The 57,671-nt window shown below is 45.2% G+C and carries 53 protein-coding genes (2 of these 53 cut by a window edge); 17 read left to right on the forward strand and 36 right to left on the reverse strand.

The window, feature by feature from the left end:
* Nucleotides 1–138, reverse strand: the start of a protein-coding gene (locus tag IEW69_RS02680) for a cyanophycinase (protein WP_188625289.1). 744 nt of this gene lie to the left of the window's left edge; 138 of the gene's 882 nt are visible here — the first part of the coding sequence; it begins with the start codon at nucleotides 136–138; its stop codon lies off the left edge, out of view.
* 332 nt (nucleotides 139–470) lie between these two features.
* Between IEW69_RS02680 and cphA the strand changes: the two genes are divergently transcribed.
* Nucleotides 471–3,086: a cyanophycin synthetase gene (cphA, locus tag IEW69_RS02685; RefSeq protein WP_188625290.1), complete on the forward strand. Its 2,616-nt coding sequence runs from the start codon at nucleotides 471–473 to the stop codon at nucleotides 3,084–3,086.
* Nucleotides 3,087–3,157: 71 nt separating this feature from the next.
* Here the strand turns inward: cphA and IEW69_RS02690 are convergent, their stop codons facing one another.
* The 5 genes from IEW69_RS02690 to fumC form a co-directional block, all read right to left on the reverse strand.
* Nucleotides 3,158–3,613: a ferritin-like domain-containing protein gene (locus IEW69_RS02690; RefSeq protein ID WP_188625291.1), complete on the reverse strand. Its 456-nt coding sequence runs from the start codon at nucleotides 3,611–3,613 to the stop codon at nucleotides 3,158–3,160.
* A gap of 53 nt (nucleotides 3,614–3,666) precedes the next feature.
* Nucleotides 3,667–4,239, reverse strand: a complete 573-nt coding sequence (locus IEW69_RS02695) for a DUF1543 domain-containing protein (RefSeq protein ID WP_229663490.1) — start codon at nucleotides 4,237–4,239, stop codon at nucleotides 3,667–3,669.
* Nucleotides 4,239–5,036, reverse strand: coding sequence for a S1/P1 nuclease (locus tag IEW69_RS02700; RefSeq protein ID WP_188625292.1), 798 nt, complete (start codon nucleotides 5,034–5,036; stop codon nucleotides 4,239–4,241). Before IEW69_RS02700 ends, IEW69_RS02695 begins: the two co-directional genes overlap by 1 nt.
* Nucleotides 5,037–5,117: 81 nt before the next feature.
* Nucleotides 5,118–5,621, reverse strand: coding sequence for a fumarate hydratase (locus IEW69_RS02705; protein WP_188625293.1), 504 nt, complete (start codon nucleotides 5,619–5,621; stop codon nucleotides 5,118–5,120).
* Nucleotides 5,622–5,634: 13 nt separating this feature from the next.
* The gene (gene fumC / locus IEW69_RS02710) at nucleotides 5,635–7,032 is read right to left on the reverse strand and encodes a class II fumarate hydratase (RefSeq protein ID WP_188625294.1); all 1,398 of its coding nucleotides are present in this window, start codon (nucleotides 7,030–7,032) and stop codon (nucleotides 5,635–5,637) included.
* 143 nt (nucleotides 7,033–7,175) lie between these two features.
* On the opposite strand from fumC, the gene IEW69_RS02715 reads away from it, so the two are divergent.
* Nucleotides 7,176–8,384: a serine hydrolase domain-containing protein gene (locus IEW69_RS02715; protein WP_188625295.1), complete on the forward strand. Its 1,209-nt coding sequence runs from the start codon at nucleotides 7,176–7,178 to the stop codon at nucleotides 8,382–8,384.
* Nucleotides 8,385–8,526: 142 nt separating this feature from the next.
* Here IEW69_RS02715 and recG read toward each other — a convergent pair whose 3' ends face one another.
* From recG to meaB, 5 genes are all read right to left on the reverse strand, one after another.
* The gene (gene recG, locus IEW69_RS02720) at nucleotides 8,527–10,632 is read right to left on the reverse strand and encodes an ATP-dependent DNA helicase RecG (RefSeq protein ID WP_188625296.1); all 2,106 of its coding nucleotides are present in this window, start codon (nucleotides 10,630–10,632) and stop codon (nucleotides 8,527–8,529) included.
* A gap of 9 nt (nucleotides 10,633–10,641) precedes the next feature.
* Nucleotides 10,642–11,022: a RidA family protein gene (locus IEW69_RS02725; RefSeq protein WP_188625297.1), complete on the reverse strand. Its 381-nt coding sequence runs from the start codon at nucleotides 11,020–11,022 to the stop codon at nucleotides 10,642–10,644.
* A complete protein-coding gene (locus tag IEW69_RS02730) occupies nucleotides 11,022–11,162 on the reverse strand; it encodes a DUF6728 family protein (protein ID WP_188625298.1) in 141 nt (46 codons plus the stop codon). Before IEW69_RS02730 ends, IEW69_RS02725 begins: the two co-directional genes overlap by 1 nt.
* A gap of 113 nt (nucleotides 11,163–11,275) precedes the next feature.
* Nucleotides 11,276–12,613: an OmpA family protein gene (locus IEW69_RS02735; protein ID WP_188625299.1), complete on the reverse strand. Its 1,338-nt coding sequence runs from the start codon at nucleotides 12,611–12,613 to the stop codon at nucleotides 11,276–11,278.
* 302 nt (nucleotides 12,614–12,915) lie between these two features.
* On the reverse strand, nucleotides 12,916–13,806 hold the full coding sequence (gene meaB, locus IEW69_RS02740; RefSeq protein ID WP_188625300.1) for a methylmalonyl Co-A mutase-associated GTPase MeaB: 891 nt from the start codon (nucleotides 13,804–13,806) through the stop codon (nucleotides 12,916–12,918).
* A 107-nt stretch (nucleotides 13,807–13,913) separates the two neighbouring features.
* On the opposite strand from meaB, the gene IEW69_RS02745 reads away from it, so the two are divergent.
* The 3 genes from IEW69_RS02745 to IEW69_RS02755 all read left to right on the forward strand — a co-directional run bounded on the left by IEW69_RS02745 (nucleotide 13,914) and on the right by IEW69_RS02755 (nucleotide 17,410).
* Entirely contained in the window at nucleotides 13,914–14,570 is a 657-nt protein-coding gene (locus tag IEW69_RS02745; RefSeq protein WP_188625301.1) for a glycosyltransferase family 32 protein, read from the forward strand.
* 39 nt (nucleotides 14,571–14,609) lie between these two features.
* Complete coding sequence (locus IEW69_RS02750; RefSeq protein ID WP_188625302.1) at nucleotides 14,610–15,488, forward strand: glycosyltransferase family protein; 879 nt, start codon at nucleotides 14,610–14,612, stop codon at nucleotides 15,486–15,488.
* 89 nt (nucleotides 15,489–15,577) lie between these two features.
* Nucleotides 15,578–17,410: an ABC transporter ATP-binding protein gene (locus IEW69_RS02755; protein WP_188625303.1), complete on the forward strand. Its 1,833-nt coding sequence runs from the start codon at nucleotides 15,578–15,580 to the stop codon at nucleotides 17,408–17,410.
* 9 nt (nucleotides 17,411–17,419) lie between these two features.
* Here the strand turns inward: IEW69_RS02755 and IEW69_RS02760 are convergent, their stop codons facing one another.
* The 7 genes from IEW69_RS02760 to IEW69_RS02790 form a co-directional block, all read right to left on the reverse strand.
* Entirely contained in the window at nucleotides 17,420–18,343 is a 924-nt protein-coding gene (locus IEW69_RS02760) for a glycosyltransferase family 2 protein (RefSeq protein WP_188625304.1), read from the reverse strand.
* A 9-nt stretch (nucleotides 18,344–18,352) separates the two neighbouring features.
* Complete coding sequence (locus IEW69_RS02765; protein WP_188625305.1) at nucleotides 18,353–19,336, reverse strand: glycosyltransferase family 2 protein; 984 nt, start codon at nucleotides 19,334–19,336, stop codon at nucleotides 18,353–18,355.
* Nucleotides 19,337–19,628: 292 nt separating this feature from the next.
* The gene (locus IEW69_RS02770) at nucleotides 19,629–20,525 is read right to left on the reverse strand and encodes a glycosyltransferase (protein WP_188625306.1); all 897 of its coding nucleotides are present in this window, start codon (nucleotides 20,523–20,525) and stop codon (nucleotides 19,629–19,631) included.
* Nucleotides 20,526–20,603: 78 nt separating this feature from the next.
* Nucleotides 20,604–23,657, reverse strand: coding sequence for a translation initiation factor IF-2 (infB, locus tag IEW69_RS02775; protein WP_188625307.1), 3,054 nt, complete (start codon nucleotides 23,655–23,657; stop codon nucleotides 20,604–20,606).
* Nucleotides 23,658–23,813: 156 nt separating this feature from the next.
* The gene (gene nusA / locus IEW69_RS02780) at nucleotides 23,814–25,049 is read right to left on the reverse strand and encodes a transcription termination factor NusA (protein WP_188625308.1); all 1,236 of its coding nucleotides are present in this window, start codon (nucleotides 25,047–25,049) and stop codon (nucleotides 23,814–23,816) included.
* A gap of 2 nt (nucleotides 25,050–25,051) precedes the next feature.
* Complete coding sequence (gene rimP / locus IEW69_RS02785) at nucleotides 25,052–25,516, reverse strand: ribosome assembly cofactor RimP (RefSeq protein WP_188625309.1); 465 nt, start codon at nucleotides 25,514–25,516, stop codon at nucleotides 25,052–25,054.
* A 140-nt stretch (nucleotides 25,517–25,656) separates the two neighbouring features.
* Complete coding sequence (locus IEW69_RS02790) at nucleotides 25,657–26,088, reverse strand: hypothetical protein (protein ID WP_188625310.1); 432 nt, start codon at nucleotides 26,086–26,088, stop codon at nucleotides 25,657–25,659.
* 18 nt (nucleotides 26,089–26,106) lie between these two features.
* Here IEW69_RS02790 and IEW69_RS02795 point away from each other — a divergent pair, with 18 nt between their 5' ends.
* Nucleotides 26,107–26,448: a phage holin family protein gene (locus tag IEW69_RS02795; RefSeq protein ID WP_188625311.1), complete on the forward strand. Its 342-nt coding sequence runs from the start codon at nucleotides 26,107–26,109 to the stop codon at nucleotides 26,446–26,448.
* 2 nt (nucleotides 26,449–26,450) lie between these two features.
* Here the strand turns inward: IEW69_RS02795 and IEW69_RS02800 are convergent, their stop codons facing one another.
* From IEW69_RS02800 to panC, 3 genes are all read right to left on the reverse strand, one after another.
* Nucleotides 26,451–27,590: an acyl-CoA dehydrogenase gene (locus IEW69_RS02800; protein WP_188625312.1), complete on the reverse strand. Its 1,140-nt coding sequence runs from the start codon at nucleotides 27,588–27,590 to the stop codon at nucleotides 26,451–26,453.
* A 97-nt stretch (nucleotides 27,591–27,687) separates the two neighbouring features.
* Nucleotides 27,688–28,038: an aspartate 1-decarboxylase gene (panD, locus tag IEW69_RS02805; protein ID WP_188625313.1), complete on the reverse strand. Its 351-nt coding sequence runs from the start codon at nucleotides 28,036–28,038 to the stop codon at nucleotides 27,688–27,690.
* Nucleotides 28,039–28,077: 39 nt separating this feature from the next.
* Nucleotides 28,078–28,917, reverse strand: coding sequence for a pantoate--beta-alanine ligase (panC, locus tag IEW69_RS02810; RefSeq protein ID WP_188625314.1), 840 nt, complete (start codon nucleotides 28,915–28,917; stop codon nucleotides 28,078–28,080).
* Between the two features lie 149 nt (nucleotides 28,918–29,066).
* Here panC and IEW69_RS02815 point away from each other — a divergent pair, with 149 nt between their 5' ends.
* Both IEW69_RS02815 and IEW69_RS02820 read left to right on the forward strand, forming a co-directional pair.
* Entirely contained in the window at nucleotides 29,067–29,891 is an 825-nt protein-coding gene (locus tag IEW69_RS02815) for a glycogen/starch synthase (RefSeq protein WP_188625673.1), read from the forward strand.
* An 18-nt stretch (nucleotides 29,892–29,909) separates the two neighbouring features.
* Complete coding sequence (locus IEW69_RS02820) at nucleotides 29,910–31,322, forward strand: DUF4270 family protein (protein WP_188625315.1); 1,413 nt, start codon at nucleotides 29,910–29,912, stop codon at nucleotides 31,320–31,322.
* 297 nt (nucleotides 31,323–31,619) lie between these two features.
* Here the strand turns inward: IEW69_RS02820 and IEW69_RS02825 are convergent, their stop codons facing one another.
* Entirely contained in the window at nucleotides 31,620–32,042 is a 423-nt protein-coding gene (locus tag IEW69_RS02825; protein ID WP_188625316.1) for a single-stranded DNA-binding protein, read from the reverse strand.
* Nucleotides 32,043–32,046: 4 nt separating this feature from the next.
* Nucleotides 32,047–33,099, reverse strand: a complete 1,053-nt coding sequence (mutY, locus tag IEW69_RS02830) for an A/G-specific adenine glycosylase (protein ID WP_188625317.1) — start codon at nucleotides 33,097–33,099, stop codon at nucleotides 32,047–32,049.
* Nucleotides 33,100–33,268: 169 nt separating this feature from the next.
* Here mutY and IEW69_RS02835 point away from each other — a divergent pair, with 169 nt between their 5' ends.
* From IEW69_RS02835 to radA, 4 genes are all read left to right on the forward strand, one after another.
* On the forward strand, nucleotides 33,269–33,574 hold the full coding sequence (locus IEW69_RS02835; RefSeq protein ID WP_188625318.1) for an HU family DNA-binding protein: 306 nt from the start codon (nucleotides 33,269–33,271) through the stop codon (nucleotides 33,572–33,574).
* Nucleotides 33,575–33,580: 6 nt separating this feature from the next.
* Nucleotides 33,581–34,441 (forward strand): tetratricopeptide repeat protein, encoded by an 861-nt coding sequence (locus tag IEW69_RS02840; protein ID WP_188625319.1) that lies wholly within the window; start codon nucleotides 33,581–33,583, stop codon nucleotides 34,439–34,441.
* Nucleotides 34,442–34,692: 251 nt separating this feature from the next.
* Nucleotides 34,693–36,243, forward strand: a complete 1,551-nt coding sequence (locus IEW69_RS02845; RefSeq protein WP_188625320.1) for an Rne/Rng family ribonuclease — start codon at nucleotides 34,693–34,695, stop codon at nucleotides 36,241–36,243.
* A 96-nt stretch (nucleotides 36,244–36,339) separates the two neighbouring features.
* Nucleotides 36,340–37,716, forward strand: a complete 1,377-nt coding sequence (radA, locus tag IEW69_RS02850; protein ID WP_188625321.1) for a DNA repair protein RadA — start codon at nucleotides 36,340–36,342, stop codon at nucleotides 37,714–37,716.
* 320 nt (nucleotides 37,717–38,036) lie between these two features.
* Here radA and carB read toward each other — a convergent pair whose 3' ends face one another.
* Together carB and IEW69_RS02860 are read right to left on the reverse strand one after the other, a co-directional pair.
* Complete coding sequence (gene carB / locus IEW69_RS02855) at nucleotides 38,037–40,853, reverse strand: carbamoyl-phosphate synthase large subunit (protein WP_188625322.1); 2,817 nt, start codon at nucleotides 40,851–40,853, stop codon at nucleotides 38,037–38,039.
* Nucleotides 40,854–41,059: 206 nt separating this feature from the next.
* Nucleotides 41,060–41,377: a carboxypeptidase regulatory-like domain-containing protein gene (locus IEW69_RS02860; RefSeq protein WP_188625323.1), complete on the reverse strand. Its 318-nt coding sequence runs from the start codon at nucleotides 41,375–41,377 to the stop codon at nucleotides 41,060–41,062.
* Nucleotides 41,378–41,987: 610 nt separating this feature from the next.
* Between IEW69_RS02860 and pnuC the strand changes: the two genes are divergently transcribed.
* The 5 genes from pnuC (at nucleotide 41,988) to IEW69_RS02885 (ending at nucleotide 47,885) form a co-directional block, all read left to right on the forward strand.
* Nucleotides 41,988–42,611: a nicotinamide riboside transporter PnuC gene (gene pnuC / locus IEW69_RS02865; RefSeq protein WP_188625324.1), complete on the forward strand. Its 624-nt coding sequence runs from the start codon at nucleotides 41,988–41,990 to the stop codon at nucleotides 42,609–42,611.
* Nucleotides 42,604–43,122: an AAA family ATPase gene (locus IEW69_RS02870; protein ID WP_188625325.1), complete on the forward strand. Its 519-nt coding sequence runs from the start codon at nucleotides 42,604–42,606 to the stop codon at nucleotides 43,120–43,122. Before pnuC ends, IEW69_RS02870 begins: the two co-directional genes overlap by 8 nt.
* 249 nt (nucleotides 43,123–43,371) lie before the next feature.
* Nucleotides 43,372–45,834, forward strand: a complete 2,463-nt coding sequence (locus tag IEW69_RS02875; RefSeq protein ID WP_308420551.1) for a TonB-dependent receptor — start codon at nucleotides 43,372–43,374, stop codon at nucleotides 45,832–45,834.
* Nucleotides 45,835–45,836: 2 nt separating this feature from the next.
* Nucleotides 45,837–46,469 (forward strand): thiamine phosphate synthase, encoded by a 633-nt coding sequence (locus IEW69_RS02880; protein ID WP_188625326.1) that lies wholly within the window; start codon nucleotides 45,837–45,839, stop codon nucleotides 46,467–46,469.
* A gap of 141 nt (nucleotides 46,470–46,610) precedes the next feature.
* Nucleotides 46,611–47,885, forward strand: coding sequence for an MFS transporter (locus IEW69_RS02885; RefSeq protein ID WP_188625327.1), 1,275 nt, complete (start codon nucleotides 46,611–46,613; stop codon nucleotides 47,883–47,885).
* Here the strand turns inward: IEW69_RS02885 and IEW69_RS02890 are convergent, their stop codons facing one another.
* From IEW69_RS02890 to IEW69_RS02940, 11 genes are all read right to left on the reverse strand, one after another.
* The gene (locus IEW69_RS02890; RefSeq protein ID WP_188625328.1) at nucleotides 47,886–49,646 is read right to left on the reverse strand and encodes an ABC transporter ATP-binding protein; all 1,761 of its coding nucleotides are present in this window, start codon (nucleotides 49,644–49,646) and stop codon (nucleotides 47,886–47,888) included.
* Between the two features lie 93 nt (nucleotides 49,647–49,739).
* Complete coding sequence (gene frr / locus IEW69_RS02895; protein ID WP_188625329.1) at nucleotides 49,740–50,303, reverse strand: ribosome recycling factor; 564 nt, start codon at nucleotides 50,301–50,303, stop codon at nucleotides 49,740–49,742.
* A 27-nt stretch (nucleotides 50,304–50,330) separates the two neighbouring features.
* Nucleotides 50,331–51,038 (reverse strand): UMP kinase, encoded by a 708-nt coding sequence (gene pyrH, locus IEW69_RS02900; RefSeq protein WP_188625330.1) that lies wholly within the window; start codon nucleotides 51,036–51,038, stop codon nucleotides 50,331–50,333.
* 23 nt (nucleotides 51,039–51,061) lie between these two features.
* Nucleotides 51,062–52,180 (reverse strand): N-acetylglucosamine-6-phosphate deacetylase, encoded by a 1,119-nt coding sequence (nagA, locus tag IEW69_RS02905; RefSeq protein WP_188625331.1) that lies wholly within the window; start codon nucleotides 52,178–52,180, stop codon nucleotides 51,062–51,064.
* A gap of 65 nt (nucleotides 52,181–52,245) precedes the next feature.
* The gene (tsf, locus tag IEW69_RS02910; RefSeq protein WP_188625332.1) at nucleotides 52,246–53,082 is read right to left on the reverse strand and encodes a translation elongation factor Ts; all 837 of its coding nucleotides are present in this window, start codon (nucleotides 53,080–53,082) and stop codon (nucleotides 52,246–52,248) included.
* Nucleotides 53,083–53,181: 99 nt separating this feature from the next.
* A complete protein-coding gene (rpsB, locus tag IEW69_RS02915; protein ID WP_188625333.1) occupies nucleotides 53,182–54,006 on the reverse strand; it encodes a 30S ribosomal protein S2 in 825 nt (274 codons plus the stop codon).
* 18 nt (nucleotides 54,007–54,024) lie between these two features.
* Nucleotides 54,025–54,411, reverse strand: coding sequence for a 30S ribosomal protein S9 (gene rpsI / locus IEW69_RS02920; RefSeq protein WP_188625334.1), 387 nt, complete (start codon nucleotides 54,409–54,411; stop codon nucleotides 54,025–54,027).
* 16 nt (nucleotides 54,412–54,427) lie between these two features.
* Complete coding sequence (rplM, locus tag IEW69_RS02925; RefSeq protein WP_188625335.1) at nucleotides 54,428–54,871, reverse strand: 50S ribosomal protein L13; 444 nt, start codon at nucleotides 54,869–54,871, stop codon at nucleotides 54,428–54,430.
* A 162-nt stretch (nucleotides 54,872–55,033) separates the two neighbouring features.
* Entirely contained in the window at nucleotides 55,034–55,903 is an 870-nt protein-coding gene (locus IEW69_RS02930; RefSeq protein ID WP_188625336.1) for an SGNH/GDSL hydrolase family protein, read from the reverse strand.
* A 95-nt stretch (nucleotides 55,904–55,998) separates the two neighbouring features.
* The gene (locus IEW69_RS02935; RefSeq protein ID WP_188625337.1) at nucleotides 55,999–56,943 is read right to left on the reverse strand and encodes a hypothetical protein; all 945 of its coding nucleotides are present in this window, start codon (nucleotides 56,941–56,943) and stop codon (nucleotides 55,999–56,001) included.
* Nucleotides 56,944–56,946: 3 nt separating this feature from the next.
* Nucleotides 56,947–57,671, reverse strand: the 3' portion of a protein-coding gene (locus tag IEW69_RS02940) for an MBOAT family O-acyltransferase (RefSeq protein ID WP_188625338.1). 706 nt of this gene lie beyond the right edge of the window; 725 of the gene's 1,431 nt are visible here — the last part of the coding sequence; its start codon lies beyond the right edge, outside the window — the gene reads right to left on this strand; its stop codon occupies nucleotides 56,947–56,949.

Below are 57,671 nucleotides of genomic sequence, written 5' to 3' on the forward strand. Positions count from 1 at the left end.
AATAGATTCGGTAGTTATACGTTTTAAGATGCCCCGCTCGAAGAAGTTCATGTTATCTGCCAAGCCGAAGGTAGATTCTGTGAAACTTCCTGTATTTATTGCGCCGCCAATTATTATTAATTTGCCTTTTGGAGCCATTTAGATACTTTTTACTAGAACAAAGTTCAAATATATGGCCATTATGGCTAAAAATCAGGTTTTTACCGAAAGTTTTCAGGTAAAAACCTAAATCTACACTACCTAACGATAATTATTTTAGCGAATAGATAAGGATAATTAAGGTGCTGCACGAAAACTAAAGCAGCATCTATATAGTTTATATTTAGCCGAACATTTACCTTATTATGTTATTTTTACGACCTGCATCCCGACTTACCGAATCAACCCAGTAATACGCCATCACGATCTGAATCCTCCATCAACGGAGATTGCCGGTCTGAGCATTCCATCAACAACGAAACACTAAACAAATGAAGATATTAGGCATTCAAGTGCTGCGCGGACCAAACATATGGTCCATTACCCGTAAAAAGCTTATTCAGATGCGTCTGGATCTGGAAGAACTGGAACAACAACCGACTAACCTTATTCCCGGCTTTTCAGAAAGAATCCAGGCACTACTCCCATCCCTGTTCAGCCATCGCTGTTCCATTGGTGAGCCTGGCGGCTTGTTCGTCCGCATTGAAGAAGGCACCTGGATGGGGCATGTGATTGAACACATTGCCCTGGAGATACAAACCCTGGCCGGTATGGACACAGGTTTCGGCAGAACGCGGCAGACCAAAACAGACGGCATCTACAATGTAGTTTTCAGCTACCTGGAAGAAAAGGCAGGTGTGTACGCAGCGGAAGCGGCTGTACGCATTGCTGAGGCGCTGATCAGTGGTACAGACTACGATCTGGAGGCAGACATTCACCGCTTGCGCGAGTTGCGTGAACAGGAAAGACTGGGCCCAAGCACAGGCTCCATTGTGGATGAGGCGATTTCCCGACGCATTCCATGGATCAGGCTCAACAAGAGCTCCCTGGTGCAGCTGGGATACGGCAAAAACCAGGTACGCTTCCGTGCCACCATGACCGAAAGAACCAACAGCATCGCGGTAGACATTGCCTGCAATAAGGAAGAAACCAAAAGATTGTTGCAGGATGCGGCCATTCCGGTGGCAAAGGGGGTAACGATCTCCGATCCGGCTGGCGTAAGGGATGCTGTTCGCCATGTAGGTTTTCCGCTGGTATTTAAGCCACTAGACGGAAACCATGGTAAAGGTGCAACGATCAATGTGCTGACCATGGAAGAAGCGGAAGCGGCTTTCGAATACGCTCAGAAGTACTCCCGCCGCGTAATTATCGAACGCTTCATTACCGGATATGATTTCCGTATCCTGGTGATTGATCATAAGATGGTCGCAGCGGCCTTACGCGTCCCTGCACATGTTACCGGAAACGGGCAACAGACCGTTCAGGAGCTAATTGATATTGAAAACCAGGACCCACGAAGGGGATACGGTCATGAGAACGTGCTTACCGAAATTACGGTGGACCGTGATACCTTAGATCTATTGGCTAAAAACAACTACACGCTGGACTCGGTGATTCCAAATGGGGAGATCGTTTATTTGAAATCTACCGCCAATCTGAGTACCGGTGGTACTTCTATAGATGTGACCGATCTGGTACACCCCGAGAACGTGTTTACGAGTGAACGCATTTCCAGGGTTATTGGACTGGACATTTGCGGAATCGACATCATGGCGCCGAACCTTACCCATCCTTTTTCTGAAAATGGCGGTGTGGTACTGGAGGTAAATGCGGCACCGGGTTTCCGGATGCACCTTGCACCAAGCGAAGGTTTGCCACGCAATGTGGCTGCGCCGGTGATTGACATGCTGTACCCACCAGGGAAATCTGCGCGCATTCCCATCATCGCCGTTACCGGCACAAATGGTAAAACAACCACCACCCGCCTTGTGGCACATATTGTAAAAAGCAACGGAACACGTGTTGGGTTTACGACTTCCGACGGCGTTTACGTACAAAATAGCTTACTGATGGAAGGCGATACCACCGGACCGATCAGTGCGGAGTTTATTCTGCGCGACCCGACGGTAGCATTCGCTGTACTGGAGACCGCAAGAGGCGGGATATTGCGTTCTGGGCTAGGTTTTAACACCTGCGACATTGGTATCGTAACGAACATTCAGGAAGATCACCTGGGTATGTCGGACATCCATAACCTGGACGACCTTACCCGCGTGAAAGCGGTTGTGATTGGCGCGGTGAAAAGAAGTGGCTGGGCGGTACTTAATGCAGACAATAAATACTGCAGAAGGATTGGCAGCAAGGCAGATTGTAAAGTTGCCTACTTCTCTATGCACGAAGATAGTCCTGTAATTAAGGAGCATTGCAAGAAAGGTGGTACGGCAGCGATCTATGAGAATGGCTACATCACCATCAAAAAAGGAGATTGGAAGATTCGGGTAACCAAGGTGACCCATGTACCATTGACGTTTAACGGCAGTCTAGAGTTTATGGTGGAGAACGTGCTTGCAGCAACGCTGGCGACTTTCCTTTACGGCTACAAGATTGAGGATATCCGGGTTTCATTAGAAACCTTTATCCCTTCTGCGGCACAGACACCTGGCCGGATGAACATCTTTAATTTCAAGGAATTTAAGGTACTTGTGGATTTTGCGCACAATCCGGATGGCTTTAATGGTATCAAAGGCTATCTGAGCACCATTGATGCAACAGAGCATATTGGTGTGATTTCGGGTACTGGCGACAGGCGTGATGAGGATATTTTAGAAACAGCAAGGATATCTGCCCAAATGTTTGACCGGATCATCATTTGTCAGGAGAAATACTTGCGCGGCCGCACCCAGCAAGAACTAATTGACTTGCTGCTACAAGGTATTCGCGAGGTTAAACCAGACATGAAAGTAATCATCAATAACAATGGTGATGACTGCTTGAAATACCTGGTTTCTACGGCACAATCCGGTGCGTTCATAACCATTTTAAGCAATACTATTGACAATGCGATTGTAAAAGTTGCCGAGTACCGCGACAAAGAATCTGGCGTATAATAAAACGCTTTAATAAAAAAAGTCCGAAACATCAGTTCCGGGCTTTTCTTGTTTTATGATTTCTTGCAACCTTATGCTACAGAATCTCTCAATGCTTTGATTTCATCATGTGAAACTCTTAGCTGAGCTTTTTGCTTGGTGATTAACGCTCTGACATCTTCAGATAAGTTGTCCTCGTCTAAAGCCATTTTATATGCTTTTTGTGCGGCATCTTCACCGAACTCGCAGTTGTTCAATACGGTTTTACGGTCGTGTCCAGTAAAGATTGCTTTAACATCCATCCATACACGGTAGATTTTACCTGAGTTGGTTGTTCCAGTTTCGATGTCTGAACCATAACGTTGCACTTCAGTCGCCAATTCCATTTTCAGTTTCTGGCTTTCCACGATCATTTGTGCGAAAAGGGATTTCAGATCACTATCCTCTGGATGCAATTCTTCGATTGCTTTTTCATAACCGACGATACGGTCATTATTGATTTCAACTAAGTCGTTTAAAGTTTCGTAGTTTGCTGTTTGATTGCTCATAGTAGTAGATTTTTTTGATGTACTAAAACAACAGCAATTGCCCACAAAAGTTTTTACGCCTTATACAAAGGCATGTAACCGAGTGTAAATTTATCCGCTTCCAGGTTGGCTGCAGGTATGATCTCCAGCTGATATTGTGCTTTCAACTGTTCAGACAAAACATCGTGAATCTCGAAAGCATCATCAACGTCTACACCATATTTATCATCGATGTGTGAAGGTGCGCCAGCAAAGCCGGTGTGCTTGTAAAAAGCGGTTTGTTTGGCCTGTTTAAAGGCTATCGCTTTATCTTTCGCAACAATCAGCAACTTATAATGCGGCTCATCAAACTCCCCTTCACGGTAGCCGCCAAGATTGACGAAGAACAGCTTCCAACCATCCGATTGCACCGGACTATCTTTCGGCAGCACCCGAATTTGGAAATCATCTACCGCAGTAACTTTTCTCCAGACATCCATGTGCACGTACCCCTCAGCCTCTGGCCAGAAGTTCAGCACTGCTGGTTTCGTCTGTTCAATGGCATCGGCAATGGTGAAGAAGATGTCGTGCTGCTCCGTGTGGCGACCTTTCGGCTTACAGCCGAGCATGATCATGAATAAAGTTGGGTTGTTGAAAGCCGCTTCCATTAGCCGTAGATTTCGTTAAGGATGTTTGCAAGACGCACACCACCTTTTAACAGTTGCTCATTCAAGTGATCTACGAAATCAAAGTTATAACGGTAGCTTAATTTATCTTCCGCACGGGTCTTTGCGTAGATTTTATCAACCAGTTGGTAAGATTCAAATACGTTATCTGCAAGGGAAGTCGCTCTCCAGGATTTAAGCTGCGCTTTGGTTGGGTGATTGATCACAGTTGCATATTCCGTATAGCTTAACTGCTGATAATCTACCAGGCCGCTGTCCCATACGCTGTGCAGGTTAGACTTCTGGCCGAACCAGGTTACATAAACCTTATTACCGCCAAGATCTTCTTTTCTTGCGGTATGCATCGGCTGATGTAAATCGCCCACCATGTGTACCAATAAGCGCAGGGCTAGTTTCTTCTGGTCCGCATTGCTTTGTTTATTTTTCAGGATGCTGATCATCTCCTGGATTTTGTTGTACACATTTGGTGTTTTCTCCCGGTTTAGGAAATCCACCACACCCTGTCTATCCAGATTTGCCGGCAGATTTACATAGTGCCATGAACTCAGGTAGTTGTAACTCGTGTCAGACTTGATGAAGTCTGGCCAGTTGGCAGTCATGGCAAGGGTTTCATCTCCGAGGATGTTTTTCACCGCTTTACGCGACTTTGAATTCAGGTAGGTTTCTGCAACCTGACCCACGATGCGGTGGCCTAACATGCCCCATGCAGAAGCATTTACAGGGATATAGGCGCAGATGGCCATGATCAAGCCTACTTTTAAAGATTTGCTAAATTTCATTTGTGTTGGCGTTTAATAAAAAAACCGATCGGGAGGCGCTTAGGTGCTTTCGCAATGCTCAGCTTCCGATCGGTTGAGAAGTTATAAGGGTTTTGGATCGCAAACGATCTTTTCTTTTAAAGACAGCACCGCTTCACGCTGGTCGTTTACACTTTGGATAATCAGTTGATCCGGCTTTGCAGACGTAATGGTGAACGATTTCAGGTATTGTCCTGTCTGGTAGCAGCCGGAAACCTTCTGCTTGTAATTTGATTTGGTATAGGTACCCTGCAGGAACAAGCTGTCATTTCTAACCGCATAAATTCCTTTGGCGTACTCTTTCCAGACCCCATTATTGTAGCAGGAATCTTCGTAGTAGTTGACTTTAGAATGTGTGGTGAGGTCTACATAGAAAGAATCGCAGGTGAACCTGAACTTGTGCTCGGTGTAGTTTAACAAGGTGCTGGCGTAAGGAATGCTATCCTGTGTCCAGACACCTTGCATAAAGACTTCTCCTCTGCCCTGCACATCAGGCAGGCGCTGGCATGCGGATGCCAGGAGTGCCAACAGGAGTACCGGGAAGCAGAGCTGATTTAATCTTTTCAATTGTTCTATTTTATTATTTAAGGCTTCCAACCATGTCTTCAGGTTTTACCCACTCGTCGAACTGTTCACTGGTTAGCAAATCAAGTTCTACGGCTGCGCCCCTTAAGGTTTTGTTTTCCTTGTGTGCTTTCTTCGCGATCTTCGCTGCATTTTCATAGCCGATATGCGGGTTCAATGCCGTTACAAGCATTAGAGAATTTTCAAGGTGTTTCTTGATCTCAGGCAGGTTCGGAAGGATACCCACTGCACATTTCTCGGTGAAAGAAACGCAGGCATCGCCCAATAATCTACCCGATTGTAATACGTTGGCTGCGATGACCGGCTTGAACACGTTTAGCTCAAAGTGACCGTTGCTACCGCCGATGCCTACTGTTACATCATTACCCATTACTTGCGCACAAACCATAGTTAAGGCTTCTGGTTGGGTAGGATTTACTTTTCCTGGCATGATTGACGAGCCTGGCTCGTTGTCCGGGATGATGATTTCGCCGATACCAGAGCGCGGGCCTGAGCTTAGCATTCTGATGTCGTTCGCGATTTTCATCAGGGAAACCGCTACACGACGGTAAGCGCCTGAAAGTTCAACCATTGCATCGTGTGCTGCCAAAGCTTCAAATTTGTTTGGTGCCGTAACGAATGGTAATCCGGTAAGCTCCGCGATTTTCTGTGCTACCAGCACGTCGTAACCTTTTGGCGTGTTTAAGCCTGTACCTACTGCTGTTCCGCCTAATGCGAGTTCAGCAAGCATTTCCAGCGCATTGTTGATGGCTCTTAAGCCGTTATTAAGCTGCTGTACATAGCCGGAGAACTCCTGACCTAAGGTCAGCGGAGTAGCATCCATGAAGTGTGTACGGCCTGTTTTTACAATTTCATTAAACTCCTGCGCTTTTTGAGCGAGTGCATCTCTCAAAAGGGTGATGCCAGGGATGGTAATTGCGTGTGCTTGTTTGAAAGCTGCAATGTGCATTGCAGTTGGATAGGTATCGTTTGATGATTGTGATTTGTTTACATCATCGTTCGGGTGCAACACTTTCTGTGCATCTTCCAATGAACCGCCGTTGATGACGTGTGCGCGGTAAGCGATCACTTCGTTAGCATTCATATTGCTCTGCGTGCCCGATCCGGTTTGCCAGATTACCAATGGAAACTGATCATCTAATTGTCCGGCAACAACTTCATCACACACCTGTGCGATCATGTCTGCTTTTTCCTGCGCAAGTACACCAAGTTCTGCGTTTGCTAGTGCTGCGGCTTTCTTTAAATATCCAAATGCATGGATGATTTCCTTCGGCATGGAAGCCTCCGGACCTATTTTAAAATTATTTCTTGAACGTTCAGTTTGTGCACCCCAGTACTTATCTGCAGGTACCTGCACTTCACCCATGGTATCGTGTTCTGTTCTAAAATTCATATAATTTTCAATTTTCAACAAAAATAGTCTTTATCTCTTTAAGAAGATTGTAAAGTATCTGATAATGTTTAAAACTCTTTTGCGTTTAGAACCATATAAATTTCTAAATTTCCGACTTTTTATAAACCGAGTTCTACCTATCCATGATCTATCGTTATTCCCTAGTGGTAATCTCCATGATTACCCTGATGTTTGCTGCCTGCTCCAATACCAATAGTGCTGATAAGGATCCAAAAGTTCGTACACTAAGTGACGAAAAGAAAGATAGTCTGCTGTTGGTGTACAATCCTGCCAAAGAAGACAAGTTTATTGCGGATTTTGTACAGCGACTGCATAAAAGGGCAGGCTTTAACGGGAATGTGCTGGTTGCGAAAGAAGGGAAAATTATCTTTCAGAAAGCAATCGGCTGGGCAGACTACCTGCATCGCGACAGCTTAAACATCAACTCGGAATTTGAGCTTGCATCCGTTACGAAAACCTTCACCGGTGTGGCGATCATGCAGTTGATAGAGAACGGTAAGCTGACCCTGGAGGATAACGTAAAGAAGTTCTTCCCGGAGTTTCCTTATGAAGGGGTTACCGTACGTCTGCTTCTGACGCACCGCAGCGGGATGATGAACTATGTGTATTTCACGGATAACATCTGGAAGGAAAAGATGAAACCGATGAGCAATATGGATGTCATGCGACTGATTGCGGAGCATAAGCCTGCCAGATATGCCGCGCCGGACACGCGTTTTCACTACAATAACTCCAATTACATGGTGCTGGCTTCGATCATTGAGAAGGTGACCGGCAAGCCCTATGCAGATTATATGATGACCAACGTTTTCAAGCCTGCGGGCATGAAGAACACGCATGTGTACTCGACGACGGTTTACAAAAAGCCACCGGTTGATGTTGTTGGGCACGACCGCACCTGGCGGTATTCTGTGGTGCAGAACTTCCTTGACGGTCCTGTGGGCGATAAGGGGATCTATAGCACGATACATGATCTGGTTTTATATGACAATGCGCTACGTAATGGCAGGCTATTGAAAAAGGAAAGCCTGGATTCTGCCTATAAAGGTCGCAGTAAACCGGTGAACGGGCACTTTAACTACGGCTACGGCTGGCGGGTATTTGAAGGCGATAGGAACCGCAGAGTGGTTTACCACACGGGTTGGTGGCATGGTTTCAGACACATTTATGTACGTGATCTGGACAAGAAGATTGTGGTTGTGTTTTTGGGTAACCTGACCAATGGTAGTTTGCTGCAGCTTGATGATTTATACAAGTACCTTAAGATGCCGATTATCCGTAAGGGTGCTTATGCGGGCAACGGTTCTCTGCCGGGCAGCGATGAAGATTAAGAGATTTTATCGAAGGTTATTCCTTGATTCTTTTTGTTGAGGTATGATTTGAGCAGATTAATCTTTTGCTTTAAGAGATTTTATCGAAGGTTATCCCTTGGTTTTTTCGTTGATATATGATTTGGCAGATTAATCTTTGCCCTTAAGAGATTTTATCGAAGGTTATTCCCTGATTCTTTTTGTTAAGGTATGATTTCAGCAGGCTGTTTTTTGGATGGTCGAGCATTGGATCTTCATCGAACAGCTCGATGATGGTGCTTCTGGCTTCTGCCAGGATGACCTGATCCTGGGCAAGATCGGCAAGTTTTAGGTCTAGCACCCCGCTTTGTTGGGTACCCTGGATATCGCCAGGCCCGCGTAGCTGCAGGTCAATTTCTGAGATCTCGAAGCCGTTGTTGGTCTTCACCATCGTTTCTAACCGCACTTTACCTTCTTTGCTAAGCTTATTGCCCGACATCAGGATGCAGAAGGATTGTTCCGCACCGCGGCCTACCCGCCCTCTTAACTGGTGGAGCTGCGACAGTCCGAAGCGCTCTGCATTTTCGATGATCATGATGGAGGCATTTGGTACGTTTACACCAACTTCGATTACGGTTGTGGCTACCATAATCTGACTCTTACCTTCCACGAACTTCTGCATTTCAAAGTTCTTGTCTGCGTTTTTCATCTGGCCATGCACAATGCTGATCTGGTAATTGGGCAGTGGGAACTGATACCGCAGCTGCTCTATACCGGCTTCCAGGTGCAGCAGATCTAACTTCTCACTTTCCTTGATCAAGGGATAAACGACATATACCTGCCGTCCTTTCTGGATTTCTTCCCGCATGAAGCCGAACATGCGCAAGCGCTGTCCTTCGTACAGGTGCCGCGTGACGATGGGTTTACGGCCTTTCGGGAGTTCGTCTATCACGGACACGTCGAGGTCGCCGTAGAGCGTCATGGCGAGGGTTCTGGGGATGGGCGTGGCAGTCATGACGAGGATGTGCGGGGGGATCTGGTTTTTGCGCCATAACTTGGCGCGCTGCTCCACCCCGAAGCGGTGCTGCTCGTCGATAACCACAAGTCCCAGGTTCTGAAATTGCACTTTGTCTTCGATTAGGGCATGGGTGCCGACCAGGATTTGAATTTCACCACTTTCCAGTGCTTCGTGGAGCTTGCTGCGCTGCTTCTTGGGCGTGCTGCCGGTGAGGATGGCGACTTTCACGAGCTTGTCGCCAAGCAGACCCGTGAGGGACTCGTAGTGCTGCCTGGCGAGGATTTCCGTCGGTGCCATCATGCATGCCTGGTAGCCGTTATCGTTAGCAAGCAGCATGCTCATTAACGCAACGACGGTCTTGCCGCTACCAACATCACCCTGCACAAGGCGGTTCATCTGTACACCACGCTGGGTGTCCAGACGCACTTCCTTGATGACGCGCTTCTGCGCGTTGGTGAGTTCGAAGGGCAGGATTTCCTTGTAGAAGGTATTGACATTGTGTCCTACGGTGTTGAATAGCGCGCCTTTGAATTTCAGGCTACGCAGTTTTTTGCTGTTGAGCAACTGGAGTTGCAGGAAGAACAGTTCTTCAAACTTCAGGCGCCGCTGCGCGAGCTGCAGCGCACTGGCAGATCCGGGGAAGTGGATGTTCAGCATTGCATCGCGCTTGCTCATCAGGCGGTACTTCTCCAGGATATAGGCAGGCATATTCTCCGGGATCTCCCGCAGATGCTGCTCCAGGACGATCCGTTGTAACTGCTGAATGCCCTTACTATCCAGGAAGCGCTTCTTGAGCTTCTCCGTAGAATTGTAAATCGGCTGAAGGGTAAGGTTGCCAGCCAGCGTTTGCGGCCTCGGATAGGTTTCCAGCTCCGGATGGGATATGCTGAACTGTCCGTTGAAGACATTCGGCTTGCCAAAGGCGATGTACACTTTACCACGTTCCACATGTTCATCCACCCACTTCAGACTTTGAAACCACACCAGTTCGATGGTGCCACTGTCGTCTGTAAATTTGGCTACAATGCGCTTCTTGTGCTTCTCGCCGATTAGCTCCTTCCCGGTAATCCGCCCTACGATCTGCACGAGTGGCAGCTCAGGTTGCAGCTCTGCTATTTTGTAGAACCGGGTGCGATCGATGTACCGGAAGGGGTAATAATGCAAAAGCTGGGCATACGTGTATATGCCCAGCTCTTTTTTCAGTAAATCTGCACGCATGGGCCCAACACCTTTAAGGTATTCTATTGGGGCATCTATGGTAGCAGTATACAATATATTAGATTATGCTTTATATGCAGTTGCAGAGATTTCTACGTTAACCCCTTTTGGAAGGCCTTTTACCGCTACAGTTTCCCTTGCAGGGAAGTTGTTTTTAAAGAATGACCCGTACACTTCGTTCACCTCATCAAACAGGCTCATGTCGGTTAAAAAGATGGTGATCTTCACAATATGGGAGAAGTCGTAACCCGCTTCTAATAGTACCGCATTGATATTACGCATCACCTGGCGGGTTTCTTCTTTAATAGAACTTTGCTCCAGTTCGCCAGTGGTCGGGTTGATGGGTACTTGTCCGGATAGAAATAAAAAACCGTTTACTGCTACCGCCTGGCTGTATGGTCCGATGGGCGCAGGGGCCTGGTCTGTGGTAATGATTTTCTTCATTATTTTAATATGATTAGGTCAATAAGTTTCCAGATTACGCCTGCCAGAAAGACAATGATGGCCAGTGCATTTATGAAATGCATGATTTTGAGGTTGGTATTCTCAGGTCTGTTTGGATCTTTCTTTCTGAAGAAGTACATAAAACAAATGTATAAAATAAACCAGAGAAGCCATAAAGGGCATTTGGCAAAAATAGCGCATAAAAAAACGGGGCTCCAATTTGGAACCCCGTTTTCTGTATGTTGTTTTCTAACTAGTTAGAAGATGATTCAACACGACGGTTTTGGATACGACCTTCTTCAGTATCGTTTGAAGCAATTGGGTTAGCTTCACCATAACCTCTAGCTGTAACTTGGCTAGCGTTAACACCAGAGTTAACTAAGTAAGTTTTTACTGAGTTAGCACGGTCCTTAGATAACTTCATGTTATATGCAGCGGTACCTTCGCTTGAAGCATAACCTTTAAGGGTTATTTTACCGTTGTTTTCACGTACTCTAGAAGATAATGCATCTAAGATAGGGTAAGATTCAGTTTTTAAAACTGAAGAGTTAAATTCGAATTGGATTGGCTCGTAACCAGTTGCAGTTCCAGCTACGCTGTCAGCTTGCATTTTAGGTAGTGGACAACCTGATCCGTCAACAGCGGTACCTGCAGGAGTTCCTGGGCATTTGTCGAATTGATCAGCTACACCGTCACCATCAGTATCTTTTTTCAAGTCTTCGATAGAACGCTCTACGTTAGATACACGGTTTTTAAGTGCTTCAACTTCTTGACGTAAAGATGGATCTTTCAATTCATCATACATTAAAGCTAAAGGATTAACCCACTGAAGATCTGGTTTAGATTTAGAACCTAATGAGAACTCAAGACCAGCATATCCGTAAGAGAATTTATCTTTAGTAGTTGCTTTAGCGTAGATTCCGTCTAAGTTATCTGCGTCAACGAATGACATGGTGTAACCTAAGTTGAAGGCAACACGGTCAGATACTTTAAACTTAACACCAGCACCAACTGGGATATAAGCTTCTTTTACATATTTTTTGTCTCTGTCATCACCAGCTCTGTCTTTCCAATCAAATTCAGCACCGCTAGTTGAAACTGTTTTAGGCGCATAAGCGATTAAACCGTAACCTGCAGATACGTAGAAGTTAACAGCGTTTTCACGACGTAAAAAGTCTACAGTTGCAACGTTAACAACACCGCTTAAGTCAGCAGCATAACCAACTTCAGTTTCGAAAGATCTAAGACCGAATTGAGATCCGTTAACCGCATCTTTGTTCGTTCCAGAGATTTTTCCACGGAAGATGTTACCTTGTAATGCGAAAGCATGACCTAGTTGTTTCTTCAACGAGATACCATAACCTAAGTTAAGATCTTGGTTAGTGAAATCGTTTGATCCACCGATAACTACAAATGGAGATAATACACCTGCATTAACACCGAATGACCAAGTTCTGTACTGGCCTCTTCCGCCAAATACCTTGGCTGAAGACGAAGTCATTGTAGAATCCTGAGCACTAGCAAGAGACGTTGCTCCTACTAAGGCTGCAAAGGATAATGCAAGACCCTTTTTTAAAGTAGAATAATTCATAATTTTCTTTTTTTAAGGTTAACAAATTTAAATAGTAATTCTTTTTAGTACGGCAAAACTAAACAAATATTTAATTTCTCAAAGCATTATACAAACTCTGTTCCAAAGTTGGCCATACCGCATTATTAACGACACCTACATGTCATTCTATGGCCTATGTGGATAAAGAACAGCCTTATTGCCGAATTACTGTCATGAAAAATGCTTGTTTTTGACACGCCAGCGCGTGATTTTAGCCCAATGGGAAAACTGGTTCACGGTATTATACAGTAAGTCCATTATTTAAGACAGAGTTACTAACATTATCTCCATGCATCAATAAACCTGTATATATTGAAATTCTTTTCTTCCAATGCCACCTTTATATCGGCCAGCAAACGCTGTTTGTCAACATCCTGCGTTCGGTAGAACTGTAGTAACTTGAATGCTTTCTCAGCCAGGAGGTAGGGTTTTCGGAAATTGTCTTGCTGTAGCGCCGCTGATAACCATGCACATAGGGGCTCAATGCCTTCATTCTTATCTGCAACAGTCCTGAACACCGGAACTTCAGGTTCCGAATGCCGGAGCATTTTCTTCAGGTTGTTCGCAAAAAGATCTGCACCCTCACGGTCGGATTTATTCACGACAAAAGCCTGCGCAATTTCCATCAGTCCCGATTTGATGTTCTGGATTTCATCACCAGATTCCGGAACCAGCACAACCACTGTCCGTTCAGCCAGACCGGCAATTTCCAGCTCCGACTGGCCCACGCCCACGGTTTCTATGATGATGATATCGAAGTTGGAGGCTGACAATACGTCAACCATCTCCATTGTTTTTGTGGAAATACCGCCCAATGCGCCCCTTGTTGCAACAGAACGTATATATACATTGGGTTTATTGAACTGCTGCGCCATCCGGATGCGGTCGCCAAGCAGGGAACCGAAGTTAAACGGCGAAGTCGGATCCACAGCCAGTATGGCCACCCGCTTTCCGGCATCCGCGTAATTCGCGGTTATCGCATTGACCAGCGTACTCTTCCCGGCACCCGGAGGACCGGTTATCCCGATGATGGGTGTGTTCCGCTGCACTTCCACCGCGCGCAGCAAGGCCTCTGAATCTGCCAGACTGTTCTCCACGATCGTTAATGCCCGCGCAATGCTGATGAAATCGCCCTGCTTTATGCCTTGAAGAAGTGTTTCTATTTTGTCCATCCGTTCAGCTTTGTTTACAAAGAAATATAAATATCCCCATATTCATGCACAGGCAAACAAAACCATCGTTTAGATGATAACTTTGCGTTTTTAACCGCAGCAGGCACATGTCCATACCGAAGATCATTCATCAAACCTTCAAAACAGCCAAACTACCTTTAATCACCCGCTGGCACATTTCCAGATTCCGGAAACGCAATCCGGATTACATCTATGCGTTTTATGATGATGAAAGCATAATTAGCTTTCTAAAAGCGAACTTTGAAGAAGACGTGCTGACACAATACCTGCGTTTAAACATCGGGGCTGCCAAGGCAGATTTTTTCCGTTATGCGGTGCTGCTTAAAAAAGGTGGGGTTTATATAGACCTCGATAGCTCCATCAATGGCCGCCTTGCGAATTTCATCAAGCCTGAAGATGTGGCCATCATTTCCAAAGAACGCAATCCAGGACTGTATGTACAGTGGGCGCTGGTGTTCGAAGCCAATCATCCGTTCCTGCAGCGCTGCATGGAGATGGTGTTAGACAACATCAGAAACAACCGTTACCCGCACGATGTACATCAAATGACCGGCCCCCAGGTGTACAGCAATGCCATCAATGCTTGTCTGCAGGAAAACCCCGACATCCCGCACCGCGTGCTCGGTTACGACTATAACGGCCACCTGAAGTTCAAATACATGCTTGGCAAACTCATCTATGCCAACCGTTCAGAACACTGGAAAACCAAACAACTAACCACGTCAGTACTCAAAGAACAGTAGAAACAGCCATAATTTGTACCTTGCCACCCAATTGCGTTTATGAAAGTTTCAGGATTTACCTTTATCAGAAATGCTGTCCAGAACGATTACCCCATTGTTCAGGCCATTACCTCCATCTTAGATCTGTGCGATGAGTTCATTGTGGTTGTCGGGAATTCCAATGACGACACCCGGAAGCTGATTGAGGATATCAATTCGCCCAAAATCAAAATCATAGACTCCATCTGGGACGATTCCCTGAAAGCAGGCGGAAAAGTATTTGCGGCAGAAACCGACAAAGCCTTCAAGGCAATTGATCCGGATTCAGACTGGGCATTCTACATTCAAGGCGATGAAGTGGTACATGAAAAGTACCACGCCCTGATAAAAGCAGAAATGGAACAGGCACTGCAGCAGCCCAAAATTGAAGGCCTGCTGTTTAAATACCTCCACTTTTATGGTTCGTATGACTACTGCGGCAGCTCACGTCGCTGGTACCGCAGGGAAATCCGCCTCGTTAAAAACATCAAAGGCATACAATCCTACCGGGATGCACAGGGCTTCAGACTAAATGGCAGAAAGATTAAGGTAAAACTGATCGACGCCTATATATATCACTACGGCTGGGCACAACCACCTTCAGGCCTCAGCAACAAGGTGCGCAACTTCAACAAGTATTACCACGATGAAGACTGGATGGACAAACACATGCCCGAAACCTTTGAATTCGACTACAGCAATGCAGATCGTCTGGTGAAGTTTACAGGCACGCATCCCAGCGTAATGCAAAAAAGGGTGGACCTGACCGGATGGAACATAGACATCAGCAAGGCGCAGCCGCAGAAGATGAACTTCCGGCGCAAGCTTCTGCAGAAAATAGAAGATCTAACTGGCTGGAGAATTGGCGAATACCGCAACTATGTCATCGTAGACCGCTAATGTAATATTCAGGATGTAAGCAGGCAGTAACGCGCAATAAACACATCGTCAAAATAAAAAACACGTACATTTGTAAATTATCATACTTAATGAAGGTTTATTTTCGCTTACTTTCCTTTGCAAAGCCAATTGAGAAATTTGCAATACCATATATCATAGCTACGCTATTGTCCGTGTTGTTTAACACGTTCAACTTCACGCTGCTAGTTCCCCTGCTTGACACCCTCTTCACGCAAACCGACCAGATCGAACAAAAGTCCGGCATGGTTGATAAAGCTGCTTCAAGCTTCGACTTCCTGGGCCGCTTCAACGATTATATCGACTACTCCATCCGTGCAAACGGGAAGTCAGAAACCTTAACCATCGTTTGTATCGTCATTCTTGGCTCCGTACTCCTGTCTAACCTGTTCCGGTACCTTTCGCAACGCTTCATGGAAGACCTAAGGGTGCACACGCTTTTAAACCTGCGGAAAACCGTTTACAACAACGTGATGGACCTGCATATCGGCTATTTCAACAACGAGCGCAAAGGCGATATCATTTCTAAGGTGGCATCAGACGTTCAGGTGGTGCAGTTTACCGTAACCAATACGCTTCAGGTGGTTTTCAAAGAGCCATTGCAACTTATATTCTATGTCGGTGTACTACTGAGCATCTCCGTAAAACTTACCCTGTTCGCTTTATTGGTCATCCCAATTTCTGGTTTTATCATCAGCAAGATTGTGAAGCGATTGAAGCAGCAGGCAACAGCAGCACATGAGTCCTTCGCAAAAATGATCAGCTTTCTGGACGAGTCGCTAAGCGGCATAAAGATCGTCAAGGCCTTCAACGCCACAGAACGCACCAAGCAGAAGTTCCAGGCAGAAAACGAGCACTATTCCAACATTAACCGGAAGATGGTAAGGCGTCAGCAACTTGCATCACCCGTTTCGCAGTCTCTCGGTATTCTCATCGTGGTAATCATCGTGCTGTACGGTGGTAACTTGGTCATCAGCGGCAGCAACGAGTTTTCACCTTCAGAATTCATCTTATACATCGCCATCTTCTCTCAGGTGATGCAGCCGATCAAAGCACTAAGTGATTCCTTCAGCGCCATTCACACCGGTATCGCTGCAGGTGAGCGCGTGCTTGATCTGATCGATACCAAACCTGCTCTGGAAGATAAACCAGATGCAGTGGACTTTCCGACCTTTACCAATGCACTGCGCTTTCAGGATGTAAACTTCTTTTACGGCGAAAAGCAGGTGTTGAAAAACATCAACCTCTCTATCGAAAAAGGAAAGACACTCGCGCTGGTAGGCCCCTCAGGTGGTGGTAAAAGCACGCTTATGGACCTGATCCCGCGCTTTATCGATCCGACAAATGGCAGCATCAAGCTGGATGGTGTTGACCTGCGTGATGGCAAAGTAGAAACCCTGAGACGTCAGATGGGTACCGTGAACCAGGATTCTTTCCTATTTAATGATTCCATCTTTAACAACATCGCTTTCGGTAAACCGGATGCTAGTGTTGAAGAAGTGGAAAATGCAGCCCGGATTGCCAATGCACATGAATTTATCCTGAATACAGAAAGCGGCTATCAGACCTTCGTAGGTGATCGTGGAAACAGGCTTTCCGGCGGGCAACGCCAAAGGATTTGTATCGCAAGGGCTGTACTTGCAAACCCACCAATAATGCTGCTGGACGAAGCTACATCAGCGCTGGATACCGAATCTGAAAAACTGGTACAGGAAGCGCTGAACAACCTAATGAAAAACAGAACATCAATCGTTATTGCGCACCGTCTAAGTACCATTCAACACGCAGACACCATCGTGGTTATTGAAAGAGGAGAGATTATCGAACAGGGTAATCACCTGGATCTGATGAGCAGGAACGGCCTATACAAGCGCCTCATCAACATGCAAACCTTCGATGAGTAGTAAAAAAGCTTAAGGCTGGTAATTCTTCCTGAAACAGATCTTACGGGTCAGGTTTAGCTTGCTGATGTAGGATTTATGACTCGAGAAAAAGATCTCGTCAATTTTACCCACCAGTACATTAAACAACTTCTGCCGTTTAACAAGGCGGTAATCCGAACTGAAGCAATCTGCAAAACACGAGAAGAAGTCGGTGTAAACGGAATTCTTGCGACTGTAGTTCCGGATCAAAGCAATCGTGCTGGGCGCGATGTACATCCCCTGTCCTTTCGACTTTTTAGCGGCTTTCAGCCGAAGTATATCCGTTTCCGAATGCTCATGCTGCCGATACTTCACCAGTGCTTTAGGGATCAGCTTTATGCCGCCATTTAAAGAAGCAACAAACGCTATCCAACGGTCGTGGTAAATGTTATTGTCAAAAGGCATGATCTCCGGCAGCAAAGACCTCCTAAATAAGATCGAATGCCCCGAGACGCAATTGAACAACAGGAATGGAAAAGGTGATTTTCCCTGGTATAACGTAAGGATATCGCCTAGGTTCCGGTGCATATCCGCACCCTGTGCATCAATAAACGCAGAATCGTGGTAAATCAGTGCCGCATCGCCAATCCGGTCAACCTGCGTACGAATCTTATCCAGCTCCCAAATGTCATCCTGATCGGAAAGTGCAATAAACTCGCCCTTGCATTTTGAAATCACACCTTCGAAGTTTTTCTTGTACCCCAGATTAGTACTATTCTGGTAATAGCTGAAGAATGGATATGCCGCCTGGTATTCTTCAAGGATCGCAACCGTGCCATCACTAGAGCAGTCATCCGCTACAATAATCTCCAGATTATCGTAATGCTGCAACACCAGGCTATCTAATTGGGGCCTTAAATACTGTTCACCGTTGTAGGTGCATACTGCAATTGAAACTAGCACATCTTTCATCATCGGGAGATCTTATAACCTTACTACATCACGACTACTAATCGAATTTCTAATGAGCTCCATGATATCATCGATATTCAATGATGAAGCATGTTTATCCTTTAGGCTGTTCAGCTTTTGCTTGGATGCCCGGATCTGCTCAGCCATGCCCAGGTACTCGCGGTAGGCATTCCAGATCCAGAACTTCCCAATCAGTGCTTTCGCAAGGACTTCAACCACCAGTATATGAACTGGAAGGATGAAGGCACGAAAACCCGACAAGTGAATCTGCTGGAATATGAACCTGTTCCGGTAGTAAACCGTGCTTAACAGCCGGGCGCGAACGTTGCTTTTTATACTGCCACTCACCTGATGGAAACACACCGAAGCATGTTCGTAATAACACTTCCATCCAAGCAGCCAGGCACGGGTGCTGAGGTCTGAATCTTCAGAGCTAAAAGGAGAATAGATCTCATCGAAACCATTCAGCTCTTTCAGCTTTGCCGTATCCACCAGTGCATTTGCACCAGAAAGATATGCCGTGTACGCCCATTCATGCGCGTGTTCATTGTAATAAAAGCGGTTGGCTTTAATCCTGCAGCCCTGGTAAAAAAGAATCCTTGCTGCATCCTCAATGCGATCGCCATCCTTACTCATAATCCGGCCCATCACACCAAAGGTATCCTCCTGCTCAAAGTACTTCCACTGCTCCTTAAAGTAATCAGGGGTAAGTTGGACATCTGAGTTCAGGATAAAGCTGAGTTCCATCGTTGCCGCTTCAATACCCCGGTTACAAGTGCCGGCGAAGCCAAGGTTCTTACTGTTCACCAGCAACCGGACCTCCGGATAATGCTCGCGAATAAACGCCACACTATCATCTTTGGAGCAATCATCTATGATAATAACTTCATAGCGGGTCTCAGCATTCTGCAATGCAGTCATCACGGAGGGTAAATACATCTCCATCAACTTTCTTCCATTGTAATTGGGCAGAACTACCGAAACGCTTTTTTTCATCTATCCAGGTTTTATTGGGCTTAGGCCTTATTGAGCATCAGTTCAAAATTTTCTTAGCATACTGCTTAAACGAACTGATCATTTAAAACGCTACACGCAAGTACGCGCGTTTACGGAGAAATACTTTTATCCACTTAAAGGATATCAGGCCTATACAAAGCTATGTAATTTTGTTGTAGCAAATTCTAAAAGCAGCCTATGTTCGACCATAAAGCGCCTAAAGGAACCTCCAGGCAATCTGCCTGTGCTTTACAATATTCGAGCCAACTGACTGAGGGATAACACTTGCCAACTAATACCGTCGCACCAGCAGCTTCAGATTGAACAATAGAAATTGTTTTAAGCCAAGCGCCCGACGGGCATCGTACTTCCAAAGGATTGCAATACGATCGCTTAAGCCATAACCCATCACGGCCATCTTTTTGAACAGGGCCTTACCCGCAGATTTCTCCGCATACCTGACCTCCCTGGCGGGGATATCACCAACAATCCTTGGTAGGGCATCTTTGTGTTTGTTGTGGAGTTTCAACATGGCGTCTAACCAATCGGCCGAGTAATTGCCTTCTGAGAAATGCTCAATTAACACCCCGAAAGTAACGCAGACCTTATATTGCCGCGCCACCTGCAGTGAATAATCGAGATCGTAGCCATGAAAACCGCGAAGCAGCTGTTCGTCGAATTTGATGGTCTTAAAGACCGACTTTCGGGTACACAGCCACACGCCATCAAGGGTAGCCACTTCGGATACCTCCTCATCACTCGTGTTGTACACGAAATGCTGTGTTTTTAGGTCCTCAAACTTAAAGCGTTGAATGAAATTGGCTTTATGCCAGGGGATGCTGATTCCCGGGCATGACCATCCCCCGGGCATCAAACATTTATACTTTGACCCTGCAACGCCGAGTAACCCGATTTCAGGGTTACTGAGGACTTCCACCACATTATGCCCCCAGTTTTGCGTGTGAAACTGAATATCTTCGTGCATAAAGCAGAGTAGGTCATACTTCGCCTGCGAAGCTGCAGCATTATAAACCTCGCATATCCCCCGCTTGCCATCGCCATTAGGTACAGCAATAACTTCATATGGAACACCTATAGTCTCCCTAATATTCTCTTTAACGGCAGTTAAATACCCTGGATTAGAAGAAGATATCACGATCGAAATCATACCCAGATAACGCAACATCATGCCAAAACGCGACGCCCAAAAAAAAAAAATCCCTGCCCGAATGAACAGGCAGGGATTAAATATATTTGAACTTAAAGATTACAGCTTACGCTTAACTTCTACTTGTTCGTATGCTTCAACGATATCACCAACCTCAATGTTATTGAAGTTATGGATATTCAATCCGCATTCGTAACCCGCATTAACCTCTTTCACATCATCTTTATAACGTTTCAATGAAGCCAGTTCACCTGTGTAAACAACTACACCGTCACGTACAATCCGGATCTTGCTGTTTCTTGTGATCTTACCATCAAGAACCATACATCCTGCGATGGTACCCACTTTCGTGATCTTGAACACATCTCTGATCTCAACGTTAGCCGTGATTTTCTCTTCGAATTCCGGTGCCAACATACCCTCCATTGCCGCTTTGATCTCGTTGATCGCATCGTAGATGATGGAGTAAAGACGGATGTCGATTTGCTCCGCTTCCGCAAGTTTTCTGGCCCCCGGCGAAGGACGTACCTGGAAACCGATGATGATCGCATCTGAAGCAGAAGCCAGAAGTACATCAGATTCTGAAATCTGACCAACCGCTTTACCAATGATATTGATCTGGATTTCCTGTGTAGACAGTTTCAATAGCGAGTCAGATAGTGCCTCGATAGATCCATCCACGTCACCTTTAACAATCAGGTTCAGCTCCTTAAAGTTACCAATTGCAAGTCGTCTTCCGATCTCATCAAGGGTAATGTGTTTCTGGGTACGTAAACCTTGCTCACGCATCAACTGCAGACGCTTGTTTGCAATATCACGTGCTTCATGTTCCGTTTCCAATGCGTTGAACCTGTCACCCGCAGTTGGCGCACCCTGCATACCCAATACCTGAACCGGTACAGAAGGACCAGCCTCGTTTACCTTTTGTCCACGCTCATTGAATAACGCTTTAACACGTCCACTGTAGCTACCTGCAAGAATTGGATCACCAATTTTCAAAGTACCAGCCTGTACAAGTACCGTTGTTACAATACCACGGCCTTTATCCAGGGTTGCTTCAATTACGCTACCTGTAGCGCGTTTATTAGGATTTGCTTTCAGTTCAAGTAATTCCGCTTCAAGTAATACTTTTTCAAGTAATAGATCTACGTTCAATCCACTCTTACCAGAAATCTCCTGCGACTGGAATTTACCACCCCAATCCTCTACCAGGATATTCATCTGCGAAAGCTGCTCTCTGATTCTTTCAGAGTTCGCACCCGGCTTATCAATTTTAGTAAATGCAAATACCAATGGTACACCTGCAGCCTGTGCGTGGTTGATGGCCTCTTTAGTCTGTGGCATCACCGCATCATCCGCTGCAACAACGATAATGGCAATATCCGCTACCTTCGCACCACGTGCACGCATCGCCGTAAAGGCCTCGTGACCCGGTGTATCCAGGAAGGTTACCTGTTTACCAGTTGGTGTAGTTACCATGTAGGCACCAATGTGCTGGGTAATACCACCCGCCTCACCGGCAACAACGTTTGCTTTACGGATATAATCCAGCAATGAGGTCTTACCGTGATCGACGTGACCCATAATGGTCACAACCGGTGCTCTTGGAATCAAATCTTCCGGTTCATCTTCCTGCTCGATAATCGAATCACTTTCGTCATCAGGCTTCACAAACTGGATTTCGTATCCAAATTCGTCCGCTACGATCGTCAGTGTTTCTGCATCCAAACGTTGGTTGATGGAAACGAACATACCCAAACTCATACAGGTACCAATGATCTTCGTAACCTGTACGTCCATCATAGTTGCCAGCTCATTCGCCGTAACAAATTCCGTTACCCTTAGTACTTTAGATTGCAGCTCCTGCTCCATTGCTGCCTCTTCAGCAGTCATGGCAACATCGTCACGTTTCTGGCGACGAAGTTTGGCACGTTGTGCAAACTTTCCAGATTTACCAGCACCGCTCAAACGAGCAAGTGTAGCTTTAATCTGATCTTGTATTTCTTTCTCCGTAGGTTCTTCCTTAGGACCTCCTGAGCCTGGCGCACCAGGTCTGGCGTTTCTAAAGTTTGGCCTGTTGGCAGTATTGTTAGTGTTGTTCCTGAAATCAGGTCTGTTCGTAAAGGTTGGTGCACCTGCAGGTCTTGCTGGCGTACCCGCAGCTGTGCCCTGGTTTGTACCAGTTGCAGTGCCTTGTCCTTGAACCGGATTAACACCCGGTGTTTTCTTACGTTTCCTTTTACGCTTCGCTTCTGCACTTTCATTAGATGAAGCAACAGGAGAAGACTTTCTTTCTGGAGTGGTTGGTAAAACAATTTTACCAATAATGTTCGGACCAGATAGCTTTACAGAACGTGCTTTAATCACCTCAACCTCTTCTGGCTTGTCTGCCTTCGGCGCTTCAGCTACAGGCTTCGGTGCTTCAACAGGTTTCTCAACCGGCGCTGGTGCTTCTGCTGCAACTTCTTTCGGCGCTTCAACAGGTTTCTCAACCGGTGCTGGTGCTTCCGCTACAACTTCTTTCGGTGCTTCAGGTGCTTTTTCCGCTACCGGAGGTACAACCGCTTCTACTTTCGCAGGCTCCGGTGTAACCACTTTCGGTGCTTCAGCCACTGCAGGCGTTTCCGCTACCGGTGCCGCTGCAGGCTCATCTTTCTTAGCAGGTCGGGTTTTCGCATTCAGGTTGTTCAGATCAATCTTACCGACAATCTTAACGCCAGGCAAAGTGCCTTCTTCTTGCTTTTCCTCCGCAGGAGCAGGTGCTGCCGCTGCCGGTTCTTCTTTTGCTTTAGGAGCAACCGCCGCCTCGTCCTTAGGTTTTTCTGTATGTGGTGTATGTACGTTAAGGTTCTTAACTAATATACCCTCATTTTCAAACTCTACATTTTTTCTAGGTGCCTCCGCAACTTTCTCAGTTACTTCAGGCTCATCACGACGAATTTTACCTATAACAATTTGATTAGCTTCTTCTTTTACAATTTTGTCTCCCTGAAACTCCTTCAACAAAGAGTCATACATCTCACGGGAGAGCTTAGTAGTGGGTTTATTTTCCACAGAGAAGCCTTTCTTTTCCAGAAACTCTACAGCCGTAGCGATTCCGACGTTAAGTTCCTTAACTGCTTTAAATAAAATTATTGGTTTGTCGTCTGACATTGATATCCTATTTTTTCTTAATTCTTATACAAAAGTAACGTTTATTCTTGTTTATTTCATGTCCTCACAATTAGTTTTTAAATTTTGGAAGCACATATAACCTTATTTTTTAATCTGTTAAGAGTATTTAATACAGGTTCTATAATTAACAAACGCCTATTCAAACTCTGACCTTAAAATGCTGATCACTTCTTTGATCGTTTCTTCTTCAAGGTCGGTACGTTTAACCAGTTCGTCAACTGAAAGTGTTAAAACACTCTTCGCAGTGTCACATCCAATAGCTTTTAGCTCATCGATGATCCAGCTGTCAATTTCATCTGAGAATTCTTCAATATCCACATCCTCATCCTCTTCACCAGCTTCACGGTAAACATCAATCTCAAAACCGGTTAACTTACCAGCAAGCTTAATGTTATGTCCGCCTCTACCAATAGCCAGGGAAACCTGATCAGGCTTCAGGTATACCGAAGCATGTTTAGTCTCGTCATCTAGCTTAATCGAAGTGATTTTAGCCGGACTTAAAGCACGTTGTATATATAAAGACACATTATTCGTAAAATTGATTACATCAATGTTCTCATTTTTCAATTCACGTACAATTCCGTGGATACGGGAACCTTTCATACCAACGCATGCACCCACCGGGTCAATACGGTCGTCGTAAGATTCAACGGCTACTTTAGCACGCTCTCCTGGTTCGCGAACAATCTTCTTAATGGTAATTAAACCATCAAAAATCTCCGGAACCTCAATCTCAAATAATCTCTGTAAGAACTCTGGTGCAATCCTCGAGATGATGATCTTCGGCGTTGCATTAACCATATCCACTTTAGAGATTACCGCACGTACGGTATCACCCTTTTTAAAGTAGTCGGCCGGAATCTGCTCTGTCTTCGGCATGATCAACTCATTACCTTCATCATCCAGAATCAGCGTTTCTTTCTTCCATACCTGGTAAACTTCACCAGTTACAATTTCACCAACACGGTCTTTATATTTCTTGAAGATCTCATCTTTCTCCAGCTCCAATACTTTGGATACCAAAGTCTGACGGGCAGCAAGAATAGCTCTTCTACCAAAACTCTCCAGTGTGATCTGCTCAATGTAGTCGTCACCAACTTCCATATCCGCATCCAATTGTTTTACTTCAGACAATTCTATTTCAAGGTCATCATCCTCAGAAAATCCATCTTCCATCACTTTCCTGGTGCGCCAGATCTCTAAATCTCCATTGTCAGGGTTCACGATCACGTCACAGTTCTCATCCGTGCCATACTTCTTCCGTAACATACTACGAAAAACCTCTTCCAGCACACTGATTACCGTCGGACGGTCGATATTCTTGAAGTCCTTAAACTCCTGAAATGAATCGATTAAATTAATATTGCTCATTTTTATTTAAATGAAATTAAAACCTTTGTTTCTACTATTTGATCAAAGCCAATTACAGTTTCCTCTAATCTCGCCTTTTTACCTTTTTCTTTTACCTGTTCTTCGATGGTAATTGCATCATCTGTTAACGACAACAATTTACCTTCTTTTAGCGTGCCATCCGATAATTTAACACTTAAATTCCGGCCAACATTCTTATAGTATTGACGCTTTAACTTCAAAGGCTCTCCAACACCAGGGGAAGATACTTCCAGGTTATATGCCTGTTCAATAACGTTCTCCTCCTCTAAATGAAATCCAACATGTCTGCTTATCGCAGCGCAATCCTGGATGCTTATGCCCTCATCACCATCAACGTGAATAATTAGCTTATTGTTCGGAAGCATTCTAATTTCCACCAAGAAGAGTTCCGGTCTATCCGAAATCTTTTCTTCAATTAACTGTTTTACTCTGTTTTCTACTTGCATATCAAAATATTAACAAAAGAAAAGAGGGGACCTTTGTCCCCTCCTATCCTCTATTAGAGCACAAAGGTAATATATTTTTTTTAATTTAAAAATCAAGTGGTTACAAGATTTTCAATGCATATGTAGCGGAAAATTATTATTTAACGCAAAAGCACCTTTTGATTTGGTGCCATATTAAACTTCGTCTGGCTCTTGATTATGGATTGAAAATCTGCAAATCTGGAGTTCACATAGGTGAGCACCATATACTTCCGTCCTTTTTCAAAACCCGCCTCCGGCTTAAAGATCAACCCATCGGCAGCAGGCAATATTTCACCTGGCACCTCCAGCTCCACGCCGGCACTGTCACCCGCCTGGGGCGATTGCAATACCGTCACCAGTTCCTGCAGCAGGGAATCAGTAAGTTCACCATTCCGGATCTTTGCCATGCCCACCGGATCAATGTTCCGGATTTCAATAGCTAAACTATCCTTAGAAAAATCGATCTCAAGCGGCCTGCTTTTTGTAGAATTGCAGGCATAAAGGCTGCACAACAACAAACACAAACCAGCATAGCCTTTAAACTTCATCATCTGACGAATATAAACAAAATGAAAATTATCTTAGACATCCTGCTGATGGGCATCATCATGCTTATCGCTGCTTACCTCGTACCAGGGGTACAGGTTGACGGGTTTGGTACCGCCATCATTGCCGCAATCCTGATCGCACTTACAAATGCAACCATCGGCTTCTTCCTGCGTGTACTCACCTTCCCAATCACCGTGCTTACACTCGGATTGTTCTCTTTCGTGATCACCGTACTGATGATCCTGCTTGTCGATTCCATTATGGATGGCTTTCATACGGCCGGCTTCTGGTCAGCTGCATTACTCGCCATTGTTATTGCAATCATGAAAGCGATCTTCGGATCACTAATTAAAAACGACTAACGTTATTTTAGAACTTCTCTGGAGATGACCATTTTCTGGATTTCAGAGGTGCCTTCATAGATCTGAGTGATTTTAGCATCACGCATCATACGCTCCACATGGTATTCTTTCACAAAACCATACCCGCCATGGATCTGTACCGCTTCAACGGTTACATCCATGGCAACTTTAGATGCATAAAGCTTAGCCATTGAACCTGCAAGGGTGTAAGGTTGCCCCTGATCTTTTAACCATGCCGCTTTATAAACCAGCATTCTTGCTGCTTCAATCTGCGTTGCCATGTCTGCCAGTTTAAAGGCAATTGCCTGATGATCTGCAATAGGCTTACCGAAAGATTTTCTTTGTTTAGCATATTCCAGTGCAATCTCGTATGCACCAGTTGCGATACCTAAAGCTTGCGCAGCGATACCGATGCGGCCACCTTCAAGGGTTTTCATGGCAAACTTAAATCCGAAGCCATCCTCACCAATGCGGTTTTCCTTAGGCACCTTCACATCATTAAACATCAAAGAGTTTGTATCACTTCCTCTAATGCCCAGTTTGTTTTCTTTAGGCCCTACGGTAAAGCCTTCCATACCTTTCTCTACGATGAAGGCATTGATACCGCGATGTTTAAGAGATCTGTCGGTTTGTGCGATAACCAGATAAACGGAAGCAGTGCTACCATTTGTAATCCAATTTTTGGTACCATTTAACAGGTAGTAGTCGCCTTTATCTTCTGCAGTAGTTTGCTGCGACGTGGCATCCGAACCTGCTTCAGGCTCTGAAAGGCAAAATGCGCCGATCTGCTCACCAGAAGCAAGGGGCTTTAAATATTTTTCTTTTTGTGCTTCTGTGCCGTAAGCTTCAAGGCCGTAACACACGAGTGAGTTATTTACAGAAACGACAACGGAGGCGGAGGCATCTATCTTGGAAAGCTCTTCCATTACCAGAACGTACGACAAAGCATCCAGGCCACTACCATGGTATTTTTCATCTACCATCATGCCCAGAAAGCCAAGCTCACCCAGTTTTTTCACCTGTTCAGCCGGAAATTTCTGATGCTCGTCCCGCTCAATAACGCCAGGCTTCAATTCATGCTGTGCGAAATCACGCGCAGCTTGCTGGATCATTAATTGTTCTTCACTTAATTGAAATTGCATAATATTGTATTTATGAGATATGGTCTGGCCAAATTTAGTATTTAAGAACTAAATATTATGGCAGCATAGCAATTTTAATACAATAGTTTTCAGCAGCTTATTTCAATAAATGGTTGTTGTCGTCAGGGAAAACAAGAATAGGATGGTATTTCTTTGCCTCTTCAATCGGAAGCGATCCGTAAGACATGATAATCAGGATATCACCCACCTGAACTTTCCTCGCAGTGGCACCGTTTAAGCAAACCATACCGGTACCGCGCTCGCCTTTAATCACGTAAGTTTCAAAGCGCTCACCGTTGTTGTTATTCACAATCTGCACCTTTTCATTTGCGATAATCTGAGCAGCATCCATCAGATCTTCATCGATGGTGATGCTTCCAACATAGTTCAATTCAGCCTGGGTCACCTTTACACGGTGGATCTTCGACTTTAAAATTTGAATGATCATACCACAAAGTTAGGTATTTTTCAATGGGAAATAATAGTATTAGCTCAACAGCATATTATCTATGAGCCTGGTATGACCAACCTTGGCCGCCACAAGTGCCACCAGATTTTTAGCCTGCTTATCCTCCTGTGGTTCCAGCGTCGTGCCGTCTACAATAGTGAAGTAGTCGAGCTCCACACCCGGCGTCTCACGAATCATCGCACTGGCCTGTGCTTCCAGCGCCTGCACGCTTTGCTGCTCAAAGTTCGTCTTCACAAAATCCAGTGCCTTGCTAAGCACCAGCGCATGTTCGCGGTCGGCAGCACTAAGGTGGATGTTTCTGGAACTCATGGCCAGGCCATCCTGCTCCCGTATAATCGGACAAGTAACGATCTCGATCGGTAGGTTAAAGTACTGCACCATGTTCTGGATCATGAGTACCTGCTGGTAATCTTTCTGGCCAAATAATGCTTTATGTGGTTGTACGGCATCGAACAGCTTTTTAACAATCTGTGTTACGCCTTGGTAGTGCCCTTTGCGGTAAGCACCTTCAAGTAGAAACTCTGCAGAACCGAGGTCGATGTGCCATTGTTCCTGTTGCGGATACATCTCCGTTACCGAAGGCATAAACACCAGGTCACAGCCTGCTTCTTCAAGCATCCTGATGTCGTGTTCTACCGGGCGGGGGTATTTTTCAAGATCTTTAGGATCTGTAAATTGTGTGGGGTTGACAAACACGCTGCATACCACGAAATCGGCGATTTGCTGGGCGGCTTTTATGAGCGAAACATGTCCTGGATGAAGTGCACCCATGGTCGGTACAAGTGCAATTTTCTGGTTTGCCGCGTTTACCGGCTCGAGCTGCATTTGCAATGCAGCTATCGTATGAATTACTTTCAAAACAGCTTCTCGAAATTTAGGCGGCTAAGTTGGTTAATTATATTTTCCCAACAAAACATCTTGCCCAAGAAGTTGATAAATGGTATAATTTTGCTATCTTTGCGCCTTGATTATCTTTTCTTTAACATAATTTATCTACGAATATGGAGATGGCAAAAACGAAGCTACTGATTGTTACACACGAGATGTCGCCTTTCCTCGAACTGACCAAAATTTCAGAAATTACCCGCCAATTGCCTCAGGCAATGCAAGACAAAGGATTCGAAATCCGGATTCTTATGCCAAAATTCGGAAACATTAATGAAAGAAGGAATAGATTACACGAAGTGATTCGCTTATCAGGCATGAATATCGTTATCGATGATAATGATAATCCTTTAATTATTAAAGTTGCCTCTATTCCTGCAGCTCGTATGCAGGTTTACTTCCTGGATAACGAAGACTACTTCCACCGCAAGTATGTTTTCAGGGACAAAGAAAGCAAATTTTATGAAGACAACGACGAAAGAGCGATTTTCTTCTGTAAAGGCGCATTAGAGACGGTGAAAAAGTTAGGTTGGGCACCAGATATCGTGCACTGCCATGGCTGGATGACCGCACTTGTACCAGTTTACATCAAAACCAGCTACAAGAATGATCCAACATTCAAGAATTCAAAAGTTGTTTACTCCGTTTATGAAAACTGCTTCACTGAAAATTTAAATGCTAACCTATGTACCAAAGCAGTGATGAACAACATGACTGAAGCGGATACTAAAGTATTTGAAAAAGCAGATTGCAGCACCATGCATATTGGCGCCATAACCTACTCAGATGCAGTAGTGTTAGCCGACGAAAAGCTTGAAGACGATGTGTTAAAATTTGTTAAAGATTCCAACAAGCCAACTTTAGCTTATAATTTAACAGAAAATTTTGAGAACTTCTACAATCTATACGAAGAGATCTCAACTGAAGAATTACAGTCAATAGCTTAAAAGCATTATTAATTTATTATGAGATTTTACAAAATAGACTTATTAACCCTGTTGATAGGTCTTTTTCTTTTTGCGTCCTGCAAATCTTCAAACACCATAGGTCTTGATGTAGATCCCGAAACTGCGGTTTCAGGTGAACTGATCGACTCGGTAACCATTCGCACGGAAACCTTACGCGAGGACCCGACAAACACCAACGGCATCAGCCGCTACCCACTAGGACTGTTAAACGATCCTGTGTTGGGTACGACTGAAGCTAGCCTCGCCATGAGCGTAAACCTGCCAAGCGCAGCTTACAAAATCCAACTGGATGCTGCACTTGACTCCGCGGTATTGGTACTGCCTTATGCTTCAGAATTCTATGGCGACTCCACCGCTATATACAGCGTAGATGTGCATCAGCTTAGAGACGACCTTTCCACCCAGACCGCTTTCATGAGCAATAAGGACTGGGCATTCAACACCAGCTCGGAACTTGTTCCAAATGGCGTTATAGGTAACTTTACCGGCCGCATTAAACCAAATACCCCAGTTAAGTACACAAAGGTCATTGGTGGGAAACCAGATTCGGTAGTAGCCGTTAAAGCACTTCGTATTCCGCTGGATAAGCAGTTCATCACCGCACAGATCTTAAAGATCCCTGTGAATGCACTTACCAACGATGCCTTTTTCAATGCACGATTCAAAGGCTTGCACGTCAGTGTAAACAAGGCCAGAGTCACTGGCAGAGGCGCTATCGCACATTTCAACATGGCCGGCACTGCAGGTGCAATGCTTGAAGTGTATTTTAAACAGGCCAATGCAACCACAGCAGGTAAGATTGATACCGTAGCGGACGGCTTCCCGATCACACCAACAAAGAACCCTGTTGCTGCGACCATTAAGCACAACTATACCGGCACACCTGTGGAAACACAACTGTCTAATCCAACGGTACAATATCAAACCACTTACTTGCAAGGTACCTCAGGCTTGAGAAACAAAATATCTTTCCCGCATTTGGCAAACCTTGTGCAAAGCTTAGGTGGTAAAGTGATCATCAATAAAGCAGAACTGGTTGTGCCAATTGAGGCCGGCAGTGATGTTTCGCCTTTTGATCCGGCAAGCCGTATGGCTTTATACCGCTACGATATCGGTGGACAACGCGTACACATCCCAGATGTGGAGTTCCTGCTAAGGGATGATTCCCGCGTGGTACCAAGTTATATTGGACGTTACAATTCAACCAACAAGAACTACACGTTCATTGTTACCCGTTACATGCAGGAATTGCTAGATGGCAAAACTGTTGATTATGGTACCTTCTTGGCGCCAACGGTAGATTACGACCTGTTTGGATTGCCTACATCTTCCAGCAGATCTGTTATCAGTTCTTTTGGCAACACGACAAATAAAGTAAAGCTAAACATCTACTACACCAAGATTAAGTAGACATTTACAGACATATTGCAAACCGCTTCAGTAACCTGGAGCGGTTTTTTTGTGCGCAGTCATGCCCGGGCCTGCCAGGGACCAATTAGGTACCAGCTTCGGGATCAACCCGGGGTCGATGCGGCCTCTACACGGGGTCTATACGGGCGCAGGCGGTGATGGCCGCATCAATGCCGCATGGAGGGCGTAATGACCCCGGGTTAAACTGCAAACTGCTCCGGACACAAAAAAGCCGCTTTACATTTTTCATGTAAAGCGGCGCAAACTCGCTTATGGATCATGCAGATCCGTTAGGATTTAAAATGGTATATCTCCGTTGATGTCGTTCGTACCTGAAAAATCATGTTCCGCTTTCGGTGCAGCAGCGGCAGGTGCCGGGCTTTCGAAGTCACTTTTACGACCAAGCAGGGTAAAGTTCTCCGCCACCACTTCAGTCACATATTTCTTTACTTTTTCACGGTCTTCAAAGGTGCGCGTTCGTAGTTTCCCCTCTATGTACACCAGCTTCCCTTTGGTTAAATACTTCGAAGCGACTTCAGCTAAGCCCCGCCAAAGCACGATGTTATGCCATTCAGTTTGTTCTACGCGTTTTCCGTCTTTGTTATAACTTTCAGAGGTGGCCAGGGGAAAACTTGCAACAGTAACGCCGCCATCTAAATGCCGGACTTCAGGATCTTTGCCTAAATGTCCCACTAAAATTACCTTATTGATACCTGACATGGACTTATAATTTGGTTAGATAAAATTTAACAAAGTCGTTGATGACATTTGGCTTGGGCACCTCCATTGCGGCCGCCCTACTGAGCCATTTAAAACTTGCCGTACTATTAAAGTTAGGGATATTATTGTCTAAAGCAAAGAACTGTACATATATTATTTGGTGCGTAAGTACATGTTTCTTGTTTATCATAGGACGCAAAAGCGGGCTAAAGCCAAACAGTTCAGCGGTCTTCTGCGCAAATTCTTCCGGCACGGCATAGTGCTCGGCGGAGGTCTCCACCAATGGGAAATCGTAAAGCTGCTGCCAGATGTCGCCGGCAGCTCTTTGCTTCATCAGCACCTGTCCGTTATGCTCTGCTACGAAGTAGTTGAAATGGCGCACGCGCTTCGCGCCAGGCTTCAGTTTCATCGGCAGCAAATGCACCTGCTGGTGATTGTAGGCAAAGCAATCCGGCCGAAGCGGACAGCTTTCGCAAAGCGGCGATTTCGGCTTGCATTGCAGGGCGCCAAACTCCATGATGGCCTGATTGTAAATCGAAGCATCCTGGCCCTGAACGAGCTCATCAGCAAGTGCTGAAAAGACCTTTTTACCTGCCGGGCTGTTTATGGGGGTATCCATGCCGTAATATCGGGCAAGTACGCGGAACACATTACCATCGAGCACGGCACGGGATTCGTTGGCCGCGAAGGAACTGATTGCAGCTGCCGTGTAATCACCTATTCCTTTAAGTTGGATCAAGGTATCGTACGCGGTGGGGAAAATGCCACCATGCAGCTCCATTACAGCCCTGGCGGTATGTAGCATGTTGCGACCACGGGAGTAATAGCCAAGGCCTTCCCAGAGTTTAAGCACCTCACTTTCAGTAGCTGCCGCGAAATCCTGCACCGTTGGGAAGGCTGCAAGAAAGCGGTTGAAGTAGGGTAAACCCTGTTCTACGCGGGTTTGCTGCAGGATTATTTCGGAGAGCCAAATAATGTAGGCATCAGATGTATTCCTCCAGGGTAATTCACGTTTATTATTCAGATACCAGGCAATTATTTCCGGTTGAAAATTCATGCTTGCAAAAGTACATGCTTATTAATACTTATTTACAAAACTTGCATTCGGGTGATGCTTTAAACTTCAAATAAATGATCTTTTATTTTCCTATCTCGTTAAAAAGCAATACTTTTGCAACCCCAAAACACTGATAAACATAACACACAATAAATTAATAATAACGAATATGACTAAGGCAGATATTATTACAGAAATATCAACAAAGACAGGAATTGAGAAAGTAGATGTGCAGGAAGCAGTTGAGGCTTTTTTCAAGGTAATCAAGAATAGCATGATCAGTGGCGAGAATGTATACGTCAGAGGTTTTGGAAGTTTTGTTGTAAAGAAACGTGCACAAAAGACCGCTAGAAATATTTCTAAAAATACTGCGATCATTATCCCTGAGCATTTCGTACCAAGCTTTAAGCCGGCGAAAGTGTTCGTGGAAAAGGTAAAAAACAACTCTAAAAAAATCACCGCTGTAGAAGCTTAATCAACTATGTTAACAATCCGGACTAAACAAATTATTCTTATTTCAGCAGTGGTTCTGCTGGTTGCTTTTTTGTTTACCCGGGATATTAAAGGTTTGGTTAAAGCCAAGGAAGAGACCACCGCAGCACCTGCTGCAGGACCAATGCAGGCGGAAGCTGCTGAGATTAACATCGATCAGGTTTCAACTGTTGGTAAGAATTTAGTTGGCTCTGCGGTTGCGAAGGATATTACGACATTAGAGAACGAATTCAAGACAGCAGACGGCAATAAAAAGTTCAGCCTTGCGGCATCACTTGCTAAAAAGTGGGATGCGGTAGATCAACCTGTTCCAAGTGCATTGTACCTGGAAATGGTTGCACAGCAGGAAAAAACATTGGACAGCTGGCTTGCCGCTGGCGAGAAGCTGATGAAAGCATTTGATAACAGCAGAGACACCACATTGTTGCAGCCGCTGTTGCAAAAAGCAAATGCCTCATACAGTGCAGCTGTGGCTTTGGATTCTACGAATCTGGAAGCTAAAACAGGACTGGGCATAACAATCGTAAATGGTATGGGTATGCCGATGCAAGGTATCGCCATGCTGATGGACGTTGTTAAGAAGGATCCGAAAAATCTTAAGGCAAACATGAGTTTAGGCATTTTTGCAATTAAGTCGGGACAGTTTGATAAAGCAATTGCAAGGTTTAATGACATCATTGCCATCCAAGCCTCACCAGATGCTTATTTCTACCTGGCAACGGCTTATGAGAGCTTAGGAAAAAACAAAGAAGCTATAGACGCTTATTTACAAAGTAAAAAGCTAGCTGGTAACCTTACCCTGTCGAAATTCATTGACAGAAAAGTTGCCGAGCTGCAAGAAAAAATTTAATCAACAGATTTTCAAAATATTAAACTTTAAAAATTATGCCAAGCGGTAAAAAAAGAAAAAGACATAAAATGGCCACCCACAAACGCAAAAAACGTTTAAGAAAAAACAGACATAAGAAAAAATAATTTTCTTATTCCTTTTATACGCAACAACATAGATCAAGCATATTCATGGTCTATGTTGTTGCGTATAGTGTTTTATTTTCAGTCCATGTGTTTAATAAGGTATTTATACCTTGAAATCTCTAGCTTTTGGTAAAGGAATTAATTATCGATTCAGCTCCAACAGGAGTAACCATAGCTTTGATTGAAGACAAACACCTTGTAGAGCTTCATAAGGAACACATCAACAATAATTATGCTGTTGGCGACATTTATTTGGGCCGCATAAAGAAGATTATGCCCGGCCTGAACGCGGCCTTTGTTGATGTGGGTTATGAAAAAGATGCTTTTCTGCATTATTTTGATCTAGGCCCTCAGGTGCAGTCTTTAATAAAGCTCACAAAAATTAAGCGGAATGGATCAGTTACTGGAAATTTACTCGATGATATCAAATTAGAACCAGATATAAATAAGGCTGGTAAAATATCAGAAGTCGTTTTCAAAAATATGGTGGTGCCGGTTCAAATAGCTAAAGAACCTATTTCAACCAAGGGCCCCCGCCTGAGTTCTGATCTTTCCATCGCAGGCCGGTACATTGTATTGGTACCCTTTTCAAATGTGATCTCCATCTCCAAAAAGGTTAAGAGCAATACCGAACGTAATCGTCTTAAGAAGATTATTGAAAGTATTAAACCTAAAAACTTTGGTGTGATCATCAGAACTGTTTCCGAAGGGAAAGGCGTTGCTGAACTACAAAAAGATTTAATGGACTCTGTTGCCAAATGGGAAAACTTCATGAAGAAGTTGCCAGATGCAGAGCCCTCAAAAAGAGTATGGGGTGAAATGGACCGTACATCAACGTTGATCCGTGATATTCTAAGTACAGATTTCACCAACGTATATGTCAACGATCAGAACCTATACGAAGACATTAAGTCGTACGTGCATGAGATCTCTCCGGAAATGGAGAAAATTGTAAAGCATTACAGACACAAAGAGCCCATCTTTGAGCATTTCGGGATCGAAAAGCAAATCAAGAATGGCTTCGGTAAAACCGTAAACCTGCCTGGTGGCGCCTACCTCGTGGTAGAACATACCGAAGCGTTGCACGTTATTGACGTGAACAGCGGTAACAGAACCGCAAGTAAGGAAAACCAGGAAGAGAATGCCCTACAGGTAAATAAAGAGGCTGCAAAAGAAATTGCCCGCCAACTTAGACTAAGAGATATGGGCGGTATTGTGGTGATCGATTTCATCGATATGCACAAACCCCTGAACAGGAAGATCCTGTTTGACGATTTACGGGAGCTGATGCAGCTAGACCGCGCCAAACACACCATCCTGCCTCCAAGTAAGTTTGGACTGGTTCAGATTACCCGCCAGCGGGTAAGACCTGAGATGAACATCGTGACAAGCGAAAAATGCCCTACTTGCGGTGGTACAGGGGAGATCAAAGCCAGCATCGTACTGATGGATGACATTGAAAACAACCTGAACTACATCTTGCGGGAGCAAAATGAAAAGAACGTTACCTTGTGTGTACACCCATACATTGAAGCGTACATTAAAAAGGGGATTTATTCCCTGCAATGGAAATGGTTCTTCAAATTCGGTCAACGAATAAAGATCCGTGCAGTTTCCGCTTACAACCTAACCGAATTTCACATTCTTTCTTCTAAGGAAGAAGAGATCAAACTCTAAAACAATAACAAAAAGGGTATTCATCAGGATACCCTTTTTGCTTGCTGTACTTTTCCGGTTATTAATCTAAATTCGTAACAACTAAATACTAAGCAATTGGCTAAAGCTAAATCCTCCTATTTCTGCCAGAGCTGCGGTTATGAATCCGCAAAATGGCTCGGCAAATGCCCCTCATGCAGTCAATGGAACACCTTCGTTGAAGAGATCGTTGAAAAGAGCAGCGCTAAGGTTCCGTCCTGGAAGACCAGCTCCTCCACGCACCGCAGCAATGTGCCAAGTCAGGTGAGTACCATCGTCTCTTCTACAGAGAAGCGTTTGAGTACGAGCGACCAGGAACTAGACCGCGTACTTGGCGGCGGACTCGTAACAGGATCTGTGACGCTTATTGGCGGGGAACCCGGCATCGGGAAATCGACCCTGATGTTACAGCTTGCGCTGAACATCGAGAACAAGAAGGTGCTCTATATTTCCGGCGAGGAAAGCGAGCAGCAGATTAAAATGCGTGCGGAGCGAATTACAAGTACGCCCCGGGCGGATTGTTATATCCTGACGGAAACGTCCACACAGAACATATTTAAGCAGATTGAGATCCTGGAACCAGAGATCATCATTGTTGACTCCATACAAACCTTGCACTCCGCCCATATCGATTCTACACCGGGCAGCGTGTCGCAGGTTCGGGAATGTACTGCGGAGCTTTTGCGTTTTGCAAAAGAGACGGATACCCCAGTGTTTCTGATCGGGCACATCACGAAAGATGGTGCGATTGCAGGGCCGAAAATCCTGGAGCACATGGTGGATACTGTACTGCAGTTTGAGGGCGACCGGCACCATGTTTACCGCATTTTGCGTTCGATTAAGAACAGGTTCGGTGCCGCAGCGGAGATGGGCATTTATGCCATGAACAGCACTGGTTTGCGCGAGGTTTCTAATCCTTCGGAGATCCTGCTTTCGCAACGTGATGAAGAGCTGAGTGGCATTGCCATTTCAGCCACTTTAGAGGGCGCAAGACCGATGTTAATCGAAACGCAGGCATTGGTGAGCATTGCAGCTTACGGAACGCCACAGCGCTCTGCTACGGGCTTCGACACCAGACGCATGAACATGTTACTTGCCGTGCTGGAAAAGCGTTGCGGCTTTAAGCTGAGCACACGCGATGTGTTCCTGAATATTGCGGGTGGTATTAAGGTGGAAGATCCGGCCATTGATTTGGCCATCATTGTGGCGATCATCTCTTCACATGAAGATATTCCCGTGAGCTCGAAGAACTGCTTTGCGGCGGAGGTGGGTTTATCTGGCGAGATTCGCGCAGTGAACCGCATAGATCAAAGAATTCTGGAAGCACAGAAACTGGGCTTTGATAAGATCTTCGTTTCCAAATTCAACCTGAAAGGGCTGGTGATGGAGAAATACAGCATTGAGGTGATTGGCATCAGCAAAATCGAAGATGTATTATCCATTTTGTTTGGATAAAAGGGGCAGGCAACTTGAATTATTATCTACATGTTGGGGAATTTGATACCCAATGTGGAATGGCACTAGAAGTTGTGGCACATGCTTAAAGCTGTTTATAGTGCCTTTAAGGCGGTTTTTTGAAGATATTTAAACTTGGATCACAAATTGTCTATATCTAATTGTTCTAATCCAGAGGTGGGTTTTAACATAATTATAGGGATGATTAAAAAACTTGTTACCGGAGGGTAACAGGTTTTTTTTTGCGCCTGAATTTCTGGAATTTTTGGGCATAAAAAAACCAGGCATTTGCCTGGTCTTGTATTTAGATTAAGAAGGAATTATTTGCTCAGGTACATCGATTTGTCCTTTACAAGCTTACGGAAGTAAGGATCTTCAAGGTCTTTGATGAAACGGATAGCTTCACCTGTCGACTTCATCTCCGGGCCTAATTCTTTGGTTACTTCAGGGAACTTATCGAAAGAGAACACTGGTTCTTTGATCGCGTAACCTTCAAGCTTACGCTCAATTGTAAAGTCTTTCAGTTTGTTTACACCCAGCATTACTTTAGTAGCGATGTTGATGTAAGGCACCTGGTAAGCTTTAGCAATGAAAGGCACTGTTCTGGAAGCTCTTGGGTTTGCCTCAATCACATATACTTTTTCATCTTTAACCGCAAACTGGATATTCAATAATCCCCTTACGTTTAGCGCATGTGCAATCTTCTTGGAGTAAGCCTCCATGCTTGCAATAACGGCCTCAGAAAGGCTGAATGGCGGCAATACAGCACTCGAATCTCCGGAGTGAATACCAGCAGGCTCAATGTGCTCCATTAACCCTACGATATGTACATCTTCACCGTCGCAGATGGAATCAGACTCGGTTTCCTCTGCACGATCCAGGAAGTGGTCAATGAGCACACGGTTTCCAGGAAGGTCGCCCAGCAATTTAACAACTGCTTTCTCCAGGTCTTCATCGTTGATCACGATGCTCATACCCTGTCCACCCAATACGTAACTTGGACGTACCAGTACCGGGTAACCTACTTCATTGGCAACAACGATGGCCTCTTCTGCATTTTCAGCAACGCCATATCTTGGATAAGGGATTTCAAGTTCTTTTAACAGATCAGAGAAACGACCGCGGTCTTCCGCAACGTCCATGTCATTGTAAGAAGTACCGATGATCTTGATACCATGCTCATGTAGCTTTTCAGCCATTTTCAAAGCGGTCTGACCACCCAATTGCACGATAACACCTTCTGGGTTTTCCAGTTCGATAATCTCACGAACATGCTCCCAGAATACGGGTTCGAAGTATAATTTATCTGCAATGTTGAAATCGGTAGAAACCGTTTCCGGGTTACAGTTTACCATGATGGCTTCATAACCGCTTTCTTTCGCAGCAAGAATCCCGTGTACACAAGAGTAATCGAACTCGATACCTTGACCAATTCTGTTTGGTCCTGATCCAAGTACAATCACCTTCTTCTTGTCCGAACGTTGTGACTCGTTTTCTTCCTCAAAGGTTGAATAGTAGTAAGGTGTTTTAGCAGAGAACTCTGCTGCGCAGGTATCCACCATTTTGTACACGCGCTTGATGCCAAGCTCATGTCTGCGATCGTACACCTCGTCTTCGGTAACATTACCCAGCAGGTATGCAATCTGAATATCAGAGAAGCCTTTTTGCTTAAGCGTTACGAAGAAATCTTTTGGTATGTTGTTTAGCGAATATCTTTTTAATTCAGTTTCCAGTTGAACAAGCTCCTGGATTTGAGACAGGAACCATTTATCGATTCTGGTTACTTTACGGATGGACTCCAATGGAACGCCCATGCTCATCGCATCTTTGATCAGGAACAAACGGTTCCAGCTGGCATGCTCCAGGCCGTACATGATCTCTTCGATGCTTCTGTTGTGTTTACCATCGGCACCCAATCCAGCTCTGCTGATCTCTAAACTCTGACAAGCTTTCTGTAAAGCTTCGATGAAAGTACGACCAATGGCCATTACCTCACCTACCGACTTCATCTGTAGTCCAAGCTCCATGTTCGCACCTTTGAACTTGTCGAAGTTCCAGCGTGGGATCTTTACAATTACATAGTCTAAAGTTGGCTCGAAATAAGCGGATGTTGTTTTGGTGATCTGATTTTCGATCTCGTCCAGGTTGTAACCGATGGCCAGCTTGGAAGCGATTTTAGCGATTGGGTAACCTGTTGCTTTACTTGCAAGTGCAGATGAGCGGGAAACCCTTGGATTGATCTCGATGGCAATAATCTCGTCGTTCGCAGGGTTTACGGAGAATTGTACGTTACAACCACCAGCGAAGGTACCGATGGCACGCATCATCTTGATGGCTTGGTTACGCATATCCTGATAGCAGCGATCGGAAAGGGTCATTGCAGGGGCAACAGTAATCGAATCTCCGGTGTGGATACCCATTGGATCGAAGTTCTCGATAGAACAGATGATGATCACGTTGTCGTTGCTGTCGCGCAAAAGCTCCAGCTCATATTCCTTCCAACCCAGTACGGCTTGTTCAACCAGTACCTCGTGTGTCGGAGAGGCTTCTAGACCACGTTTAAGGGCGTGATCGAATTCTTCTTTTTTGTGTACGAAACCGCCTCCGGATCCACCTAAGGTGTATGAAGGTCTGATTACGAGTGGATAGCCGATTTCCTGTGCCGCTTCTTTACCTTCAAGGAAAGAGTTTGCGATACGGGAATTTGCCACGCCAACACCGATGTCTACCATCAGTTGGCGGAAGGCTTCGCGGTTTTCTGTTTTCTCAATTGCCGCTACATCGACACCAATTACCCGAACACCATACTTTTCCCAGACACCACGTTCTTCAGCCTCTTTACAAAGGTTTAGCGCAGTTTGTCCACCCATGGTTGGCAATACCGCGTCAATCTGCTGTTCAATTAGAATCTGTTCAATTGAATCTACAGTTAAAGGCCTTAAATAAATGTGATCTGCGATGATTTCATCCGTCATGATGGTTGCCGGATTGGAGTTGATGATAGAAACGGAGATTCCTTCTTCCTTGAGGGAGAGGGCCGCTTGTGATCCTGAATAATCAAACTCACAGGCCTGACCAATAACAATAGGTCCTGAACCGATAATTAATACTGAGCGTATGGAGGTGTCTCTAGGCATAATTGCGTTTAAATATGAAGCGACAGTTTCTATGCGAAATGAAGTAATATCCCGACTATCCCGTCGGGGTGCAAAGATACGGTTTAAAGAGATACCATGCAGGTTTTTTTGAAAACAATACCAACAAAAAAAGGCCAGTCTTTTACAAGAATGGCCCCTAGGTTTAGGTTGATTGTTTATGTATGCTGGTGGTTACTTGCTAATGCTTATTGTTGAAGCTTAATTTCGCCCATGTCTGTGGTACTCCCTTCAACAACGGCTACGCCTTCAACAGGGGTATCTTTGAAGGGTGCGACGCCTTTAAACCATACCGAGTAGGTACCCGGTTTCACCTTCGCCAGAAAGAACGTACCGTCTGTAATTGGTGAGCTGATGGTATCTTTGCCAGAAATGGCCATCACCATGTTTGCACCCTCTACAGGTACAACTTTACCCTTAATTGCACCTTCAAATACACTTGTAAATGCAAATACAGCGGTAAGGGGCACAATACACGCTGCATATTTTATGAAGCTCTTTGTCATGGCATCGTTTTTTAGTTTCGACAAATAGACAACCTGCTTCAGGAATTGTTTTAATTATTTTAATGATCTGTATTTACGGGCGAACAGCTGGGCTGATCTTGGTCTTGATTGCCATAGCTTAGTGTAACAAAAACATATAGAGAAATGTGCAGGCGGTCATCCAGGCGTCATCATGGATACTTACCTGAAAAATCCTGATTTTCTTCATACTTGAAAGCACAATATTCCGTTTTCTTCGTAAACATTGCAGCTTGACGCAATGGGCTGTTAAAGCTACTGTTATCGTCATTATAGATAGCGCTTATAATTATTCGAATACGATATAGACAGCTGTTTCCGTTCTATATCAGTGTAAATGACCGGGTTTAGCCTTTTACGACTTCTACAGCCCTTAATCTGATTTAAAAAATCCTCTTCATTGAGGGTATTCTTCATAAATAGTTTGTTTGGTTTATTATCCGGCAAGGAAAAGCTTTCCCTGCCGGATTTTTTATTGCATTTCTGTTTAGGATTTATACTTTTGACCGAGGGTACATTGAACATGTGAACAGCTGGTGACATGATTTAGATGCGGCCCATACAGGAACTTCAATATAATCATACCGCAGAAATGTTGTTATTTGCCGAGCCGCTGAAAAATAGTTTCCTGCAATTCTTTACACAAACCGGCTGGCTGGAGTGGTGTGGCGTGGTCACGGGTATCGCCTGCGTATGGCTTGCCGCAAAAAACAACATTCTGAGCTGGCCCATTGCCATCATCAGCGTACTCATCTACATTAATATTTTCTACAATGCCAAGCTATATGCAGATATGGGCCTGCAGGTGTACTTCTTCGTTATGAATGTGTACGGCTGGTATTTCTGGAGCAATAATAAAAATAAGGACGAGGCGAGCAGTCCGGTGTTATCCATCACCAGAAAAGAAATCGTAATTTCCATTCTGGCCGTCATCGCCTTCACCTACATCCTGGGCACGCTGCTGCACAGGAATACGGATGCCTCTTTCCCTTTTATCGATAGCTTCTGTACGGCATGCAGCCTGGTGGCACAGGTTTTCCTGGCGAGGAAAGTCATGGAGAACTGGCTGATCTGGATTTTTGTAGACATCATCTATGTGGGTGTTTACTGCTCGAAGGAGCTTTACGCAACTGGCCTGATGTATGCGCTATACGTTTACATCGCCGCCATGGGGTACAGGGACTGGCGGAAAATTTACCGAACACAACATGACTAGAAAGATCGCGATCGTAGGACCGGAAAGCACGGGCAAATCAACCATTACCCAGCAACTTGCCAGGCATTACGACACCCTCTGGGTAGCGGAATTTGCCAGATATTACTGCGCGGCACTCACGGAACCCTGCACCATGCAGGATGAAATCAACATGTTTCACGGACAGGTCGCGCTTGAAGAATCTGTGCTGGCTATGACCGAGAAAGACTTCATCTTCTGCGACACAACCTTCGTTACGGTGAAGATCTGGAGCGATGCCATGCTGGGCGAAACCCCACAGATCGTGCTGGATGCACTGCCGACAAGGACCTACGACTTCTACCTGCTTATGGACATTGATCTGCCCTGGCAGCAAGATCCTTTGCGCGACTTCCCGGATCAGCGGGAGCACTTTATGGCGGTCTGGCACCGGGAACTTCAGGCATTAAATGCGAACTATGTTGTGGTCAGTGGAATTGAAGACCGGTTTGACAATGCTGTTGCTGCAGTGAACCAGTTTCTGGGGCAGTAGCTACACAACTGAAAGCCACAATTGCAGATATCCTAAAATATTATATACCTTTGCCACATCAAAAAGGGGTGCCTTGTTTTGCTTAAAAACACAAAAACAGGCTGAGAACATACCCATTATAGCGGCTAACACAATGTGCTGCTATATGCACCTGATCCGGATAATGCCGGCGTAGGGATTGGAGTTATGGAGTTTAACTATACTGTGAGTACCCCTACTTACAGCAGGTTTTACCAAAATCATTAAAGATTGAAAAAGTTACTTTTTACAGCCTTTGCTGTAATGCTGCTGCCTTTATTTGTACAGGCACAATTCCGTTTGACAGGCACCGTAACCCAGTCGGGAACGAACAAACCATTACCAGGTGCAAGCATCAGGATTCAAAATCAGGGCAAGAGCACGCAGACCGACGCTTCCGGTAGTTACGCGTTCCGGAACCTCCCCGCAGGGAACTACACGCTTTCCGTGAGCTACCTGGGTTTCAGCGCCATGCAGAAAACCATCACCCTTAATGCGGATGAAAGCCTGAGCTTTGAGCTTGCCGCCGCTGCATTCCTGGCAGATGAAGTTATTGTACGCTCAACCAGAGCTACAGAGCGTTCCGCCACCACTTTCAAGAACATTAGCAGCGCGGAAATTGAAGCCAACAACTTCGGGCAGGATCTGCCTTTCATCCTCAACAACACGCCTGGTGTGGTTGTAACTTCAGATGCCGGCGGTGGTGTTGGTTATACCGGTATCCGCATCCGCGGAAGTGATGCCACCCGGGTTAATGTGACGCTGAATGGCATTCCTTATAACGACAGTGAAAGTCAGGGCACCTTCTGGGTAAACATGCCCGATTTCGCTTCTTCTGTAGACAACATCCAGATTCAACGGGGCGTGGGTACTTCCACCAACGGTGCGGGCGCTTTCGGCGGAAGTCTGAACATTCAGACCGCCGGAACTTCGATAGACCCATATGCCGAGGTAAATAACACTTACGGCTCTTTCAATACCCTGAAGAATACCGTGAAGCTGGGTACGGGTTTAATCAACAACAAATGGAGCTTCGATGGGCGCTTATCCAGAATTAAATCTGACGGCTTTATTGACCGTGCGGCTTCAGACCTTAAATCATATTTCATGTCGGGCGGCTACCAGGGCGAAAAGGACCTGCTCCGTATCAACGTATTTGGTGGTTCCGAACAAACCTATCAGGCCTGGAACGGCATCCCGGAATCTAGATTGAAAGGGGATGCACAGGGCATGCAGGACTATATCGCAAGGAACTACCTGTCTGAAGCAGATGCTGCCAACCTGCTGAACTCGGGCAACCGCACTTACAACCCGTTCACCTATAAGGACCAGACCGACAACTACTGGCAGAACCACTACCAGCTCCTTTATGCCCGTCAACTTACAGACAAGCTGACCTTCAACGGGGCACTGCATTATACCGACGGCCGTGGCTACTATGAAGAATACAAAGCAGACCAGAAGTTTAAAAACTACGGCCTTGCTGACGTGATCCTTGGTGGCGATACCACGACACGTACCAACCTGGTGCGACGCAGATGGCTGGACAACAACTTCTACGGTTTAACTTACAACCTGAACTACCAGGCGAACAGCAAGCTTAGCCTGACATTAGGTGGCGCTTACAACGAATATGATGGTAAACATTTCGGGGAGATCACCTGGGCACAGTTTGCATCAAACGGCCAACTTGGTGACCATTACTACGACAATACCGGCAAAAAGCAGGACTTTAACATCTTTGCGAAGGCAAACTTCAATGCTACGGAGCAGCTGAGCCTCTTTGCGGACCTGCAGTACCGCAACCTGAACTACCAGGTTAATGGTACGGAGAAGAACCTCAACGTGCTTGACATTAACGATAAGCTGAACTTCTTCAACCCTAAAGTTGGTGCCAGCTACTTTCTAAATGCGCAAAGCAACTTCTATGCATCTTTCAGCGTAGCTAACAAGGAGCCTAACCGCGATGATTATGTGAATGCCACCGCGAACCTTTACCCACTATCGGAGCGCCTTTACAATACCGAAGCAGGTTACCGCTTTAAGAACGAGCAGCTACAGGCGGGTATAAACATCTACCACATGCAGTACAAAGATCAGCTGGTGCTTACCGGAAAGATCAACGATGTCGGCGAATCCATCCGTCAGAACGTAGACGATAGTTACCGCTTAGGGGTTGAAGTAGACGCATCGTACACGATCAGTCCGAAGTTTATGCTAAATGCCAATGCGGCTTTAAGCAAGAACAAGATCAGGAACTACATCGATTACCTGTATGAATATGATGATAATGGCGACATCAGCAACATCATCACGACCAATTACCGGAATACGGATATCTCCTTTTCACCTGCGGCCGTTGCTTTCGCAGAACTCGCCTATGCACCGGTAAAAGGATTCGCTGTTGCCTTACAAAACAAGTATGTCAGCAAGCAGTTTATGGACAACACGCAGGATGACACCCGTAAGCTGGATGCTTATTTCGTGAGTAACATTCGTGCAGGTTATACGTTTTCTGCATGGGGGGTTAAGAAAGTAAACTTAAGTTTGCTGGCCAACAACATTTTTGACAAACAATATGAAAGCAATGGTTACACGTACAGCTCCCTTTACCAGGGTGTAAGAACCACGGAAAACTTTTATTTCCCGCAGGCTGGCACGAACTTCCTGCTTTCTTTAAACCTAAAGTTCTAACCATGAAAAAATACATTGAGCAACTGCATTTTATTACCCATGATCTGGAAAGTTTGTCGCACGTAGAACAAGCCAGGATTGTGTGTGAAGCTGGCGGGAAGTGGATTCAGTACCGTTGCCTTAGTAAGGATGATGATGCGCTTTTAGCAGATATAAATGAAATTGCAAGCATTTGCGACGACTGGGGCGCTACGCTGATCGTTACCGATCACATCCATCTGCAGGGCAAGGCCGATATTCAGGGCTTCCACATTGAGGATATGAATGCAGATTTCCTGCGCATCCGTGCGGAAGTTGGCGAAGCATGCACCATCGGTGGATCTTCCAACACGCTGGAAGGACTGCTTCGACTGGCGCATGAAGGTGTTGATTATGCCGGCTTTGGTCCCTTTGCGCACACTGATACCAAACCGAATAACTATCCGCACCTTGGGGTTCAGGGCTATGAGCAGGCCATGGTGCAGCTTAAGACACAGCAGGTCGAACTACCAGTACTTGCGGTAGGTGGCGTAACCATCAACGATGTGGATGCGCTTATGCAGACTGGTATTTTCGGCGTCGCCGTGTCTTCAGCGATAAATCGGGCAGAAGATGTGGAAGCGGCATACCTTGATTTCTATCAAAAGCTGCGCTAGTAGATTAACAGCATTAAAACTAGAAACGGCTAAAGACCATATAGAGAAGCACCTGATTGTCACTGTACAATCAGGTGCTTTTTAGTTAAACAGGTGATTAGTTTTGCTAACGAAAAACTACCTTTGTTTAAAATTAGACCTTTGCAACAGCCGACTATTATCGACAAGAAGGACCCCTATGCGGCCCTTCGGTATAAAGAATTCCGCTCCTACCTGGGCATGCGGTTTTTCTTCACCTTCGCTTACCAGATGCAGGCCGTGATCATCGGCTTTCACATTTACCACCTGACCAAAGATCCCCTGGCATTAGGACTGGTTGGCCTTTGCGAAGCCATCCCGGCCATCAGCATTGCTTTATATGGCGGTTATGTAGCCGACAAGTCGGAAAAGCGGGGATTGCTGTTGAAGGTGTTTATCGGCGTATTTATCTGTTCACTGGTCATGCTGGTCGTAACCTCCAGTCAGATGCACCCGTATGTGCCCGTAGAATACATTGTACCCATTATGTACCTGATGGTTTTCGGAATTGGCATTGCCCGCGGGTTCTTTAGTCCGGCAACCTTCTCCCTGATGGCGCAGATTGTGCCCAAGGAGATCTATCCGAACTCCAGCACCTGGAACAGCTCCAGCTGGCAGGCCGCTTCTATTATTGGTCCGGCCATGGGCGGACTGATCTATGGCTTCTTCGGCATCACGGCAACTTATTCCGTAATCCTGTTTTTCATCGGCGTTGCGCTGGTTTGTATTTTCTTTCTCAAGCCACATCCGCCAACGTATATCCCTAAAGACAACATCGTGAAGAGCCTTACCGAAGGTGTGAAGTTTGTTTTCAATAACAAGATGATGCTTGGCGCGATGAGCCTGGATCTTTTCTCCGTATTCTTTGGCGGTGCGGTCGCTTTGCTGCCGGTATTTGCGAACGACATTCTGAAGGTGGGCTCCGAGGGATTGGGTTTCATGCGTGCAGCAGCATCCAGCGGTGCAGTGATCACCATGTTCCTGATGACGCGGTTTTCGCCCATGAACAAGCCCTGGCGCAACCTGCTGATTGCTGTTACCGGTTTCGGTACCAGCATCATCTGCTATGGATTATCTAAAAACTTCTACCTCACGCTGGTATTTCTCTTTATGGAAGGTGCTTTTGACAGCGTCAGTGTGATCATCCGCTCCACCATCATGCAACTGCTTACCCCGGATCAGATGCGCGGCCGTGTCTCTGCTGTGAACAGCATGTTTATTGGTTCATCTAACGAGATTGGCGCCTTTGAATCGGGTTTAACGGCAAAGCTTATGCGAACCGTGCCTGCTGTTGTTTTCGGTGGCAGCATGACCATACTCGTGGCCGGCATCACCTACATGAAAACAAAACGCATGACCAAGCTATCGCTGGAAGAGATCAACGAGCATACGACTTAGTTAGCCATTGTTTATCTGCGGCACACGTTCGCCAACCTGCTGGCGCCACATGGCATAGTACAGGCCTTTTTCGTCCAAGAGGTCTTCATGGCGCCCCTGTTCGATGATCTTTCCGCGCTCCAGCACGAAGATGCGATCCGCATGGCGGATGGTCGACAGCCTGTGCGCAATCAGGATCGTGATGTGGCTGGTCTGCTCCGAAACATCCCGGATCGTGGCCGTGATTTCTTCTTCGGTGAGGGAATCCAAAGCCGAGGTGGCTTCATCAAACACCAGAATATCTGGCTTGCGAAGCAATGCACGCGCAATGGATAAACGCTGCTTCTCCCCACCGGAAACCTTTACGCCGCCTTCGCCAATTACGCTATCCAGGCCTTTGTCGGCACGGGCCAGCAAGTTCTCACAAGCCGCCTGACGAAGCACAAACATACACTCTTCATCTGTAGCACCCGGACGTACAAACTGCAGGTTTTCCCGGATGGTACCTGAAAAAAGCTGGGTATCTTGCGTTACAAAGCCGATCTTTTCACGAAGCTGATCCAGATCAATCTTCGCTGCCGCGGTATCATTATATAGAATTTCGCCTTCAACAGGATTGTATAAACCTACCAGCAGCTTCACCAGGGTCGTTTTACCAGAACCAGATGGCCCCACAAAAGCAATGGTTTCGCCGTTGTTGGTGCTGAAAGAGACATCCGTTAGGGCATTCTGCTGACCAGTCAGGTGTTTAAAACTTACATCTTTAAAGGCCAGGCGCGTAATCCGCTCCAGTTTCACGGGGTTTGCTGGCTTTTTATCAACCGGCATACTTAGAATACGTTTGAAGTTATCTAAGGAAACCTCGGCTTCACGCCAGTACAGGATCACGTTACCGAGCTCCTGAAGCGGTCCAAACAGGAAAAAGGAATAAAATAGAAAGGAGAAGTACTGCCCTGCGGAAATGGTGTCTTCAAAGATCAGGATGAGCAGCACCACGACCATACAGCTTCGCACGAAGTTTACCGTCGTGCCCTGCAGGAAGCTCATGCTCCGCACATACTTTACCTTCTTCAGCTCCAGGCCCAGGATCTGGTAAGTGGTCTTGTTTAGACGGTCAATCTCCTGATTGGCCAATCCAAGACTTTTAACGAGCTCAATATTGCGCAAGGACTCGGTTGTAGAGCCTGCCAAGGCCGTGGTCTCTGCGATGATCTTACGCTGTATTACCTTGATCTTGTTGCTCAGCAGCCAACTCACCAGACTGATGATCGGAATCGCCGCAAAATAGATCAGCGTTACTTTATAACTCACCGTTACGGAATACACGATCACGAAGACCATCCCGATCAGGCTGACGAACAATACAGAAATAAAAGAGGTAATGAATTTTTCACTGTCCTGACGAACCTTCTGCAGTACACCCAGGGTTTCCCCGCTACGCTGGTCTTCAAAGACCTGGTACGGCAGCTCGAGCGAGTGCTTGAGCCCATCGGCGTACATCTGTGCACCGACTTTCTGCACGATGATGCTGGTAAAGTAATCCTGCAGGTTCTTCGCGATTCTGGAACCCATGGCAGCAGCAACACCCATGCCCACCAAGCCGAGTACCCCCCATATAAATTCAGAACGATTAAGGGCGTCCTTACGCTCAATAAAGCGGTCTACAATCAGACCAGTGATATAAGGATCAATCAGGGAGAAACCAATGTTCAAGGAAGCAAGTACAAGGGCCATGACCACGATCCATTTGTACGCCTTTAAATAGTCGATTAATAACTTCATTCAGCTGAAATATAAGAGACCAAAAATAAAGAAAGGGAATACAGCTCCTGCTATATTCCCTTTTTATAATGGATAAGATTAGAAAAAATGACCTTAAATCGTCATGATGTCTTTCTCTTTTGCTTCTGCGTGTTTATCAACTTTCACGATGTAAGCATCGGTGATTTTCTGAACTTCCCCTTCTCCTACTTTGATATCGTCGTCAGATACTGCTTCAGCTTTCAACTTCTTGATTTTCTCGTTCGCATCTTTACGGATGTTACGAATGGCGATACGGCCTCTTTCAGCTTCTTCTTTTACCTTTTTAACCAGGTCTTTCCTGCGTTCTTCCGTTAGTGGTGGTACAATCAGGCGGATAACAATACCATCATTCTGTGGATTGATGCCGATGTTTGCCTCCATAATTGCACGCTCAATCGGAACAAGCAATTGTTTCTCCCAAGGCTGGATGTTCAATGTACGGGCATCCGGGGTAGTAATGCTGGAAACCTGGCTCAGTGGCGTAGGTGTACCATAATAATCGACCATGATGCCATCAAGCATACCTACAGATGCTTTACCAGCACGGATTTTGGTTAGCTCAGATTCGCAGAAGTTAACTGCTTTATCCATCGTTGCCTGCGCATCCTGTAATTGTTTCTTTATCAGCTCATTCATATGACACTATTTTTTCAGTATGTATTTTTATCCTGCTACCAGGGTTCCAATTTCTTCACCATCGGTAACTTTCATCAGGTTACCAGTTTTATTCATATCAAAAACGATGATTGGCAACTCGTTCTCTTCACACAGGGTGAAAGCTGTCATATCCATCACGTTTAGGTTATTTGCATACACTTCTTTGAAAGAAAGATTTTTGTATCGGGTTGCAGTGGCATCTTTCTCCGGATCTGCGGTGTAAATGCCGTCAACACGGGTGCCTTTAAGCACAATGTCTGCCTTAATCTCAATTGCACGAAGTGCAGCGGCAGAATCCGTGGTGAAATAAGGGTTACCAGTACCAGCACCAAAGATCACAACACGACCTTTTTCAAGGTGTCTTACGGCTCTACGGCGGATGAAAGGCTCACAGATCTGCTCCATCTTAATGGCGGTTAACAGACGGGTTTTGATGCCTACTTTTTCAAGGGCATCCTGTAAAGCCATACTGTTGATTACCGTTGCCAACATGCCCATATAATCGGCCTGCGCACGGTCCATACCAGACTTTTCTGCACTTAATCCTCTGAAAATATTTCCGCCACCAATTACAATCGCAATTTCCAGACCTTTATCATGCACGGTTTTAATCTCTTTGGCATACTGATTAACAACTTCGTTGTCAATGCCATACTGTTTGTCGCCCATTAGCGATTCACCGCTAAGCTTTAATAAGATCCTTTTATATTTCATTTCTTCAAAAATAACTAATTGTTTTAATTATAAGGGGTCAAATATTCAACTCCAGCTACAAATACCCGTTTTAGCGCGAGCGCGTCAGATAAAATCAACAGATTTGCAGGCATGCCGACGGTGAGTGCCGTCAGGTCCTGCCGCCCAATAACCTGCGCAGGAATGGTGCTGGCCATAGCTAGTGCCAGCGGCAATTCGATGTCACAATGCTCCACGCAATTCTGAACCGCCTGGAGTAAAGTGATGTTGGAACCAGATAGCGTGCCATCTTCTGTCACATACTTATCGCCTTGCAGGCGATGCTTGTAGGGTCCGATGTCACATGCCGTTACCGCATCCGTAATCAGGAACAATCGGTCATTTGCTAATCTTGATGCCATTTTTACGACTTCAAAGTTCACATGTTCACCATCGGCAATAATGCTGGCATGGGCTGTCGGGTGACTAAAAAAAGCAACCGGCAGATTGGGTGCCCGGTGGTGTATTGGCGGCATGGCATTAAACAGGTGCGTTGTGGTTGTAAAACCGTTGTTGTATGCCGCCGTCGCCTGCTCAAAACTTGCATCACTGTGGCCTAAGGATAGCACCACGCCTTTGGAAAGCAGGTAATCTATGACTTCTGGATCCTGCAGTTCTGCAGCTAGCGTCATCATCTTCACCACGCCGTCTGCAGCTTCAATGAGGCCTTTCACCTCTTCGAGTGTCGCCTTTTTTACGTAGGCTTCCGGATGTGCGCCGAGGCGCTTTGGATTCAGATAGGGTCCTTCCAAATGAAGACCCATGAAGCCTTTTGCTTCTGCACGGTAAGCCTTCGCGGCTTCAATTGCTTTGTAGAATACATCAATGCTGTTGGTGGCCAGACAAACCAGGAAGGCTGTTGTACCCTTACGGATTAAATCCAGGTCCATTTGCCTTAACGTCTCTACTGTGGGGTAGGCAGAGAACAGCTGACCGCCGGAACCGTAGATTTGCAGTTCCATAAAACCTGGCGTGATCAGTTGGCCTTCGGCATCCAGCTGCTGGTAAACCTCCGGAACGTCCATTTCGCCAATGGCTTCAATATGGCCATCCTTAATCAGGAAGGTCTGATTGTGCTGTACATGAGTGCCTTTCAGGTAGCGACAATTGGTTATGGCGATCATAAGGGTAATTTTAAGTCATAAAAAAAGTCCCTTGAACCAAGGGACTTTTTAAAAATTTATAAGAATTAAGATCCTAACTGCACACGCTTGAATGCGGTAACAGTTAATCCATTTGATGTATCGTTTAAGAATTTACGAACATCTTTAGAAGAATCTTTAACGAATTCCTGATTTAATAAAGTGCTGTCTTTGTAGAATTTGTTCAATTTACCAGCAGCAATTTTCTCGATCATGTTTTCTGGTTTGCCTTCAGCGCGGATTTGCTCTTTAGCAATTTCAGTTTCGCGCTCGATCGTTGTTGAATCAACACCGTCTTTATCTAAAGCAACTGGGTTCATTGCAGCAATTTGCATTGCAACGTCTTTACCAGCCTCTTCAACACCAGCAACATCCTGGTTTAAAGAAACCAATACACCTAAACGGTAGTTACCGTGGATGTAAGGAACAACTTTCTCACCAACTACAGTTTCGTATTTAGAGATACCGATTTTCTCACCGATTTTACCAGTGTTCTCGATGATGATGTCAGAAACTTTCTGGCCATCAACTTCTAAAGCTAAAAGCGCTTCAAGAGATGCAGGGTTGTTTTCAAGTGCTAAATCAGTGAATTTATTTGCAAGCGCAACGAAGTCTGCGTTTTTAGCCACGAAATCAGTTTCGCAGTTCAATTCAACAACAACACCACGTTTGCCATCCGCAGTTGCTTTAGCGATAACAACACCTTCGTTAGAATCACGGTCTTGTCTGCTTGCTGCAACTTTAGCACCTTTTTTACGTAGGTAATCTACAGCGGCTTCGAAGTCACCGTTAGCTTCTGTTAATGCTTTTTTGCAATCCATCATACCGGCACCGGTTTGTTGGCGTAATTTGTTTACATCTGCAGCAGTAATTTGTACTGACATTTTCTTTTCTTTTTTAAAGTTTTCAAAAAAAATATGGGTTGTACGTTGCGTGCTGAAGGCAAAGCCTGCAAAACACAACATACAACCCAATTAAATTATTTAAGCTTCGCTGGTACCTTCTTCAGAATCAGCATTAACTTTTTTAGGTCTTCTAGCGCCTGGTGCAGCAGCTTCCGGAGCATCAGCAGCAGCTTTAGCAGCTACAGCTTCTTTTTCAGCTTCGTCATCTTTCTCACGTTTACGCTCGTCTAAACCTTCTTCAATTGCTTTGATGATAACATCAGTAATTAAAGAGATAGATTTAGTCGCATCATCATTCGCTGGAATAGGGAAATCGATGTTAGATGGATCAGAGTTGGTATCAACCATTGCGAAAGTAGGGATGTTTAATTTCAACGCCTCGCTAACAGCAATGTGTTCTTTTTTAACGTCAATTAAAAAGATTGCAGCTGGTAAACGGTTTAGATCCGCGATACCACCTAAAAGGCTTTCTAATTTAATACGCTCACGCTGAATCATTAAACGCTCTTTCTTAGAAAGGATCGTGTAAGTACCATCTTTAGTCATCTTGTCGATGTTAGACATCTTCTTGATTGACTTGCGTACGGTAGCAAAGTTGGTTAACATACCACCTAACCAACGCTCAGTTACGAAAGGCATGTTTACTTTTCTTGCTTGTTCAGCAACGATTTCTTTAGCTTGTTTCTTCGTAGCTACAAATAAGATCTTACGACCAGATTTAACGATTTGTTTAATCGCTGCAGCAGCCTCTTCAGTTTTAGTTAAAGTTTTGTTTAAGTCTATGATGTGAATCCCATTGCGCTCCATGAAAATGTAAGGCGCCATTTTTGGGTTCCATTTACGGGTAAGGTGACCAAAGTGTACACCTGCATCCAATAAGTCCTGATATGTTGTTCTTGCCATTGTGTTGTCTCCTTAAGATTAACGTTTACTGAATTGGAATTTTTTACGAGCTTTCTTACGTCCTGGTTTTTTACGTTCAACCATACGCATATCACGGGTCATTAACCCTTTAGCGCGTAATGCTGGTTTTTTCTCAGCATCTAATTCAACAATAGCTTTAGCAATAGCTAAACGAACAGCTTGTGCCTGACCTGTAATACCACCACCTGCTACATTTACAGTAACATCATATTGACCAGTTAGTTCAGAAACTTCGAACGATTGGTTAACGATGTATTGTAAAGGTAATGTTGGAAAGTATTCTTTGTGATCTTTACCATTTACGGTAATAGTGCCGTTGCCTTCTTTTAAATAGATACGTGCAACAGCAGTTTTTCTTCTTCCTGAAGTGTTTGTAACTGACATTTCTTTCTTCCTTTAATTAAAGTGTAATGGTTGTTGGTGATTGTGCTGCATGTGGATGCTCAGCGCCTGCGTAAACAAATAGGTTGGTGTATAATTTAGCACCAAGTTTTGTTTTAGGTAACATACCACGAACGGCTTTCTCGATAACACGTGTAGGGTGTTTCGCCATTAACTCTTTAGGAGAGATGAAACGTTGACCACCTGGATAGCCTGTGTAAGAGATGTAAGTCTTATCACTGAACTTGTTTCCGGTCAATTTAACCTTGTCTGCATTGATAACGATTACATTATCGCCGCAGTCTACGTGTGGGGTGAACTCAGGCTTGTTTTTGCCTCTAATGATCATTGCGATCTTAGATGCCAAGCGCCCCAAAATCTCGCCTTGTGCATCAACAACAACCCACTGTTTGTTAACAGTTTTTGCATTGGCAGAGACAGTTTTGTAACTTAACGTATTCACTTGCTTGTATTTAATTTGTTAAACAATTTGTAATTCCCAGTATTTTAGGGACTGCAAAGATAGCCCAAATAGTTTAATTCTCAAATACTTGATAAAAATAAAAGATCAGCACCCTTACCGGATGCTGATCTTTATCTAAATTTCGTTTTTTCCTTAGCCAGATTATGGATTCACAGCGGTGTAACCCATCAGCTGCTTAAATAAGGGCGCATTGAAAACATAACCGTTAATTACGGCGTGGCCCTTATCATTTGGATGGATGCCATCTGTAAATGCATAAGTCTTTTTGATCTTGAAACTCTGAATGCTTAGCTTCTTCAGCACATCCACAATATGCGCCGGGTCTAATGACACCATCTGCTCATTCAATTCCAGCAATCTGGTACGCTGACTCTTCTCGGTAAAGTTCCGGGGCTGTGTTCCGGTCACCAGGTAGTTCACATTTTCCTTTACCACAAGCGTACGCAGCTTGGCGTAGTTGTTTAAGATTTCCTTGTCGGTGTATTTCTTCTCCACATCATTCGTCGGAAGATTGATGATGATCAGGAAGGGTTTGTATGAAAGGGCTTTCGTGATGTTCCTTGCCTTATCTGGCGCGGGTCTGTTCGCCACTTTATTGCCGTCAGGCATAATATGGTAAGTCGTATATCCACCTTCACTCAGGTTTACCACCCTTACGATCTTATTATCCTTTTTAAGCTTACTCTTCATCAGCTCTACCCAGGCTTTACTGCTGGTGCTCGCACCTTTACCTTTCGCAGATGAAGAACCTAAAATCACGATGGTAGGTGTTTCGTTTCCTCTTCTGTATGAAGGATCAATTGGTTTTTTATCGCTGATTGGCAAGACTACTTCCGAAGTATCTTCCCACCATGGTATAGCAGGACTGGTGCTGGTTACCGGTGCCGGTGATGCTACTTCTGTATTCGGAACCTGCGGTGCAGGGCTATCGAACAAGGTTTCCTTACAACCAAAAAGTGTAAGGAGCAGGAATAGAAAACTAAGTTTTGATGCGTTAAAAGTGTTTTTCATGTTTCTTCTTAAGGTTAGATGCTTGGTACGTACCGTTAGCAATAGTTATACCCTTCGGTATGCTTCTGTAAAATTGCTACGCATAACGTGTATTTTTAAGACTTGCCTGCCAGTAGTTTACGATCAAGATTAAGATGGCGACCTAGCATTTCGGAGAACATTTTCGCGCCTGTGGCGTTCAAATGCGTCTGATCATAGTAGTAGGACACGTTCCGGAACTCCGGACGGAAGCTTACATCAATAAAGTTGAAACCATGCGCCTGGGTGATGACTTTGATCCTTTCTACCGATGTATTGGTCTGTTTCAGGGTGGTTGGGGAAATGACAACATGTACCTGAATGTTGTTTTTCTTCGCGTTTTCCAGAAAGTTGTGGAAGGTTTTCACCAGTAAGGGGTCTTCCTCATAATTGCTGTTGCGCTCATTTACAATGTGGTCTGTCACCTTCACACCTTTTCTCGCCTGAAAACCTTTAGCTGCATCCAAATCACTCTTGCCGCTGTCGTTTGTAAGCAAAGTATATACTGCGGAATTGAATTTATAGGTCCTGAACAGCTTGGACATGATAAGTTCCTTCGGACTTACCGCCTGAATCCGTTCTTCAATAGCCGACAGATGGTCGAACTTCAGCAATGCATTAACCATACTTTTCTGGCCACGTTCCCGCTCCGTTTTCGCAAATTCCACTGGTGAGATATCCAGAATAACCATCTTTGGTTTATGGAAGGTAAGCACCTGGGCAAAAACCGCGTCGGAATAAAGCAAGGTATTCCCAAGCTTGCCGACATTGAAGGCAGACATCTGCAGCGAGTCTGCAAGTACCGCAGGATCGTAATGGCGCACCGCCCTTGAGCTTCCAAAGATCAGCACGTCTTCATCCACCTGCTTTAATGCATAGCTGATCTCATGATACTCACCCTTCTTCTGTTTCAAAAACAGCTTCTCCAGTAAATACCCGGCCACCTGATCAGCAGCCACAAACATCACCAGCAGCATAATGCCGCTATACAGAACCGATTTTAAATCTGCTTTAGTGGCCATAACTTAAAACTGGAAATAGATAAATTGTGAATAATTAAGTACCCCGAACAAGAAGATCATCAGCACCACGGCAACATAGGTTGCATGTCTAACAATCTTGTAAGGATTGTTAAACAGGGAGAACTTACCTTCTGGGTAGTATTCCTGGTAAATCTCGACCATAAACAGGATAGCGATCACCATAATAGAATAGTACATATTGGATTTGGGACCGATAAACAATCCGCCACCTTTCCAGGTCAACACATCCCTGCAGATGTTCAGCGCCTGCTCAATGGATGTGGAGCGAAAGAAGATCCGCGCGAAGGAAACCAACAGGAAAGTCATCCCGATGTGGTAGATACTACCAATAAATCCAAGATCTACATTAAGTATCGGCACCTTCTTCTTGAAATTGTCGATGATCATACCCACCACATAGAACGATCCGTGTAATACACCCCAAAGGATGAAGGTCCAGCTTGCACCATGCCATAAGCCACTCAGCACAAAAATCACGAAAATGTTCCTGTAGAACAGCAGCTGTGAAACGCGGTTACCACCCATAGGCTTGTACACGTAGTCTCTGAACCAGGTGCTGAGCGAGATGTGCCAGCGCTGCCAGAACTCTTTGATCGACTTCGCAAAATAAGGGCGCCTGAAGTTGATCATCAAATCGTAGCCCATAATCTTCGCTGCACCTCTGGCAATGTCCGTATAACCCGAGAAATCACAGTAAATCTGTATGG

The organism is Pedobacter quisquiliarum, from assembly GCF_014642175.1.
Classification (GTDB): domain Bacteria; phylum Bacteroidota; class Bacteroidia; order Sphingobacteriales; family Sphingobacteriaceae; genus Pedobacter; species Pedobacter quisquiliarum.

What these genes read in the sequence shown, in the direction of transcription:
- IEW69_RS02935 (WP_188625337.1), bottom strand. Translation starts at nt 56,943, where the DNA reads ATGGCCACTAAAGCAGATTTAAAATCGGTTCTGTATAGCGGCATTATG.
- IEW69_RS02870 (WP_188625325.1), top strand. Translation starts at nt 42,604, where the DNA reads ATGACTAGAAAGATCGCGATCGTAGGACCGGAAAGCACGGGCAAATCA.
- IEW69_RS02745 (WP_188625301.1), top strand. Translation starts at nt 13,914, where the DNA reads ATGTCCATACCGAAGATCATTCATCAAACCTTCAAAACAGCCAAACTA.
- mutY (WP_188625317.1), bottom strand. Translation starts at nt 33,099, where the DNA reads ATGAATTTTCAACCGGAAATAATTGCCTGGTATCTGAATAATAAACGT.
- IEW69_RS02815 (WP_188625673.1), top strand. Translation starts at nt 29,067, where the DNA reads ATGGCAAAAACGAAGCTACTGATTGTTACACACGAGATGTCGCCTTTC.
- rpsI (WP_188625334.1), bottom strand. Translation starts at nt 54,411, where the DNA reads ATGTCAGTTACAAACACTTCAGGAAGAAGAAAAACTGCTGTTGCACGT.
- IEW69_RS02835 (WP_188625318.1), top strand. Translation starts at nt 33,269, where the DNA reads ATGACTAAGGCAGATATTATTACAGAAATATCAACAAAGACAGGAATT.
- IEW69_RS02790 (WP_188625310.1), bottom strand. Translation starts at nt 26,088, where the DNA reads ATGATGAAGTTTAAAGGCTATGCTGGTTTGTGTTTGTTGTTGTGCAGC.
- nusA (WP_188625308.1), bottom strand. Translation starts at nt 25,049, where the DNA reads ATGAGCAATATTAATTTAATCGATTCATTTCAGGAGTTTAAGGACTTC.
- fumC (WP_188625294.1), bottom strand. Translation starts at nt 7,032, where the DNA reads ATGAATTTTAGAACAGAACACGATACCATGGGTGAAGTGCAGGTACCT.
- IEW69_RS02750 (WP_188625302.1), top strand. Translation starts at nt 14,610, where the DNA reads ATGAAAGTTTCAGGATTTACCTTTATCAGAAATGCTGTCCAGAACGAT.
- carB (WP_188625322.1), bottom strand. Translation starts at nt 40,853, where the DNA reads ATGCCTAGAGACACCTCCATACGCTCAGTATTAATTATCGGTTCAGGA.
- IEW69_RS02880 (WP_188625326.1), top strand. Translation starts at nt 45,837, where the DNA reads ATGAAAAAATACATTGAGCAACTGCATTTTATTACCCATGATCTGGAA.
- pyrH (WP_188625330.1), bottom strand. Translation starts at nt 51,038, where the DNA reads ATGAAATATAAAAGGATCTTATTAAAGCTTAGCGGTGAATCGCTAATG.
- pnuC (WP_188625324.1), top strand. Translation starts at nt 41,988, where the DNA reads ATGTTGTTATTTGCCGAGCCGCTGAAAAATAGTTTCCTGCAATTCTTT.
- rimP (WP_188625309.1), bottom strand. Translation starts at nt 25,516, where the DNA reads ATGCAAGTAGAAAACAGAGTAAAACAGTTAATTGAAGAAAAGATTTCG.
- IEW69_RS02725 (WP_188625297.1), bottom strand. Translation starts at nt 11,022, where the DNA reads ATGAAGAAAATCATTACCACAGACCAGGCCCCTGCGCCCATCGGACCA.
- IEW69_RS02690 (WP_188625291.1), bottom strand. Translation starts at nt 3,613, where the DNA reads ATGAGCAATCAAACAGCAAACTACGAAACTTTAAACGACTTAGTTGAA.
- IEW69_RS02760 (WP_188625304.1), bottom strand. Translation starts at nt 18,343, where the DNA reads ATGATGAAAGATGTGCTAGTTTCAATTGCAGTATGCACCTACAACGGT.
- IEW69_RS02890 (WP_188625328.1), bottom strand. Translation starts at nt 49,646, where the DNA reads ATGAAGTTATTAATCGACTATTTAAAGGCGTACAAATGGATCGTGGTC.
- infB (WP_188625307.1), bottom strand. Translation starts at nt 23,657, where the DNA reads ATGTCAGACGACAAACCAATAATTTTATTTAAAGCAGTTAAGGAACTT.
- meaB (WP_188625300.1), bottom strand. Translation starts at nt 13,806, where the DNA reads ATGGACAAAATAGAAACACTTCTTCAAGGCATAAAGCAGGGCGATTTC.
- rpsB (WP_188625333.1), bottom strand. Translation starts at nt 54,006, where the DNA reads ATGGCAAGAACAACATATCAGGACTTATTGGATGCAGGTGTACACTTT.
- IEW69_RS02730 (WP_188625298.1), bottom strand. Translation starts at nt 11,162, where the DNA reads ATGTACTTCTTCAGAAAGAAAGATCCAAACAGACCTGAGAATACCAAC.
- IEW69_RS02765 (WP_188625305.1), bottom strand. Translation starts at nt 19,336, where the DNA reads ATGAAAAAAAGCGTTTCGGTAGTTCTGCCCAATTACAATGGAAGAAAG.
- tsf (WP_188625332.1), bottom strand. Translation starts at nt 53,082, where the DNA reads ATGTCAGTACAAATTACTGCTGCAGATGTAAACAAATTACGCCAACAA.
- frr (WP_188625329.1), bottom strand. Translation starts at nt 50,303, where the DNA reads ATGAATGAGCTGATAAAGAAACAATTACAGGATGCGCAGGCAACGATG.
- IEW69_RS02930 (WP_188625336.1), bottom strand. Translation starts at nt 55,903, where the DNA reads ATGAAAAACACTTTTAACGCATCAAAACTTAGTTTTCTATTCCTGCTC.
- panD (WP_188625313.1), bottom strand. Translation starts at nt 28,038, where the DNA reads ATGATCATTCAAATTTTAAAGTCGAAGATCCACCGTGTAAAGGTGACC.
- IEW69_RS02800 (WP_188625312.1), bottom strand. Translation starts at nt 27,590, where the DNA reads ATGCAATTTCAATTAAGTGAAGAACAATTAATGATCCAGCAAGCTGCG.
- IEW69_RS02715 (WP_188625295.1), top strand. Translation starts at nt 7,176, where the DNA reads ATGATCTATCGTTATTCCCTAGTGGTAATCTCCATGATTACCCTGATG.
- IEW69_RS02860 (WP_188625323.1), bottom strand. Translation starts at nt 41,377, where the DNA reads ATGACAAAGAGCTTCATAAAATATGCAGCGTGTATTGTGCCCCTTACC.
- IEW69_RS02700 (WP_188625292.1), bottom strand. Translation starts at nt 5,036, where the DNA reads ATGAAATTTAGCAAATCTTTAAAAGTAGGCTTGATCATGGCCATCTGC.
- IEW69_RS02770 (WP_188625306.1), bottom strand. Translation starts at nt 20,525, where the DNA reads ATGATGTTGCGTTATCTGGGTATGATTTCGATCGTGATATCTTCTTCT.
- IEW69_RS02795 (WP_188625311.1), top strand. Translation starts at nt 26,107, where the DNA reads ATGAAAATTATCTTAGACATCCTGCTGATGGGCATCATCATGCTTATC.
- IEW69_RS02735 (WP_188625299.1), bottom strand. Translation starts at nt 12,613, where the DNA reads ATGAATTATTCTACTTTAAAAAAGGGTCTTGCATTATCCTTTGCAGCC.
- IEW69_RS02820 (WP_188625315.1), top strand. Translation starts at nt 29,910, where the DNA reads ATGAGATTTTACAAAATAGACTTATTAACCCTGTTGATAGGTCTTTTT.
- IEW69_RS02695 (WP_229663490.1), bottom strand. Translation starts at nt 4,239, where the DNA reads ATGGAAGCGGCTTTCAACAACCCAACTTTATTCATGATCATGCTCGGC.
- IEW69_RS02840 (WP_188625319.1), top strand. Translation starts at nt 33,581, where the DNA reads ATGTTAACAATCCGGACTAAACAAATTATTCTTATTTCAGCAGTGGTT.
- cphA (WP_188625290.1), top strand. Translation starts at nt 471, where the DNA reads ATGAAGATATTAGGCATTCAAGTGCTGCGCGGACCAAACATATGGTCC.
- IEW69_RS02825 (WP_188625316.1), bottom strand. Translation starts at nt 32,042, where the DNA reads ATGTCAGGTATCAATAAGGTAATTTTAGTGGGACATTTAGGCAAAGAT.
- IEW69_RS02755 (WP_188625303.1), top strand. Translation starts at nt 15,578, where the DNA reads ATGAAGGTTTATTTTCGCTTACTTTCCTTTGCAAAGCCAATTGAGAAA.
- nagA (WP_188625331.1), bottom strand. Translation starts at nt 52,180, where the DNA reads ATGATCGCCATAACCAATTGTCGCTACCTGAAAGGCACTCATGTACAG.